The following is a 57,671-nucleotide window of genomic DNA, read 5'->3' on the forward strand; positions in this document are numbered from 1 at the left end:
TCTTCCTGAACCGCACCGGCCCCGGCGAAGGGGGTGGGCGGCAAGGAGCGGACTGGCAGTCCCGCCGACTGGAGGCGGGCGGCACCCGAAGGGCCGTAACAACGTGAAGGACCGGCAAAGCCGGTTGCGGCCCGCCGCGGCGGGACTAGAAGGCAGCGACGCCCACCCCCTTGGCCGCGGCCGAGACCAACAACGCCAGCGCGAAGCGCTGACCGCAGCATCCTCAAGCGCCAAGCGCTTGCCGCTCCGCCAGGAGCCCACCAAACACGCACTCTTGAAGCCGGACGGCCGTCGCGGCGGCGTGCGCGCGCAGCTGTGCGCCGGCCGCCGCCGCGCCCTCCGGTCGGATCGAGTGTGCCACGCGGCACACCAACTACGCGGCCTCTGGCGGTTCCGCAGGAAGCCGCCAGTGTACGCTCATTCGAACCCGCGTACTGCCTCAGGCAGCGCTAGGCGCCCTCCCAAACCTGATTGAGAACACGTGCAGCGATGGCGGCCTTATCCTGCGGCAGGAACCGTCCATAATGCTGAGCGACCATCTCGGGCGTATCCTGAATCGCATAGCTGGCCTGTTCATAGGAGCCGGTCTTTTTCAGGATGTGGGTCGCCAGCACGTCGCGAACATTGTGAGGGCCATGCGGGAGCAGACCCTTGATCGCGCCACGCCCGGTATAGGGATTGAAGATTCCGTAGCGCTGGATCACCAACCGCCAGGCTTCGTAGAATGTATTCTGATCATAGGACGCGTCGCGGCTGGTTCGCTTGACCGTTTTCACGAAGAACGTTTCCGGATCTTCGGCTTCTCCCAGCAACAATGGGCGGTAGCACCCGATATAGGCGTCGATCCTGGCGTACAGCCCGTCGAGATCGGGCAAGGTCAACCGAAAGGGCTGCTTTCCAAAAAATGAGGAATTGGCGTTCTTGAACGCCACCGACGGGATCAGAACCTCCCACGCCTGATCGCGCGAACTCCAGCGCAATTCACCGCGACGCAAATGCTCGAGTTGCCGCTCGGATCGCGGCGTCTGGCCACGGGGGCAGACCATTAGCTGCCGCAGATTCTTTTGCCGAACCCCCAAATGCAACCCCAGCCGAAGCATCAGAAACCCGCGCATCGCTTCGGCCGCGGGACGTGGATACCGCCGCTCGTCGGGCATGCGTGCGATGATTTCGTCGGCAATCCGCCGATAGGCTCCGACCGGGCTGTCATCCTCCAGTATCGTGAGGATCGGCTCGAACGGGTCACGATGGATGCGCACCACTCGTGCCAGCTCTTTCGACCGTGCCAGGGCATGGTCATAAATACGATCGCACGCCCCATTCCAGTCGCGCCGCGCGTACGCAATGTCCTCCTGCGAAATCAGACCGGGAATGGGTGTCAATCTCTCCGCTAGCCATTCGCTCTGACGAATCCATCCAGTCTCGCGGCGACTAAACGCCATCCCGAGCGCCAGCATGTTGACCTCCCACGACGTGTAGAAGCCGCGCCGCGCCTCGCGCCATTGCAGGTACCAGTCCCAGAAGGCGGGGAAGATCAATAGCGCCATGGTCAGGCTTTGCAGCGGTACACCAAGGCCCAAAACCGGTCGTTCCGGGTCGCCAGCAAGTGCCCCGAACATAAGACCGAAATGCTCAATTTTCTGGGTAACCGTCTCTTCGCCCCATACGCCAGAGCGCTTGACGCCGATCTGCGTGAGCGTCGCGGTCTTGAACCGAATGAGGTCACTCATCTCCATCACAAGCCCTGGCGGGGCGGGGCGCACCCCATCGCCTGCAACCTGCCCTCCGGTGTCCGTTTCCAGCGACGACGCCGAGGGTAAAAAGTCAGGGAAGCGCAGCGAAAAGCGAACCTTCATCGCCTCTGCTTGAAAGCGGCGATAGTCGGTCGAGCCGGAGATGATCACTGATCGGATCCAGTGAAGGATCTCCGCGCGCTCCGCTTGCGGGCGCTGGTCGAAGTCTTCCGGCAAGTGCCACGCTAGGCGACGACGCTCCGCTGTGGGCATCGTCGCGAACTTGTGGCCAGCAATGGCCCGCCCGGTGTTTGCGAGCTTTCCACGAAAATAGCCCGGTTGCAGTCGGTAGCGGTGCTCGACCCGCGCCAGCATCTCGAAGCTCTGCACGGCGCTCGGTAGTTTTGCGCCCGCTGCCCATTGCTGAAATGTCTTGCGGTCGAATGTCTCGCCGGGCCGACACACCGCTCGGTGCAGATGATGGCAGCTATCGCCGTGCCGCTTTAGCTGGAGCGCGAAGGCTTCAGGAAAAGAGGGTGGATCGATCCAGTCGGTGGTCAGAGGTTCGGGGAACTCAACTATGGGGCGCGGCTTTGGCCCGCGTCGAGTGAGAGTCGGCGATACAACTGCAGCGCTAGATGTCGTAGGGCATACACGACGGACAGGCTTGGGACGCAAAGTAGCAGACAATGAAGACTCCTGAGCTAAGGTAGCTCAGGCTATGACGCTCAAGTGTCTGCTTCCCCGCCCATATAGTTTCTTGTAGCCTCACGCTCACAGATAAATGCGCCCCAATCGGCCATGAGAAATCGGCGCTTGTCGAGGAAATCGGTCCGCCGATACGCAGCCTCGACCTTGTTGGACACCGCATGCGCCAGCGCAGCTTCGGCCACCTCGCCGGGGTAATCGGTCTTGTCCGCGACCCAGTCGCGAAAAGCCGACCGGAAGCCGTGGACGGTGACGCCAAGCTCCATGTCGCGCAGAATTTTCAACAGCGTCATGTCGGAGAGCGGTCGTTTCACATTCTGCCCCGGAAACACGAGATCGCTCGCCCCAACCTTGAATGCCTTTGCCCGCTCGAACACAGCGACCGCTTCGTCCGACAAAGGCACAAGATGGGTCCGCCCCATCTTCATGCGCTCGGCGGGGACCGACCAGATGCGGTTTTTGAGATCGAGCTCCGACCAGCATGCACCGCGGATCTCCCTGACCGTGCAGCGGTCAGGATCAGCGCCTCAAGGGCAACCCGGCCAACCGACTCCCGCTCCCGCAATCTCTCGATGAATGCAGGCACATCAGCATATGGCATCGCGGCAAAGTGCCGATCCTTCTTGGGTTGGCGCGGCAGCCCCTTCGCGATCGACCGCATCGGCGCTTCGGTTCTCCTGAACCCTTTAGCGCACGCCCAGTCGAGTACCGTAGCGATCCGCTGGCGCACGCGACGCGCCGTCTCCGGCTTGCTCAACCAGATTGGGGCGAGAACGTCGCGAATGGCCGGTCCTTCGATCTCGTTGACCGGTCGATCGCCGAACGCCGGAAATACATAGGACTCCAGCGTCGAAATCCACTGCTGCTGGTGCTTGCCGTTCTTCCAGGCGGCGCAGTGCTCCTCATGAACCATGATCGCAGCCTCGCGGAACGTCGGGATCGTCACCCGCTCGAGCTTACGCTCTGCTACCGGGTCGATTCCCTGAGCGATTTTGCGGCGCATTGTGAATGCCGCCTCACGGGCATCAGCGAGCGAAACCGCCTTCAAAGATCCAAGCCCGATATCCCGCCGACGCCCATCGGCCTGGATGCGCAGCACCCATCGCGCCGAGTCCTTCCCATTCACCTGCAGAAACAGACCGTCGCCGTCGGAATATTTGCCGGGCTCGGACAATGACCGAACCTTGGCCGCTGTGAGCTTTCCCATCGCGTCCCACTCCGATTTACCCCACACTTTACCCCACACTTCGATCAGGAACGCATGGGACAGCATGGAACTCAGCGGGACCAAAAAACCGCTGATTTCCGGGAGTTTTTAGCAATTTTTGGGGTTCGCGACGACCCTAAAAAGGTCCAAAATGGCGGAGACGGAGGGATTCGAACCCTCGGTACGGTTCCCCGTACGACGCTTTAGCAAAGCGTTGGTTTCAGCCACTCACCCACGTCTCCGGATGCCTGCGGCGAGCGGGGGCTATAGCGAGCGTCTGCCACGCGATCAATGGGCGGATTTGCGGCGGCTGGGCGCGAAATCGACTCGGGTCATCGCCGGTTCATTGCCGCCCGGTCATGGCAGGAGGTAAGTGCGACGCTGCGGGAGGGTTCATATGCGACGGTTGATGCTCTGGATCGGGATGGCGTTCGCGCTGCCATCGCTGGCGGTTGCGCCCGCGCTGGCGCAGAGCATCCAGAAGGTCGATCCGGACACCGCGATCGACGCCGATCTCGACCGGCCGCAGACCGCGATCCCCGCCCAGCCCACGCCGCAGGACGAGCCTGTCGATCCCGGCGCACCCGATGAGGCCCCGCCAGCGCAGGGGCAGGTGCCGCCACCGGCACCCACGGTGCCCCCGGCTGCCCAGGCCCAGTCGGAGCTGCAAAAGCCGGAAGCCCCGACCACATTCGACCAGGTGCGCCTCGTCTCTGCAGCGGAAGGCGTGTTCGGCAAGGGGGCGACGGGCCTCGCCGCGCTGATCGAGGATATCCTGAAGGATCAGGGCCAACCCAACGCCTATATCGCCGGGTCGGAAGGATCGGGCGCGGTGGTCGTCGGACTGCGCTACGGATCGGGCACGATGGTTCATGCGGTCGAGGGCGAGCGCGATGTCTATTGGACGGGACCGTCGGTCGGTTTCGACATCGGTGGCGACGCCAACAAGGTGTTCGTGCTGGTGTACAATCTCTACGACAGCCAGGAGCTCTACAAGCGCTTCCCGGCGGGCGAGGGGCGGCTCTATTTCGTCGGCGGCTTTTCGGCCAGCTATCTGCGCCGTGGCGACGTGGTGCTGATCCCGGTACGGCTGGGCGTCGGATGGCGCGCGGGCGCCAACGTCGGATACATGAAGTTCAGCGAAAAGCGGCGCTGGCTGCCGTTTTAGGTTCGGCTCAGCGACGCTGAACCGGGTGCGGCACTTGAAGCCCGCACCCTTCCCCGCTAGGCGGGGCGCATGCCAGTATCCCAAGCCGATATCGATCTCGCCCAGCGCCTCGCCGATGCGGCGGGCGCGGCGATCCGCCCTCTATTTCCGCGCCGAACATGGGCTGGAGTCCAAGGATGACGCCTCGCCGGTAACCCTCGCCGACAAGGCGGCGGAGGCGGCGATGCGGCGGCTGATCATTGCCGAACGGCCGATGGACGCGATCATCGGCGAGGAAGAGGAGGAACGTGAGGGCAGCAGCGGGCGAACCTGGGTGCTCGACCCCATCGACGGGACGCGCAGCTTCATCGTCGGGCGACCGATCTTCGGTACGCTGATCGCGTTGCTGGAGGATGGCTGGCCGGTGCTGGGAATCATCGACCAGCCGATCATCGGCGAACGCTGGCTGGGCGTCACCGGGCGCACCACCTTGTTCAACGGCAAGCTCGCAGAAACGCGTGCGTGCCGCGAGCTGTCCAAGGCGCTGCTCGCCACCACCTCCCCGCCCTGTTCACCGACGGCCAGCTCCATGCGTTCGAGCATGTCGACGCGGCGGTGCTGAGCACCGTACTGGGCGGCGACTGCTATAATTATGGGCTGGTCGCATCGGGCCATCTCGACCTGGTGATCGAGGCGGGGCTGAAGCTCCACGATTTCGCCGCCCTGGTCCCGGTGGTCGAGGGCGCGGGCGGGCGCATGTGCGACTGGCAGGGCGACCCGCTGCACGCCGGGAGCAATGGCGAGGTGATCGCGGCGGGCGACCCCGCGCGGATCGAGGAAATCGTCGAGGCGCTCGCCTGTCGGGGTCACTAATCCCTAGAAAATCCCCAGAAACTTCTTCCGCTGCTCCTTGCGCTCGGCCCTGGTGCGTGAGCCGTCCTCGGACTTGGCGGTCGTCCCCTTGCCGACATCGTCGCGCGGGCGGCCCTTGGTGTCGCGCTGGGCCTTGGCCGTCGCACCGGCAAGGACCGGGCCGCACGCCGCGCTCTTGGCATCGCCGACATCGACGAATGCCAGAATGCCCGCCAGCGGACTGGCTGCCACGCCTAGGCCGAGACCGGCTCCGGCACGCCCGAGCAGTTCGGGGGTGATCACGTCGATCTTGGGCTGCGCGAAGTAGCCGCCGATCCCGACCGGCGACTGGCCGGCGAACAGGCTGAACTTCTTCAGAATCGGCGCGGAAGGCGAGGTCGAGCGTTTCGTTGCGGAAACTGAAGCCGCCGCGGCCGAGCATGACGTTCTTTTGCGTGTCGATCAGGATCGGGTCCGCCGCCGCGATCCCGCGCTGCACCGTAAAGGCGATCAAGCCGCAATTGATCTGGACAGGTTCCTTCAGCTTCCCCTCGAACATCTTCTGAATGAACGTGCCGATATCGAGTTCGGACAGCTGGATGTTGCGCGTCCAGAAGCTGCCACGCGGCAGGATAACCGCGATGCGGCCGTTGGAGGCGGCCAGCGACTTGCGCACGCTGTCGCCCGTCCCGGTCATCTTGACGCGCGCCGACAGCGTACCGCTTGTCCCCGATTCCTCGACCCCAAATCCCTTGAGCAGCACCCCGATGGGCGTCGGCGACAGGCGGATATCATAGTCGGTGAGAACCGCCGGATTGCGCGCGTTGATCTTGATGTCCGAAGACACTGTGCCACGCGCCATCGCGAAGTTCAGCGGAGAGAGGGTGAGCAGCCGGTCGTCGAGCGTCAGGCCGAGCGTCACGTTGCTGAGTGGCAGTTGCTCTGCCCGGACGCGCGCAACCTTCCAGTTGAGCCTGGCGTCGAAATTGCGCAGCGCCTCGATCCGCAGCGGAGCATCGGGCAGGATATGCGGGCGTCCGCCTTCCATCCGCGTCACCGCGCCCGCAGCCGACGCTCCTGGGCTGTAGCCGATGAACGGGCCGACATCGACGATATCGAGCGTGCGTGTGGCAAGTTCGGCGTCGAGTAAGATGCGCGGTTCGCCCATGCGGACGGTCAGCCGTCCACCCAAGTCGCTGTCGCCGAACGTGCCGCGCAGTCCGGTGAAGCGCCATTCGTCGCCCGCCTTGGTCAATGCCGAGCGCAGGCGATAGGTGCGGGTATCGGGCACCGCGACCCCGGCAACGCTGAACAGATCGGCGAGGTTGCCGCCGCGCACATCGACCTTAAGGTCGGCTCCCTCGATCTGCGTCGCTTCGGGCAGGGTTCCGGTGATGTCTGCGCGGGTCTGCGCGCCCTCTACTCGTAGCGCGAGCTGATTCTGGCCGCCCGCAACCGTGGCGTTGGGTGAAAGCAATGCGCCCCACAGGGTGAACGGCGTGCGGCGCGCCATCCCGGTGCCGCGGAAGCGAATCGCCTCGTCGAACCGGTCGTCAGTCGCCTGGACCGTCTCGATCGTGATATCGGCGGACAGCGCCATCTTGGGGTCGCGGTAGCTGAGCTTGCTTTCGGCGACGATTGCGCGGCGGATCAGCGGAATGTCGAGCGGCTCGCCCTTCTCCTCGCTGAACGTCCATGTGTTGCGCCGTCCGGCTTCGTCCCAACGCAGGTCGACCGCACCGCTCTGAAGGTCCAGCACGTTGATACGCCGGCCACCCCACAGAAAGCTGAAGGTGGCGACATTGAGTTCGATACGCTTGGCCGCGAAGAAATTGCCTTCCCCCACCCATATCGGGTTGGAGACGGTCAGCTCTTCGGAGACATATTTGAGGTTGATCGGGTTGAAATAGAACTGGAAATCGCCCGCGACGCGCACCTCGCGCCCGGTCTGGCTGCTCACGATCCGCTCGAACGTCCCCTTCAGGAACCGGCCCTTGGTGATGTAGAGAATCGCCCAGGCGATGAACAACGCCAGCAGGACACCGCCGATGACGCGCACGGTGATGACCATCCAGCGTGGCCAGCGGCGCTGCTCAACGGGCAGATCGTCATCCCCACCGCTCTGAGTGGCGGCGGGTTCGGACGTCTCGGGCGGATCGACAGGCTCGGCATCCGCCGTGACGATCGGGGCGTCCCGGTCGGCCATGACAGCGTGAAAAGACTCAGGATACCAATTCAGTTCCGAACCTTGCTTTTCCCACCGTTCCTCGCTACTGGCCCGCCTTTCCGCGATTCAGGGGAACCGCCCGGCTAACAAGGGCTGCCGGGGCTGTTCGTGATCGTCGCGCGTAAAAGGAGACGGAAATGCCCAAGATGAAGACCAAGAGCGGTGTGAAGAAGCGCTTCAAATTCACCGCGACGGGCAAGGTGAAGCACGGCGTCGCCGGCAAGCGTCACCGCCTGAGCAGCCATAACGCGAAATATATTCGCACCAACCGCGGCACGTCGGTCCTGTCCGAAGCTGATGCCGGCCATGTGCGCCTCTGGGCGCCCTACGGCCTCAAGTAAGGAGTAGCAGACCATGGCACGTGTCAAACGTGGTGTAACCACCAAGGCGAAGCACAAGCGGATTCTGGATCAGGCGAAGGGCTATTATGGCCGTCGCAAGAACACCATCCGCATCGCGCGCCAGGCCGTCGAAAAGGCCGGCCAATACGCCTATCGCGACCGCAAGGTTAAGAAGCGCAGCTTCCGGGCTCTCTGGATTCAGCGCATCAACGCCGGCGTCCGCGCCGAGGGCCTGACCTATTCGCAGTTCATGCACGGGCTGAAGCTCGCCGGTATCGAACTGGACCGGAAGGTCCTGGCCGACATCGCGATGCACGAAGGTGAGGCGTTTACCGCCATCATCGCGCAGGCGAAGGCGGCTCTGCCCCAGGCCGCCTGAGGCAAGCCTGTAGCGACCGAATATGGGGCGCCGGTGGACATCCACCGGCGCCCTTTTTCTTGTCCCCCGAGAGGGTTCGACCGATGACGCTCCAGACCTGGTGGCTCTATGTCACCGCCGTGTTCCTGATCTCCGCGACGCCGGGGCCGAACATGCTTCACGTCATGGTGCAGAGCATCCATCACGGCGCGCGCCGGTCGGTTGCGTCGATGGCGGGGCTGATGACCGCGAACCTCGTCTGTCTGCTCGCCTCAGCCGCCGGACTGGGCGCGCTGCTCAAGGCGTCACCGGTGCTGTTCGATGCGCTGCGCTATGCCGGGGTCGGCTATCTGGTGTGGCTGGGGATCAAGGCGTGGCGGGCGCCGGTCGGCGGCGATGCCGACGCGGAGAAGCCTGCCCCGCCTTCCCTCCCCGCAATGTTCGGGGCCGGGCTCGGCACCGGATTTTCTAATCCCAAGCTGATCATCTTCGCCGCCGCGCTATTCCCGCAGTTTATCGACACCAACGCGCCGTTCGCGCCACAGCTCGCAACCCTGATCGTCAGCTTTGCCGCGATCGAGGCATTCTGGTTCAGCATGTACGCGTTGGGCGGGCGGTCGCTGTCCGCCTGGCTCGCGCCTGCCAACCGTCAGCGGCTGTTCAACCGGGTGACCGGCGGCGTGTTCGTCGCGTTCGGCATCGCTTTGCTGGGCAGTCGGGCTTGACCTTCGCGCCCGTCTGCGGTTCGGGCCAATAGACCAATGAACGGAAATTCGATGACCGATCTCGACCAACTCAAGGCCGACCTTCTCGCCGCGATCGACGCGGCTGCCGGCGTCGACGCGCTGGAGGCCGTGCGCGTGCATGCGCTGGGCAAGCAGGGTGCCGTCACGGGCCTGCTCAAGACACTCGGCGGGATGTCACCGGAAGAGCGGCAGGAGACCGGCCCGCGCATTCACGGCCTGCGCGAAGTGGTGACCGAGGCGATCGCGGTGCGGAAGGCGACGCTCGAATCCGCGGCGCTCGAGGCGAAGCTCGCCAGCGAGACGCTCGACATGACGCTGCCGGTCGATAGCGTGCCCGCCGGCACCGTCCACCCGATCAGCCAGGTGATGGACGAGCTCGCCGAAATCTTCGCTGATATGGGCTTTGCCGTCGCGACCGGGCCGGAGATCGAGGACGACTGGCACAATTTCACCGCGCTCAACATTCCGGAGACGCATCCGGCGCGCGCGATGCACGACACCTTCTACCTCGCCGGCGAGCATGAGCGGCCCATGGTGCTGCGCACGCACACCAGCCCCGTGCAGATCCGCACCATGACCAGCCAGACGCCGCCGATCCGCATCATCGCGCCGGGCCGCGTCTATCGCAGCGACAGCGACGCGACCCACACGCCGATGTTCCACCAGATCGAGGGGCTGGTGATCGACAAGGGGATCACGCTCGGCCACCTCAAATGGACGCTGGAGACCTTTCTCAAGGCCTATTTCGAGCGTGACGACATCGTGCTGCGTCTGCGCCCGAGCTATTTCCCATTCACCGAGCCGAGCGCGGAGGTCGATGTCGGCTTCACCTGGATCAACGGCAAGCGCGTGATCGGCGGCAGCGGCGATGCCGAGGGCGGCGGCTGGATGGAGGTGCTGGGCAGCGGCATGGTCCACCGCCGGGTGATCGAGGCATGCGGGCTGGACCCGGATGAATGGCAGGGCTTTGCCTTCGGCACCGGGGTCGATCGCCTCGCGATGCTCAAATATGGGATGGACGATTTGCGCGCATTCTTCGACGGCGACCTGCGCTGGCTGAAGCATTACGGCTTCTCGGCACTCGACGTGCCCACGCTGTCGGGGGAGTTGGCGCATGAAGTTCACGCTGAGCTGGCTCAAGGAGCATCTCGACACCGATGCCTCGCTGACCGACGTCCTCGATGCCCTGAACCGCATCGGGCATGAGGTCGAGGGCGTGGAGAATCCCGGCGCGGCGCTGGCCGCGTTCAAGGTCGCGCGCGTGCTGACCGCCGAGCGGCATCCGCAGGCCGACAAGCTGCAGGTGCTGACCGTCGATGCCGGAGACGGCGCGCCGCTGCAGATCGTGTGCGGCGCGCCCAATGCCCGCGCTGGCCTCGTCGGCGTGCTCGGCCTGCCCGGCGCAACGGTGCCCGCCAACGGCATGGTGCTGAAGGTCGCGGCGGTGCGCGGCGTCGAATCGAACGGCATGATGTGTTCCAGCCGCGAGCTGGAGCTGGGCGACGATCATGACGGCATCATCGAACTGCCCGAGGATGCGCCGGTCGGCACGGCGTTCCCGGATTATGCCGGGCTCGACGATCCGGTGATCGACGTGTCGATCACGCCCAACCGTCAGGATTGCATGGGCGTACGTGGCATTGCCCGCGACCTTGCCGCTGCGGGTCTCGGCACGTTGAAGCCGCTCGACGCCACCCCGGTTCCCGCCAGTGGGCCGGGGCCGGAGGTGCGGATCGAGGCACCCGAAGGCTGCCCTGCCTATTTCGGCCAGACCGTCAGTGGCGTCACTAACAGTGCCGCGCCCGACTGGATGCAGCGCCGGTTGAAGGCGATCGGCCAGCGCCCGATCAGCGCGCTGGTCGACATCACCAACTATGTGATGATTGACCTCGGCCGCCCGCTCCACGTCTATGACAAGGCGAAGCTCAGCGGTGCGCTGACCGTGCGCAAGGCAAAGCCGGGCGAGCAGGTGCTGGCGCTCAACGAAAAGACCTACACGCTCGACGAGACGATCACGGTGATCGCGGACGATAATGGCGTCCACGATATCGGTGGGATCATGGGCGGCGAGGACACCGGCGTGTCGGAAACGACCACCGACGTCGTGATCGAATGCGCCTATTTCGAGCCGGAGGCGATTGCGCGAGCGGGGCAGAAGCTGCTGCTCACTTCGGACGCCCGCACCCGGTTCGAGCGCGGCGTCGATCCCGAGTTCCTTGACGACGGCATCGCCATCGCCGCGCGGCTGGTGACGCAGATCTGCGGCGGAACCGCGAGCGAAGTGACGCGCGCGGGCACGGTGCCGAAAGTCGGCATCACCACCGGCTATGACCCGCGTCTCGCCGAGACGCTGGGTGGCATGGCGATCCCGGCAGAGCGGCAGCGCGACATCCTCGAATCGCTGGGCTTCACCGTCCAGCCGCTCGACGCCAATGGCGACCCGTGTGAGCTGGACGACGCGTGCGACGGCTTCCGCGTCACCGCCCCCAGTTGGCGGCGCGACGTCGACGGCCCCGCCGATCTGGTCGAGGAAGTGATCCGGATCGAGGGGATCGACAAGGTCCCCTCCACCCCCCTCCCCGCGCGCCCGGCGTCGCCAAGCCGACCGCGACGCCCGAGCAGAAGCTGGAACGCCGCATCCGCCGCACCGCCGCCGCACGCGGCCTCAACGAAGCGGTGACGTGGAGCTTCATCTCCGAGAGCGAGGCGCAAGCGGTCGGTGGCGGCGCATGGACGCTCGCCAACCCGATCAGCGAAGACCTGAAGGTCATGCGCCCCTCGCTGCTGCCCGGCCTGATGATGGCGGCGGCGCGCAATGTGAAGCGCGGCGCGACGAGCGTGCGCCTGTTCGAACTCGGCCGCCGCTATCTGGCCGATGGCGAGAAGCTGACGCTCACCGTCCTGCTCACGGGCGACCGCAGCCCGCGCGGCTGGGCGAACGGCAAGGCGCAGCCCTTCGGCGCGTTCGATGCCAAGGGTGAGGCACTGGCACTGCTCGAAGCCGCCGGCGCGCCGGTCGGCAACCTTCAGGTGATGGGCGAAGCGGGTGCGGCCTGGCATCCCGGCCAGTCGGCGACGCTGCGGCTGGGTCCGAAGACAGTGCTCGCCGCATTCGGCATGCTCCACCCGAGCCTGACCAAGCGCTTCGACCTCGACGGCCCGGTCGCCGCGGTCGAGATGTTCCTCGACGCGATCCCGACCAAGCGCGCGACCGGCTTCGCCCGTCCGGCCTACACGCCCCCGGCGTTGCAGGCGGTGACGCGCGATTTCGCGTTCATCGTGCCGAGCACGCTGGCGGCGGGCGATCTGGTCCGCGCGGTCAAGGGTGCGGACAAAGCCAGCATCACCGACGCCCGCCTGTTCGACCTGTTCACCGGCGCGGGCGTCGAGGACGGCAAGAAGAGCCTCGCGGTCGAAGTGACGCTGCAACCGGGCGAAAAGAGCTTCACCGACGCGGAGATCAAGGCGGTGGCCGACAAGGTCGTCGCGGCGGCAGCAAAGCTGGGCGCGAGCCTGCGCGGCTGAACCTTGCCCGCTACCCGGCTAGCGGTCGGGTAGCGGTGGCGCGCCGCCGTCTGCGCCACGTCCATGCGGCCAGGAACAGGCCGCCCAGTATCCCGATTGCATAGCTAGCGCTATGCGCGAAGCCGACGGTTAGAAAGGCGACGTGGCGGTCTTCCGGAACACGGGCCGCCATCTCGCCGACGAGCCAAATGGCACCCTGCGCGGCGAGTAGCGCCCCGACTATGCCGCCGACCGCTGCCCCGCCAGCGCTTACCAGCATGAGCCGGACGATCCCGGCGCGCACGTCATTGACTCTGAGCTTTGGAGCACGGCCCACTCGCGCAGCCAACGCAAGCAGGATCCCGAGGATCAGGCCGACCCACCAAGTTGCGATGACGCCCCAGCCGATCGCGAGAAGAAACGGTGAGTCCGTGGCAAAGACCGGTGGATGCCCGATCGTGAAATACTCGACGCACACATGCGCGGTCACCTGATCGTGCAGGATACCGTAAACGACCGCCGCCAAGATCGCGAAGAGGATGATTTTCAGCGATTCCATGATGCTCTCGGTGGGCGATCATTGCAGCGTGTCGGACGAATGACCATAGGGCGTGGGTCTCCAGCGAAAGGACCCGGACCATGCCAACCGTACTCATCACCGGCGCGACAGCAGGGATCGGCGAAGCGGCGGTGCATGCCTTTGCCGATTCTGGCTGGCATGTCGTTGCGACGGGTCGCCGGGCGGACCGGCTGGCGGCGCTGAAGAGCGACGGCGTCCACACGCTCGAATTCGACATTCGCGACGAGGCTGCGCGGGATGCCGCGCTGGCATCGCTGCCCGAACCGTTTGCCGACATCGATCTGCTGATCAACAATGCGGGGCTCGCCCGGGGCCTTGAGAAGGCGCAGCAGGCCGATCTCGATAACTGGAAGACGATGGTCGACACCAACGTCACTGCGATGATGTCGATCACCCACAAGTTGCTGCCGATGCTGATCGAACGGCGCGGCGCGATCATCAATCTCGGCTCGGTCGCGGGCAGCTATGTCTATCCGGCCGGCAATGTCTATGCCGGGACCAAGGCGTTCGTGAATCATTTCAGCCTCGCGCTGCGTGCCGATCTGCACGGCACCGGGGTCCGTGTGACCTCGATCGAGCCGGGGATGGTCGAGACCGAGTTCATGACCGTGCGCACCGGCGGCGACAAGACTGCGTCCGACCGGCTCTATGCGGGCGTCCATCCAATGACCGCCGAGGACATCGCCGAAACCCTGCTCTGGGTCGCGACCCTGCCGCCGCACCTCAACATCAACCGGCTCGAACTGATGCCGGTGAACCAGGATTTCGCCGGCTTTGCGGTGCATCGCGAGGCGTAGGACGAGTCCCGCGACGGGATCGGCCGCGTCGCGCCCCTTGCCATCGCGGCGTTAACCAATAGCCTGTCCGCCGGGGGGCAGGTGATGGAGTCGATCGATCCCGGCAATGCATGCGCTGCGTTCGGCGAGGACGATCTCGTCGAGCTGCTCGCCATCGCCGAATTCCATGAGGACGCGGGCAGCGTGCTGATGAACCTCGCCAAACAGGCGGGGAAACAGGCCGATTCCATCATCGAGTGGCTCCCCGACGACTGGGAGGCCAAGCTGCAGGGGATGCTCGATCTGGCGCTGCGCCAGAGCTATGCTTTCGCGTTCCGCACCAACAAGTCCAACCGTCGCGCGCCCGGCGACACGCGGCCGGTGAAGAATAGCGAGGGGTTTCACCGCTTCGCCGCCGGGTTCACCGGCGCGATCGGCGGGTTGGGCGGGGTCGGCACCACGCTGGCCGACCTTGCGGTTACCACCACGCTGATCCTGCGATCTATCCAGCAGATCGCGGCGCATTATGGCGAGGATATCGACGATCCGGAGGTGCGCGCGCAGTGTATCGCGGTGTTCGGCCTGGGCGGCCCGCTCAGCGACGACGACGCGACCGATACCGGGCTGTGGGCCGGACGCATCGCGCTCAGCCATCAATCGGTGTCGGGCGTGATCGGCGCGGTGGTGCCACGGCTGGGGCGGACGATGGGCCAGACGATCGCCGCACGCGCCGCCCCGGTGGTCAGCGCCGCGACCGGGGCGGCGATCAACACCGTCTTCACCCGCTACTATCAGAAGATGGCGCACGTCCATTTCCGCCTGCGCCGGATCGAGCGCCGCCACCCGCGAGAGGAGGTGATGGCGTGCTTTGAGCGGATCGTGATGATGGAGCGCGCGCGGCGGCGATCCAAGAAGCGGCGGGGGTGAGACCCCTCGATTCACGCGCCACTTGCCGCTAGAGGGCCGCGATGCCCGAAAATGTGATTCCCGATCGTCGCACCTTCGCGATCATCTCCCACCCTGACGCCGGCAAGACCACGCTGACCGAAAAGCTGCTGCTGTTCGGCGGCGCGATCCATCTTGCCGGCGAAGTGAAGGCACGCGGCCAGGCGCGACGCGCACGGTCGGACTGGATGAAGATCGAACAGCAGCGCGGGATTTCGGTCACCTCATCGGTGATGACGTTCGAGCGCGACGGCATCACCTTCAATCTGCTCGACACGCCGGGGCACGAGGATTTCAGCGAGGATACCTATCGCACGCTGACTGCGGTCGATTCGGCGGTGATGGTGATCGACGCCGCCAAGGGCATCGAAAGCCAGACACGCAAGCTGTTCGAAGTGTGCCGGCTGCGCAACGTGCCGATCATCACCTTCGTCAACAAGGTCGACCGCGAGGGCCGTGAGATGTTCGAGATCCTCGACGAGATCGCCGACCTGCTCGCGCTCGACGTCGCGCCGATGACCTGGCCGGTCGGCATGGGCGGCCAGTTCGAGGGGATTTACGACCTGGTCGACCATCGCCTGCTGCTTCCCGAGGGAGACAGCCGCGAATTTCAGGGCAAGGTGGTGCAGACCAGTGGCCTCGACGACCCCCAGCTCGACACGCTGATCTCGGCGCAGACGCTCGCCAAGGTTCGCGAGGAAGCCGAGCTGGGGCTGGCGGGCTATGCGACGTTCGATGGCGACGCCTATCGCAATGGCGATCTGACCCCGGTCTATTTCGGGTCAGCGCTCAAGGAATTCGGGGTCGATTCGCTGATCGACGCGCTCGCGGCCCATGCCCCGCCCCCGCACGCTTTGCCCGCCGAACCCGCGCCAGTCGCGCCGGACAATCCCGAAGTCACCGGATTCGTGTTCAAGGTGCAGGCGAACATGGATCCCAACCACCGCGACCGAATCGCGTTCATGCGGCTGGTGTCGGGCACCTTCAAGCGCGGCATGAAACTGACTCCGAGCGGGCACGGCAAGCCGATCGCGATCCATTCGCCGATCATGTTCTTCGCCCAGCAGCGCGAACTGGCGGACGAGGCGTTTCCGGGCGACATCATCGGGATTCCCAACCACGGCACGCTGCGCGTCGGCGATACGCTGAGCGAAAAGGCGGCGGTGCGCTTTACCGGCCTGCCCAATTTCGCGCCGGAAATCCTGCGCCGCGTGGTGCTGAAGGATCCGACCAAGACCAAGCAGCTGCGCAAGGCGCTCGACGACCTGTCCGAAGAGGGCGTGATCCAGGTCTTTTACCCGGATATCGGCTCGAACTGGATCATCGGCGTGGTCGGCCAGCTTCAGCTCGAAGTGCTACTCAGTCGCCTCGATGCCGAATATAAGGTCGGCGCAAACCTTGAGCCGGCACCGTTCGACACGGCGCGCTGGGTCGGCGGCGAGGCGGGCGATGTGAAGGAATTCATGGACCTCAACCGCACCGCAATGGCCAAGGACCGCGACGGCAACCCGGTGTTCCTCGCCAAATCGGCGTGGGAAGTCGGCTATATCGCCGACCGCTATTCCAAAGTGAAGTTCATGGCGACACGCGAGCGGTAGGGATTTGCGCCCCTGCGAAAGCAGGACACCAGAGTTTCAACCCGAATCGCCTGTAGCTCTGGGTTCCTGCTTTCGCAGGAACACAAGTTTACGTCACTCCGGACGCGCGCGCGCCTGCGGATAGGTGCCAAGCACACGCATCGACTTGGTGTGGAACTTGAGTTCCTCCAGCGCGCGATCGACTGCGGCGTCGCCGGGACGACCCACGATGTCGGCATAGAATTCCGTCGCCGCGAAGCTGCCGCCGCGCTGGTAGCTTTCCAGCTTGGTCATGTTTACCCCATTGGTCGCGAAGCCGCCCAGCGCCTTGTACAGCGCGGCGGGCACGTTCTTCACCTCGAACACGAACGTGGTCATGTACGGCCCGTGATCGCGCAGCGGCGGCGCACTGCGCGAGAGCATCACGAAACGGGTCATGTTGTGATCGGCGTCGGCGACGTCGTTGTCGAAGATCGTCAGACCATAGAGCGGCGCAGCGCCCGGCGGGGCGAGCGCGGCCACGGCGGGATCGCCCTCCTCCGCCACCACCGCCGCCGCCCCGGCGGTATCGGGGTAGGAGAGCGGTGCGATCCCCTGAGCCTTCAGCCAGTGGCGGCACTGGCCCAGCGCCTGCGGATGGCTCATCGCCTGACGCACCCCGGCGCGCGCGCCCAGTCCCATCAGCGCGTAGCGGATCGGCAGGAAATGCTCGCCGATGATGACCAGGCCCGATTCGGGCAGCAGGAAATGGATGTCGGCGACCCGCCCGTGCAGCGAATTTTCGATCGGGATCATCGCGCAATCGGCGCGCCCGTCGCGCACCGCGTCGATCGCATCCTCAAAGCTGAAGCAGGGGAGCGGCAGCCCGGTCGGGAAGGCCTCCAGCGCAGCCATGTGCGAATTTGCGCCCGGCGCGCCCTGGAACGCGACCGCGCGTTTGGGCTCGGCCAGAGCGGCCTGCGTCATCCGTTCGACGATCGGGCGGGCGGGGGCGGCGAAATTGTCCATCGGCGCGCGCGTAACCGCGCGATCAACTTGCGGCAAGCCCGGGTTGCGGGGATCAAAAGGCCACACTAAAGAACCCGGCCAAGATCAACACGGGGCAGAACGGGCGCACATGGACAATCGCATGAACACGATCGCAGGCTGGGTCCTGTTCGGCTGTGCCTCTGCCCTCGGCCTCTCGATCGCCAGCGGCATGATCTATCATGGTGGAAAGCCCGAGAAGGAAGGCTATCCGGTCGAGAGCGCGGACGGCCCGGAGGGCGGCAGCGGTGCCGCTGCGGTCGAGCCGATCGCCAACCGCCTGGCCAAGGCCGATGTCGCCAAGGGTCAGGCATCGTTCGCCAAATGCGCGGCATGTCATTCGATCACCCAGGGCGGTGCGAATGGCGTGGGGCCGAATCTGTGGGCGTCGATGGGCAAGCCGCACGGCCATGTCGCCGGATTCGCCTATTCCGACGCGCTCAAGGCGGTTCCGGGCAACTGGACGTTCGAGGCGATGGACGCATGGCTCGCCAGCCCGCGCAAATATGCCGCCGGCACCAAGATGACCTTTGCCGGCCTGTCCGATCCGCAGGAACGCGCGAACGTGATCGCCTATATGAACGCGCAGGGCTCGAACCTGCCTTTGCCAGCCCCCGAAGCGGCTCCGGCCGAGGGTGAGACAGAAGCTGGCAACGAAGTGACACCGACCGAACTGGGCAATGCCGGCACTCCGGCTTCTGGCGCACCCTCGGTCGATCCCGCCGCAGCCGCGGAAGCCGCGAAGAAGGAATAATTCGGCCTCGGGACTGGAACGCGAAAAGGGCGGCCTCAACGGGCCGCCCTTTTTCTTACTCCTCCCGGTCCTCCCAGAATTTCTGGACGATCTCCCATCCCTCCTCGGCGGTTTCGCAGAAGTGGAACAGGCCAAGGTCGCGAGGACTGATTACACCCTCCTCGACCAGCGCCTCGAAATTGACAACGCGGGTCCAGAAATCCTTGCCGTAGAACAGCACCGGGATCGGAGCGATCTTCCCGGTCTGGATCAGCGTCAGCAACTCGAACGATTCGTCGAACGTCCCGAACCCGCCGGGGAACACCGCGACCGCTCGCGCGCGGAGCAGGAAGTGCATCTTGCGCAGCGCGAAATAGTGGAACTGGAAGCTCAGTGACGGGGTCACATACTCATTCGGTGCCTGCTCATGCGGCAGCACGATATTGAGCCCGACCGACTCGCAGCCCTTTTCGGTCGCGCCGCGATTCGCCGCCTCCATGATCGAAGGCCCGCCGCCCGAGGTGACGACGAAATGGCGGTCGCCATTCTCGTCGAGCGGGTAGCAGCTGGCGAGTCCCGCCAGTTCGCGCGCGACATCGTAATATTTCGACTTCTCGATCAACCGCTCGGCGATTCGCCGCGACTGGTCATCGGTCGCCAGGTCGAGCAGCGCCTGCGCCTTGGCCGGCTCGGGAATCCGCGCCGATCCGTAGATGACGAACAGTGACGCGATGTTCGCCTCGTCCATCAACAGGCTGGGCTTCAACAGCTCGAGCTGGAACCGCACGGGACGCAGATCCTCACGCAACAGGAAGTCCATGTCCTGAAAGGCGAGGCGATAGGCCGGGTGTTCGGTCTGGGGGGTGGAGACGGCGGTCCGCGCGGTCTCCGCATCCTGGCTCGCGCGGGCAAAGACGCGCGACGGCACTTTCTTGTCTGTCATTGCGACGGGACTAGCCGGTTTCGCTTCGGACGCAAAGCGCCGAGCGTCAGCGGCAGAACGGCTTGCCGCCGAGGTCGAAATGGAAATGGTTTGCGTGCGCGCTGTTATAGTCGGGGCCCAGCACCGTGGTGAAGCGGCGACACGCCGAACGGTGCACGACGCGCAGGAACTCGCGCTCCTCCGCCGTCCCGCCGCTCCAATCGCCCAGCACGCTGATCTTGCGTCCATCACGCAAGACAAAGGCGGCGACATCGATCGCATTGCCAAGCCCATGTTCGGAAACCTTGAGCGACGACGCGGCACTCCCACCGACGATCCCCCGGCAGGAGTAGGTGCCATAGGTTTCGACCCGCACCAGCTCGCCATTCAATATCTCGCGCGCCGCCGGGACCGCCGCGTGGCGCATCCAGGCAATGAAATTGCGCGCCAGCGGGCAACGCATTGCCTTCAGCCCCGACACCGGGATCCCGACATCGATCAGCTGCACCGCGCCGATCACCATGCATCCGCCACCATAGTCGCGGTCGGGCAGCGGACTGAACCGCACCTCTGCGCGCGACAGATCGGCATAGCATTGCTGCGTCTCGCGGCTGGTCGGAATGTCGAGCGTCACCGGGCCGCGCGGGTCCGGGCGCACCGGCGCGCGCGACGGCGCTGCACGGTCGTCGTCACCGCCGAACACGCATCCGGCGAGCAACAGGGGAAAGCACAGGGTCAGGATTGCGCGCATGACCATGCCCCCCTGTAACCCATTGTGGTTAACCCGCGCTTATCCGCCCCACCCGGATTCCACCCGTTTCACCCGATACCGCTCTTTGCTTGACTTACCGCCCCCCATCGTTAGGGCCGCCGACGGGCCACGCGGTCCCAACGCCGCGCGTGCTCTCTGCGAGGAGAGACTGACATGACTGAGTTTGTTGCCGCCGACGCCGGAACTGCGTCCATCGCCAAGCCCGCCACGAAGCCGGCTCGCCCCCATTTCTCTTCGGGTCCCTGCGCCAAGCCTCCGGGCTGGGATGCCGCCAAGCTCGCGACCGAGGTTCTCGGTCGCTCGCACCGCTCGAAGCTCGGCAAGACCCGTCTCCAATACTGCATCGACCTGATGCGCGAGATGCTGCGCCTGCCCGACACGCACCGCATCGGCATCGTCCCCGGTTCCGACACCGGCGCGTTCGAGATGGCGATGTGGACGATGCTTGGTGCGCGGGGCGTCACGACGCTCGCCTGGGAATCGTTCGGCGAAGGCTGGGTCACCGACGCGGTCAAGCAGCTCAAGCTCGATCCGACGATCGTCCGCGCCGATTATGGCCAGCTGCCCGACCTGACTCAGGTCGATTTCGCCGACGACGTGCTGTTCACCTGGAACGGCACCACCAGCGGCGTGCGCGTACCCGATGGCGACTGGATCCCCGACGACCGCGAAGGGCTGACCTTCGCCGATTCGACCAGCGCGGTGTTCGCCTACGACCTGCCGTGGGACAAGATCGATGTCGCGACCTTCAGCTGGCAAAAGGTGCTGGGCGGCGAAGGCGGCCATGGCGTCCTGATCCTCGGCCCGCGCGCGGTGGAACGGCTGGAAAGCTACACCCCCGCCTGGCCGCTGCCCAAGGTGTTCCGCCTGATGGCCAAGGGCAAGCTGACCGAGGGCTTGTTCAAGGGCGAGACGATCAATACGCCGTCGATGCTGGCGGTCGAGGACGCGATCTTTGCGCTCGAATGGGCCAAGGGTCTCGGCGGGCTTGAAGGCCTGATCGCGCGCAGCGACGCCAATGCCGCCGCATTGCAGAAGCTGGTCGCGGAACGCGACTGGCTCGGCAATCTGGCTGCGGACGAAGCGGTCCGATCGACCACCAGCGTGTGCCTGACGGTCGAAGGGGCAGACGAAGCCTTCATCAAGAAGTTCGCGTCGCTGCTCGAAGCCGAGGACGCCGCCTATGACGTCGCCGGATACCGCGACGCTCCGGCGGGGCTGCGCATCTGGTGCGGCGCGACCGTGGACACCGCCGATATCGAGGCGCTCGGCCCCTGGCTCGACTGGGCCTACGCCACCGCCAAGGCGGGCTGACCTCTATAGCCCTCTCCCCTTCAGGGGAGAGGGTTGGGAGAGGGGCAGTCCCTCTCGAACATTCCATTTCAATTGACAGGGCCGGACGAGACACTGCCCCTCTCCCGGCCCTCTCCCCTGAAGGGGAGAGGGAGATAACAATGCCCAAGGTACTGATCAGCGACAAAATGGACCCCAAGGCCGCCCAGATCTTCCGCGAGCGCGGGGTCGAGGTGGACGAGATCACCGGCAAGACGCCGGAGGAGCTGAAGGCGATCATCGGCCAATATGATGGCCTCGCCATCCGTAGCTCGACCAAGGCGACCAAGGAGATCATCGACGCCGCGACTAATCTGAAGGTCATCGGCCGCGCCGGCATCGGCGTCGACAATGTCGACATCCCCTATGCGTCCTCGAAGGGCGTGGTGGTGATGAACACCCCGTTCGGCAATTCGATCACCACCGCCGAACACGCCATCGCGCTGATGTTCGCGCTCGCGCGCCAGCTGCCCGAGGCGAACGCCCAGACCCAGGCGGGAACCTGGCCCAAGAACGGCTTCATGGGCGTCGAGGTGACCGGCAAGACGCTGGGTCTGATCGGTGCGGGCAATATCGGGTCGATCGTCGCGGATCGCGCGCATGGCCTCCGCATGAAGGTGGTCGCATTCGACCCGTTCCTCAGCCCTGAGCGTGCGGTGGAAATGGGCGTGGAAAAGGTCGAGCTCGACACATTGCTCGCCCGCGCCGACTTCATCACGCTGCACACGCCGCTGACCGACCAGACGCGCAACATCCTGTCCAAGGAAAACCTGCTCAAGACCAAGAAGGGCGTGCGCATCATCAACTGCGCGCGCGGCGGGCTGATCGACGAGGCGGCGCTCAAGGAGCTGCTCGACAGCGGCCATGTCGCGGGCGCGGCGCTCGACGTGTTCGTGACCGAACCGGCCAAGGAACACGCGCTGTTCGGCACCCCCAACTTCGTCGCCACCCCACATCTGGGCGCGTCGACCAACGAGGCGCAGGTCAATGTCGCGATCCAGGTCGCCGAGCAGATGGCCGATTACCTCGTCAATGGCGGCGTCACCAACGCGCTCAACGTGCCGAGCCTGACCGCCGAGGAAGCGCCGCGGGTCAAGCCGTACATGGCGCTGGCCGAAAAGCTGGGCTCGCTCGTCGGCCAGCTCACCCATGGCGATATCCCGCGCGTGTCGGTGCATAGCGAGGGGGCGGCGACCGAGGTCAACCAGAAGCCGATCGTCAGCGCGGTGCTCGCCGGGTTCCTGCGCACCCAGACCGACACGGTCAACATGGTCAACGCCCCCTTCCTCGCCAAGGAGCGCGGGATCGAGGTGCGTGAGGTCAAGACCGAGAAGGAAGGCGATTACCACACGCTGATCCGCGTGTCGGTCAAGACCGATGCCGGTGAACGCTCGGTCGCGGGCACATTGTTCAACAACCGCGAGCCGCGGCTGGTCGAGCTGTTCGGGATCAAGGTCGAGGCCGATCTCGCCGGGCACATGCTCTATGTCGTCAACGCCGACGCCCCCGGCTTTATCGGCCGGATCGGCACCGCGCTGGGCGATGCCGGGGTCAATATCGGCACCTTCCACCTCGGCCGCCGCGATGCCGGTGGCGAAGCGGTGCTGCTGCTCTCGGTGGACGAGGCGGTTACGGCGGAACTGGTAGCGCAGGTTCGCGCGCTGCCGGGCGTCAAGACCGCCATGGCGCTCAAGTTCTGACGCGCTTATGGGGGCGGGCATGAACGGACTACTTCCCGAAGGATTCCACGACCGCCTGCCCCCGCTTGCCGATCGGCGGCGGCGCTCGAATCGCGCGTGCTCGATGTTGCGCGGCTGCATGGCTATGAGCGGGTCGATCCCCCGCTTGCCGAGTTCGAGGAATCGCTTGGGGCACGGCTGAAGGCAGGGAGCGGCAAGGATGCGGTGCGCTTCACCGATCCGGTGTCGCGCCGCACGCTGGCGATCCGCCCCGACATCACCGCGCAGATCGGCCGCATCGCCGCGACGCGCATGGCGCACCATCCGCGTCCCGTCCGCCTGTCCTATGCTGGGCAGGTGCTCAAGCTGCGCGCCAGCGAGCTGCGGCCCGAGCGCGCGATGCGCCAGATCGGCTGCGAGCTGATCGGGCGCGACAGCATCGCTGCGGTGCGCGAGATCGTCAGCGTCGCGGTAGCGGCGCTGGAGGCGGCGGGCGTTCCCGGCCTCGCGATCGACTTCACCCTGCCCGATTTGGTCGAACAGCTTGCCCCCGAAATGGCGCCCGACCAGCTCACAGCCCTGCGCGCCGCGCTCGACGCCAAGGACGCCGCTTCGGTCGCGGCGATCGACCCGGCATTCTTGCCCCTGATCGAGGCGGCGGGGCCGTTCGACGCGGCGGTTGCCCGGCTGCGCGCGCACGACACCGGAGGGGCGCTGTCCAGCCGGCTCGACGGGCTGGAGGCGGTCGCCCAGGCGGTGGCGGGCAAGGCCGCGCTCACGCTCGACCCGACCGAACGGCATGGCTTCGAATATCAGAGCTGGATCGGATTCTCGCTGTTCGCGCGCGGCGTGCGCGGCGAAATCGGGCGTGGCGGCAGCTATTCGGTGATCGGCGCGCAGGGTGAGGAACCCGCCGTCGGCTTCTCGCTCTATGCCGATCCCTTGCTAGACGCAGGGCTGGCCCCGGCGGAGCGGAGGCGCTTGTTCCTGCCGTTCGGCACCGATGCGGCGACGGCGGCGCATTGGCGGAGCGAGGGCTGGGTCGCGGTCGCCGCGCTCGATGCCCAGGACAGTGCAGCAGCCCAGCTCTGCACCCATGTCCTCAACAACGGCGAGCCCTGCCGCCTCTAATCCAGCGGCTCGGCGAGCAGCTCCGCCCATTGGGGGTGCTTGCGGATATAGGCGGCGACGAACGGGCACTGCGCGATCACCCGCAGCCCACGGTCGCGCGCGGCGGTCAGCGCGTGCAGGATCAACCGGCTGGCAATTCCCCGTCCTTCCAGCGCAGGCGGGACGATGGTGTGGGTGAAGGTGATGATATCGCCGTCGATCACATATTCGGCGCGCGCCAGATGGCCGTCCACGATCAGTTCGAACCGGTTCCGTTCCGCATTGTCGCGAATTTCGTCAGAATCCATCACCCGCCTCCCGATTGCCGTGCATCGGGGGCGATGGTAGCGATCCGGGAACGGAGGACAATCGCTTGAAGATGCGGCTTTTCACGCTGATCTTGGTGGCATTGATGCTCGGCGGTGCGGCTTCGCCGGCGCGGCAGGTGCGCGCGGGCGAAGCAGTTCAATGGTCGATGGGCGACGGGCGCAAGGCGTTTCGCCATGGCGACCTGACCGCGACCTTCGACCGCGTTCAGTGCGCACCGCTGGGCGACGAATGCGAGGAGGAGCAGCTAGAGCCGAGGCTCGTGCTCAGTACCGCAGACGGCAGGTCGGTGACGCTCGACGATCTGCCGCTGGCCGCCACGCTGATGCTGGGGCCGCTCGACAAGGGCGGGCCCGTCGTCGCGTTCCTCCAGACTTATACCGGCGGGATGCATTGCTGCCAGCAACTGCGCGTGATCGTGCGGAGCGCGAACGGGCTGAAGATCGTCGAGCTCGGTGGCTATGACGGGGCGGAGATCGGCTGGCCAAGGGACGTCGATGGTGACGGGGTTCGTGATTTCGTGGTGAGCGACGACCGCTTCCTCTACGCCTTCGAAAGCTATGCCGCGAGCGTGGCACCGCCAAAGGTGCTGAACATTGTCGATGGGGCAGTGCGCGACGTGTCGGCCGAACCCCGCTTCGCCAAGGTTTTCGCGATGGCCGCAGTGCGCGCGCGCAAAGCGTGCATCGGCGAAGATTATCCCAATGGCGCCTGTGCCGCATGGGCCGCGAGCGCCGCGCGGCTGGGCCAGCTCGACGCGGTGTGGCCGGTGATCCTCGCCGAACATCGCAAGGAAACCGCGATCTGGCCGGACCGATGCAGGGTCGATCGCAGCGAGGATGGCGACTGCCCGGAGGGCCAGCTGGTCGAATATCCCGATTATCCAACCGGACTGCGCGCATTCCTCGCGGAGACTGGCTATATCCCCGCCGCATGAGTGACCCGCGCCCGCTGAATCCCCAAGACGTATTGCACACGCTTTTCGGCTTTCCAGACTTTCGCGGCGTCCAGCGGCAGGTGGTCGTTCGCGTCCTCGCCGGGCAACGCACGCTGGCGGTGATGCCGACCGGTGCGGGCAAGTCGCTGACCTATCAGCTGCCCGCGACGATGCTCGACGGCACCTGCGTCGTCATCTCCCCGCTGATCGCATTGATGCACGATCAGCTGCGCGCCGCCGAGGCAGTGGGCATCCGCGCCGCGACGCTGACCAGCGTCGATGAGAACCGCGCCGAAACGGTCGAACGATTCCGCAACGGTGAGCTCGACCTGCTCTATGTTGCGCCCGAGCGCGCATCGGGCAGCGGCTTCCGTGACTTGCTCCGCTCCGCCCCGCTCGCCTTGTTCGCGATCGACGAGGCGCATTGCGTCAGCGAATGGGGGCACGACTTCCGCCCCGACTATCGCCTGCTTCGCCCGTTGATGGATGCATTCCCCGACGTCCCGCGCCTCGCGCTGACTGCCACTGCCGATGCGCACACCCGCGCCGATATCCTCGGCCAGCTCGGCATCACCGAGGACGGGCTGATCGTCGCCGGGTTCGACCGGCCCAATATCCGCTACCAGATCGCGCCGCGCGACAATGTGCCGCGTCAGGTCGCCGACTTCATCGCCACGCAGAGCGGCCCTGGCATCGTCTATGCCCAGACGCGCAAGGCGGTGGAGCAGCTGGCAGAGAAGCTCGCCGCGACCGGGCGTCCGACCCTGCCCTATCATGCCGGGCTCGACCCCGCCGTGCGCCGCCGCAACCAGGCCGCGTTCGTCGCGAGCGAGGACATGGTGATCGTCGCCACGGTCGCGTTCGGCATGGGGATCGACAAGCCCGATGTGCGCTTTGTCATCCATGCCGGCCTGCCCAAGTCGATCGAGGCCTATTATCAGGAGACCGGCCGCGCCGGGCGCGATGGGGACCCGGCGGTGGCGCAACTCTTTTGGGGTGCCGATGATTTCGCCCGCGCCCGCCAGCGCATCGGCGAGGTCGAACCCGAGCGTCAGCCGGGCGAACGCGCGCGGCTCAACGCACTTGGTGCGCTGGTCGAGACCGCCGGATGCCGCCGCGCGATCCTGCTGCGCCATTTCGGCGAGGAACCGCCCGCGACCTGCGGCAATTGCGACAATTGCCTCGAAGCGCCCAAGGCAATCGACGCCAGCGTAACGGCGCAGAAATATCTCTCCGCCGTGTTCCGCACCGGCCAGAGTTTCGGCGCGACCTATATCGAACAGGTGCTGACCGGCCAGTCGACCGAACGCAGTCTGATGAACGGGCATGAGGCGCTGTCGGTCTGGGGCATCGTCGAGGGGGATGAAGCTGCGCTGATCAAGCCGGTTGGTCGCGCTCTACTGCTACGCGACGCGCTGCGTACCAATCCGCATGGAGGACTTGAGTTCGGCCCCGGTGCGCGGCCGATCCTGAAGGGCGAAGCCACCCTCGACCTGGTCATACCGCCCAAGCGCGAACGCCGCCGCAAGGGCAGCAGCACCGGCGCGCCCAACCCTGTCGGCGATCCGCTGTTCGAGGCGTTGCGCGACAAGCGCCGCGCGCTGGCGCAGGCGGCGGCGGTCCCGCCCTATGTCATCTTCCACGATTCGGTGTTGCGCGAAATGGCAGCGACGCGCCCGGCGACGCTCGCCGACCTCTCGCGCATTCCGGGCATTGGCGCGCGCAAGCTGGCGGATTATGGCGATACCTTCCTGCAAGTGATCCAAGAGGCCGCCTGACATGCGCACGATCGACGAAACCATTTCGGTGGCCCCGCAGATCAGCCCGGCCGACGTGACCGACATCGCGCGCGCGGGGTTCAAGGCGATCGTCAACAACCGCCCCGACGAGGAAGAGCCTGGCCAGCCCTCGGGCGACGCGATCCGCGCGGTCGCGGAGACTTTGGGCCTGTCCTACCACGCCATCCCCGTCACCCATGCCGGCTTCTCGATGCCGCAGGTCGAGGCGATGCGCGCGGCGATCGAGGGTGCAGATGGTCCGGTCTTCGCCTATTGCCGATCGGGCACGCGCTCGACCAACCTGTGGGCGCTCGCCGAGGCGAGCCGCGGTGGCGATCCCGAGACGCTGATCGGCAAGGCCGCACAGGCGGGATACGACATCAGCGGTCTCCGTCCGATGCTCGACGCGCTGTCGGGCAAGGCGTGACGTCATGAACTGGTGGCTGGTCGGCGGATCGCTGGCGGCGGTGCTAGCGCTGGCCGGGATTGCCTCGCTGCTCGGGCTGGGTGGCGCACGACGGCTGCAGACTGGAGACGACGCGATCCGCCTCGCCGAGGCGCTGGTATCCGGCTTTTCGGGCAAGGTCGGCGTCGTCGCCACCGATGGCACGCGCGCCATGGTGGCGGGGGGCACCGCCGATCTGGTGGTGATCGAACCACTCGGCGCGCGACACCGGGCGACGCGGTTCAAGTCGGCCCGCGTCGTGATGACCCATCCGGAGGCGGACGGCCTGAAGATCGCGCTGGAGCTGCAACCGGGCACAGTGTTTCGCATCACTGTTGCCGATGCGGACGCGGCGCACGCCCTAACCGACGCGCTCGGCTAACCATTGCCAAGGTCGATCCGACACGCTTATTTACACGCGTGTAAGGAGAGCGAATGCCCAATCTGCCGGACCCGGTCGATCTCGCCGTCCCGGCCTTCGTCCTGCTCGTGCTGGCGGAGATGGTGGTCGCGCGGATCAAGGACCGCAGCCGCTATTGCCTGCGCGATACGCTGACATCGCTGATGCTGGGGTTTGGCAGCACGATCGCGGGCGTGCTGGCGGGTGGCTTCGTCTTCGCGATGGCGGTGTGGGTGCACCAATATCGCCTCTTCGACATCTCCTATGCCTGGTACTGGTTCGTCGTCGCCTTCGTGCTCGACGATCTCGCCTATTATGTCTTCCACCGATCGGCGCACCGCGTCCGCTGGTTCTGGGCAAGCCATGTCATCCACCACAGTTCGCAACACTATAATCTGTCGACCGCGCTGCGGCAGACCTGGACCGGGTTCTTCAGCCTCGGCTTCATCTTCCGCCTGCCGCTGTTCCTGATCGGCTTTCCGCCGGCGATTGTGTTCTTCGTGGCGGGGGTAAACCTCGTCTACCAATTCTGGATTCACACCGAGGTGATCGGGCGGATGCCGCGCTGGTTCGAGGCGGTGATGAACACGCCCTCGCACCACCGCGTCCATCACGCGACCAACCCGCGCTATCTCGACAAGAATTATGCCGGCGTGTTCATCATCTGGGACCGCATGTTCGGCACGTTCGAGGCGGAGCGCGATGAGGATCGCCCGCGCTATGGCATCGTCAAGAACCTGCCCGACTTCAACCTCGTCCGCGCCGCCTTTCACGAATGGTGGGGGATCGCGCAGGACGTCTGGGCTGCCCCGAACTGGCACGCCCGCCTCATGTACATGATCGCGCCGCCCGGCTGGAGCCATGACGGCAGCCGCGATACATCCGAGATAATCAAGGCGCGCTGGGAGGCGCGGGAAAAGGCGGGGGTCCAGTGGAAGAAGCCGATATCGTCGTCATCGGAGCCGGGTCCGGGGGAGCGCCGCAGCAGGTCGGCTGAGCGAGGACGGGAAGTACTCGGTTGCCGTTCTGGAGGCGGGGGGCGCAACACCAGCTTCCGCACGTTGATGCCCGGCGGGATCGCGATGCAGACCCCCGCGACCAACTATGCGTATGAGACGGTGCCGCAGCCCGGCCTCAACGGTCGTCGCGGATACCAGCCGCGCGGGCGCGGGCTGGGCGGATCGAGCGCGATCAACGCGATGCTCTACATCCGCGGCGTGCCGTGGGACTATGACAATTGGGAACGGCTCGGCTGCCCCGGCTGGGGCTGGAACGATGTGCTCCCCGTGTTCAAGCGCAGCGAGGCGAATGAGCGCGGCGCGGACGATTATCATGGCGGCGAAGGCCCGCTCCATGTCAGCGACCAGAGTTTCATCCACCCCGGAACCCGCGCGTTCGTCGAAGCGGGCGCGGCGCTGCAGATCCCGCGCAACGACGATTTCAACGGGCCGAGCCAAGAGGGGATCGGCGTCTATCAGGTGACGCAGAAGGACGGCGAGCGCTGGACCGCCGCGCGCGGCTATCTGAAGGACCGCCCCAACCTCAACATCATCTGCGAAGCCACCGTCGAACGCGTGCTGATCGAGGAAGGGCGCGTGTGGGGCGTCGCCTATTCACGCGGAGGACAGACCAAGATGATCCGCGCGCGCCGCGCCGTCGTAATGGCGGGCGGCGTGTTCGGTACCGCGCAAACGCTCATGCTGTCAGGCATCGGTCCGGCTGCGCATCTCAAGGAAATGGGGATTCAGGTCCGCATCGACCGGCCCGAGGTGGGCGGCAACCTTCAGGACCATCTCGATTATGTCGCTGCGTTCGAGACGCCGGGATATGATTTTCTCGGCCGCTCGCTGCGCGGTTCGCTGGCGGGGCTCGGCGGCATGTGGCGCTGGTTCCGCAGCCGCAGCGGCATGATGACGTCACCCTATGCCGAGGGTGCGGCATTCCTGAGGAGCGATCCGGCGCTGGAAGTGCCCGACATACAGCTCCACTTCCTGATCGCGATCGTCGAGGACCATGGACGGGCCAAGGTCAAGGCGCACGGCTATAGCTGCCACGCCTGTGTCCTGCGCCCGGAGAGTCGGGGAACGGTGCGGCTGAAGTCGCCCGATCCGCGCACCGCGCCGCTGATCGATCCGCAATTCCTGTCCGATCCGCGCGACCTGGAACTGCTGATGAAGGGGACGCACATGATGTACCGCATCCTCGAGCAGCAGCCGCTGGCCGCGCTCGGAGGCAAGGACCGCTACCCGTTCGACGACGATGCCACGTTGGAGCGGCTGATCCGCGCGCGCGCCGACACCATCTATCATCCGGTCGGCACCGCGCGAATGGGGTCAGACAATGGCGCGGTGTGCGACCCGCAGCTGCGGGTACGCGGGGTCGAGGGGCTGTACGTCGCCGACGCCTCGATCATGCCGCGCCTGATCGGCGGCAACACCAACGCGCCGAGCATTATGATCGGCGAACGCTGCGCCGATTTCGTCCGGGCCGACCTTACATAAAAAAACGGGCCGGCTCAGGAGAGAGCCGGCCCAGTCGTCCGCAGGAGGAACATCGTGAGGGGCCGCACCGCTGCGGGTGCGACCCCAATTGCGTCAGTAGTTGTAGGCGCGCTCGCCATGCTCGCCGAGGTCGAGACCTTCCTGCTCGACTTCGGGGCTGACGCGCAGGCCGGTGAGTGCCTTGGCAATGGTGAAGGCGATGGCCGAACCGATCGCTGCCCACGCCACGGCCACGCCGACCGACTTGATCTGGATCCAAAGCTGAGCGCCCAGTTCATAGTCTTCCGCGCCCGGGCCACCGAGCACCGGCAGCATGGTCACGGCGGTCAGGACCGAACCGACGATGCCACCGAGAGCGTGGATGCCAAATGCGTCGAGCGATTCGTCGATCTTCAGCTTCGGCTTGATCGCGATGACGAAGATCGCGCAGACCACACCGGCAATCGCACCGAGCAGGATCGCACCGAACGGGCCGGAGTTGCCCGCAGCCGGCGTTACAGCGACCAGACCGGCAATCGCACCCGAGCATGCGCCCAGCAGCGAAGCCTTGTGACCCAGCACCCGCTCGGTCAGCATCCAGAACAGGATGCCAGCCGCGGTCGCGACGAAGGTGTTGATGAGCGCGAGGCCCGCCGAACCATTGGCTTCGAGCGCCGAGCCGGCGTTGAAGCCGAACCAGCCCACCCACAGCAGGCCCGTACCGATCAGCGTCATGGTCAGCGAGTGCGGTGCCATGCGCTCGGTCGGATAGCCCTTGCGCTTGCCCAGGATGATCGCACCGACCAGCGCCGAAACACCGGCGTTGATGTGAACCACGGTGCCGCCCGCGAAATCGAGCGCGCCCCAGCCAAAGATCAGGCCGGTCGCTTCATCGGTACCGCCCAGATACCAGACCATGTGCGCGATCGGATAATAGACGATCGTCAGCCAGATCGCGGCGAAGATCATCAGCGCACTGAACTTCATGCGCTCGACCAGGCCGCCGATGACCAGCGCGACGGTGATCGCGGAGAAGGTCATCTGGAACGCGATGAACACGAATTCGGGAATGACGACACCGTCGGTGAAGGTCGCGACGGTTGAGTCGGCGGTCACCCCGGCGAGCAGGAATTTGCCGGTCGAGATGAACTGGTTGGCGTCACCGCCGAACGACAGCGCATAGCCGTACATCACCCACAGCAGCATCGCGAACGCCGCGACCGCCAGCACCTGGGTCAGCACCGATGCCATGTTCTTGGTACGGACCAGGCCGCCATAGAACAATGCGAGGCCGGGGACGATCATCGCCATGACGAGCACGGTCGCGGTCATCATCCACGCGGTGTCGCCCTTGTCGGGAGTCGGCGCGGCAGCAGCAGCCGCGTCCTGAGCCCAGGCGGGCAGGGCCGCGAACAGCGCGACGCCCGCGCCTGCAGCCAGTTTGAGTGCAGTTTTCATCGTTACCCCCTTCACAACGCGGTCTGGTCGGTTTCGCCGGTGCGGATCCGCACGGCCTGACCGACGTCGAGCACGAAGATCTTGCCGTCGCCGATCGCGCCGGTGTTCGCTGCGGCCTGGACCGCCTCGACCACCCGGCCCGCCAGATCGCTGGCACAGACCACTTCGATTTTGAGCTTGGGCACCATGTTGGTGCTGTATTCCGCGCCGCGGTAGATTTCGGTCTGGCCCTTTTGCCGCCCGAACCCCTTCACCTCGGTCACGGTCATGCCCGCAACGCCCAACTCTGTGAGCGCTTCCCGGACGTCATCGAGCTTGAACGGCTTGATGATAGCGATGACGAGTTTCATTCCGCCCCCTTTCGCGTTTGACCCGGAGGCCATTGAGCAAAGGGCGTGCCAGAGTCGAAAAAGGCAGGATTCCGGGGATTCCGTCGCGGGCGATTGTTACCGAAAGGTAAAAAATTGTGCAGATGCGAAGGCGTGCCTAATTTTTAGGCTGCGCAGAGCACTGCTCGCGCAATAGGCATCCAATCCCAACATCCAGCCGCATTGGGCCTGACGAAGGGCCGAGGTCGAACAGCTGCGAAGGTGGAAGATGGTGGCTCAACAAGCGCAACACGAACGGATCGCGTTAGAGCTGATGCCCGGTGCGGTCGCGCTTGGTCGCCAGATAGGCGGCATTGTGCGGGTTGGGGGAAGCTGGTGCGCAACCCGCTCCGCCACCGCGACGCCGGCCGCCTCAAGCCCCGCAACCTTGTCGGGGTTGTTGGTCAACAGTCGCACCTGGTTCTGGCCCAGATGGGTCAGCATCCGCGCGGCCACGCCGAAATCCCGCGCGTCGACCGCAAAGCCCAGCCGCGTGTTTGCATCGACCGTGTCGAAGCCCTGATCCTGCAGCGCATAGGCGCGCAGCTTGTTGATGAGGCCGATCCCGCGCCCCTCCTGCCGCAGGTAAAGCAGGATGCCCCATCCGCTGGCGGCAATCGCGCGGATCGCCGCATGCAGCTGCGGCCCGCAATCGCATTTCAGGCTGCCGAGCACATCGCCGGTCAGGCATTCGCTGTGCAGCCGCACCAGCGGCGGATTGCCATCGGGCTGGCCGATCAGCAGCGCGATATGCTCGTCGGGCGATTCGGGGGAGCGGAACGCGACGATCTCGGCATCCTCCGCGCCGACCACCGGTAGCCGCGCGCGCGTGACCAGCCGCAGCCGCGCCGGATCCTCATGCGCCTGGATATCCGCCGGGGTGACCGCATCGTCGATCCGATGCCCCGGCCCTTCGCCGCGCGCGAAGAATGCCGGGAGCAACCCGGCGATCCGCGCCAGCCGCAGCGCCGCCGCCGCCGCATCGGGTGCCATCGCCGGCACCGCGCGGAACGGCCCCTTGAGGGGCGTGCGCAGGTCGAGTTGCGGGTCAGCGAGCGCCACAGCTGCGTCGAAATCGAGCCAGGGCCGCCGCGCGATCATCACCGGCGAATCCGGAACTGCCGCCGCCGCCTGATTGGCGAGCTTGAGCGTCACCGCGCGGCCCGACGTGATCAGCAACGGCGCCGCGATCCCCGGATCGAACTCGGCGAGCCTTGCGGCATCCGCCGTTTCGACCGCCAGCAGCGACAATGCGCCCGTACTCCCGCGAACCGCGAACGGCCAGCCGCGCCTCATCGCATCGACCGCGCGTGCCGCCGCACGGGGATCGGGCGTGCTGCCGTTCAAAAGGCGAACTCGGTGACGATCGGGACATGGTCCGACGGCTTGAGCCAGCCCCGGCATGGCTCGCACACGCGATGCGCGGTCGCCTGTGCCGCGACATCGCCGCTCGCCCACATATGGTCGAGCCGCCGCCCGCGATCCGACGCCGCCCAGTCCTTGGCGCGATAGCTCCACCAGGTGAAGCAGCGCTCAGGTGCCGGGATGAAGCGGCGGCCAAGGTCGACCCAGTCGTTCGCCGCCTGCATCCGCCCCAGCGCCTCGACCTCGATCGGCGTATGGCTGACCACGTCGAGCAGCTGCTTGTGACTCCACACATCGCACTCGAGCGGCGCGATGTTGAAGTCGCCGGTGACGATCACGGGCAGGCTGCCCAGCCCCTCCGACCAGCGGGTCATGCGTTCGACGAAATCGAGCTTCTGGCCAAATTTGGGGTTCTTCTCGCGATCGGGAATGTCGCCGCCGGCCGGGACATAGACATTTTCCAGCCGCACCCCGTTGGGCAGCCGCACCCCGACATGCCGCGCCTCGCCATTCGCCTGCCAGTCGAGCCGGTCGTCCTCGACCAGCGGCACCCGGCTGATGATCGCGACGCCGTGGTGCATCCGCTGGCCATGGATGACGATATGATCGTAACCCAGCGCGCGCAGGGGCGCGTGCGGGAAATCGCCGTCGATCACCTTGGTTTCCTGAAGGCACAGCACATCCGGCGCTTCCTCGCGCAGGAAACGTTCGACGATCTCCATGCGGAAGCGGACGGAGTTGATGTTCCAGGAGGCGATCTTCATCGCGCGTGATCTAGGGGCGATCCTCCGCCGATACCAGCGCGACGTTCAGATTTCGGCGCTGGCCCGCTCCCCCGCCCCGCCACCCATTCCAGAATATCCTGCCGATGGGTGGCGGGGCGGGGAGCGGGCCGGTGCCGCTGCGCCGATAGGCGCACAAACACCACCAAAAACCAAAAGGCCCCCGCTCCGGGGGCATGGAGCGAGGGCCGACCTGGCGTTCGTCACGCAGGCGGGACGGGATGTGCCTCGGGCAACAGGGGGGAAAAATCCCAAGGCCCCGTCCGCGAAACCGATCTAGCGTGTCAAAGCTGTCACCAACATGAACGCGGATGTCAGCGACGACCGCCGGTTTTCCGCGGGTCGTTCCAGCGGAACGCTCCGTCGCTGACCGGCGCGTTGAACCGCTGGTTCGATAGCCGCACCGTCGTGCGGTTGTTCTGGGCATCGAGCGCGACCCAGCCCTGAAGCATCAGTCCACCCGGTGCCGACGCGTTGCGCGCGAACACCATCGTGATGCGACCATATTCGGGCCGCTTGGGATCGCGTGCCTCGACGCTGATCACATCGGGGTTACCCGTCGGAACAACCTTGGCGTACCGCGCGGCGTCGCGATCGGGATTCATCAGGATGCCGAGCGGCGAATCCTTGACCGGCCAGCGCTGCACCTGGCGCACCGAATAGTCGATGAACCACAGCGAACTGCCATCGGCGACGATCAGCAGCGGGACGCCCTTTTCATATTGAAACCGAATCTTGCCCGGCTTCTTGAGCGTCATCGTGCCGTTGAGCGTCTTGCCGGTCCGATCGGTCTGGCTAAACGCGGCAGTCATCGACTGGGTCGCGCGCAGATGCTGCTGCACCTGCGCCAGCGTGCCCTGCTGCGCCGCGGCCGGCAGGGCGAGGGTGAGGGCGGCCACAGCCGCGAGGGGGCGAAACATCATGCTATTGCCAAACATGTCCCGCCCCTGCCGGTTCCGCGTTGAACTCGGTGTGAACCGATAGTTCAGGCTGCGCTGCGCGCCTGGACGATCTTGCCCGGGTTGCGCGGCGGCTCGCCCTTGGGCAGTGCGTCGACATGCTCCATGCCTTCGGTCACCACGCCCCAGACGGTGTACTGGCCGTCGAGGAAGGTTGCGTCGTCGAGGCAGATGAAGAACTGCGAATTCGCGCTGTTGGGATCGTTGGTGCGCGCCATCGAGCATGCGCCGCGGACATGCGGTTCACGGCTGAATTCGGCGGGAAGGTTGGGCTCCTTCGACCCGCCCATGCCGGTGCCGCTGGGGTCGCCGCCCTGCGCCATGAAGCCGTCGATCACACGGTGGAACACGACGCCGTCATAGAAGCCGCTGTCGGCCAGCTTGACGATCCGCTCGACATGCTGGGGGGCAAGGTCGGGGCGCAGCTGGATGTGCACGTCGCCGCTGTCGAGCGTCATCACAAGGCGCGTCGGAAGATCGGACATCGAAAGGAAAACTCCAGTGGAAACAAATGAGACCTCCCTCCCCTAGGGCGGCGCGGAGCGGGTTGCAAATCATGGCGCGCCTGCAGCGGATTGGCAGCGCGATTCGAGCGCGTTAGAGGGGGCGGGCAGCACAGTCGGGGGAGGCTCGATGATCGACGAGACCGAAACCACGGCCGGTACCCCCGATTCGCCCGCGCACGAGGCGCATGAGCGGATGTCTCCCGAGTTCGTGCGGACCGTCCTCGACCTGGTCGAGTCGGGCGATGTCGAGGCGGCGCGCGAGAAGGTCGAACCGCTTCACCCCGCCGACATTGCCGACCTGGTCGAGCTGACGCCCGCCGACCAGCGCCATGCGCTCGCCGCTGCCATCTCGGGCCTGATCGACGGCGATGTGCTCGCCGAGATGAACGACTGGGTGCGCGAGGCGCTGATCGAGGCGCTCGAGCCGCACGAAGTCGCCGATATCGCCGCCGAACTCGATACCGACGACGCGGTCGCGATCATCGAGGACATGGAGGAAGAGGACCAGCGTGCCGTCCTCCGCGCGCTCGACCCCGACGATCGTGCCGCGATCGAAGAGGCGCTGTCCTACCCCGAGGAATCCGCCGGCCGCCTGATGCAGCGCGAGCTGATCGCGGTACCCGAGCATTGGACGGTCGGCGACGTGCTCGACTTCCTGCGCGGCGAGGAGGAGCTGCCGACCGATTTTTGGGAAATCTTCGTCGTCGACCCGGCGCACCACCCGGTCGGCACCTGCGCGCTGTCGTGGATCCTGCGCACCCCGCGATCGGTGTCGATCGCGGACGTGATGAAGCGCGAACAGACGCTGATCCCGGTCGGCATGGATCAGGAAGAGGTCGCGCTGATCTTTCAGAAATATGCGCTGATCTCCGCCGCGGTAATCGACGATGCCGGACGGCTGGTCGGCATGATCACGGTGGACGACATCGTCCATATCATCTCCGAGGAAGCGGGCGAGGACGCACTGCTGCTGTCGGGCGCGGGCGATGGCGACATCAACGAGCCGGTGCGCGATTCCTATATCGCGCGCGTGCGCTGGCTGATCGCCAATTTGTTCACCGCGCTGGTCGCATCGACCATCATCGCGCTGTTCGGCGGCGCGATCGAGCAGATGGTGGCGCTGGCGATCCTGATGCCGATCGTCGCATCGGTCGGCGGCAATGCGGGGACGCAGACGATGGCGATCATCGTGCGCGCCCTGGCGACCAATCAGCTGACCCAGTCGAACACGATGCGGATGGTCAAGCGCGAGATCAAGGTCGCCCTGCTCAACGGCGGCACGATCGCCGTGCTGCTCGGCCTGGGTGCGGCAATCGTCTTCGGCAATCCGGCGCTGGGCGGCGTAATCGCGGCGGCGATGGTGATCAACATTCTGGTCGCCGGGCTCGCGGGGGGTACTGGTCCCGGTCGCGCTCGACCGGATGAACCAGGATCCTGCGGTCGCATCGTCGGTGTTCGTGACGATGGTCACCGATTCGATGGGATTTCTCGCCTTTCTCGGACTCGCCGTCGCATCGGGGCTGGTCGGCTGGTAGCTTGACCGGCAGCCGCCCGGTCCCCAGATCGCGGCGATGGCGCTCCACCTTACCAAAGTCGCGTTCGGGACCACCGGGGTCGACCATCTGCGCGAGCGGCTGGCACTGCGCGGCCTCGACGGCCCGGTCGCGCTGACCACCCGCTATCTGCCAAAGCGGCATGAAGAGATCGCCGGTCAGGGGTCGCTGTTCTGGATCCTCAAGCACCAGTTGGTCGCGCGCTCCCCCATCTTGGGCTTTGCCGAGGCAGAGGGCGGTCGCACCGCGATCCTGCTCGACCCCGCGCTGGTGCAGGTCGTGCCGCAAGCCAAGCGCGCGCATCAGGGCTGGCGCTATCTGGAAGGGGCCGATGCGCCCGCCGATCTGGGCAGCGGCGACATGGCGTCACTTCCGCCCGAACTTGCGGGAAAGCTGGCCGAACTGGGGTTCTAGCGCGCGAGGCTGGGGAACGCCGCGCGGAACGCCGCGACCTTGGGCTTGTCCCAACGGACGATATAGCTGTGGTTCGGGTTGCGCCGCGCAAAGTCCTGGTGCTCCGGCTCGGCCAGATAATATTCGCCGCTCTCGATCTTCGTCACGATCCGCGCGCGATAGACACCGCTCTTGCCGAGCTGATCGATATAGGCGCGCGCGACCCGGGCCTGTCCCGGGTTCTGCGGAAAGATCGCCGAGCGATAGCTTGGGCCGATATCCGGCCCCTGCCGATTGAGCTGAGTGGGATCGTGCGCGACCGAGAAATAGATGCGCAGCAAGGTCGCATAGCTGACCACCCGCGGGTCATACGTGATGCGGATCGCCTCGGCATGGTCGGTGCGTTCGGTCACCACCTGGGCATAGGTCGCGGTCGCGCGGGTACCACCGGCATAGCCGCTGGTCACCGTCTTCACGCCCTTCACCTGCTCGAACACCGCCTCCATGCCCCAGAAACAGCCGCCGGCGAGGACCGCGACCTGATCGCCTGGCGCGGGCGCGACATCGGTGGTGGAAGCGGGGATCGGGACGGCCTTTTCGCCGCCGCCGGCGAACACGGGGGGAGCCAGGCCCGCCACATGCGCGAACCCGATCGCCCCCAAGCTGGCAAGGCCGAGGGCGACCGCGCGCAGCATCAGAACAGCGGCGCCGCCATCACCTGCTCCGCATGGAGCGCGACCATTCCGATCGCGCCAAGCGAGAAACCGGCAAGGAAACGGCGGAGAAACGGCGATTTGAAAGCCGCGATCATGGTACAAATCCTTTGTGCTTGGCGCGGAGATGGGGGTGCCACCTCGAATTCCAAGCAAAGACTAACTTTCCCGCGCTGAACCTGCGCTGGTCTTCCCGTTCATATTCGGGAAACCCGCGCAAAAGGTTTCAGCGCTCAGCGAAAAAATATCGCTGGTCAGCGCAGCACGGCGCACGCCTCCTGAATCCGCGTGCACGCCTGCGTCAGCAGCGCATCGCTGGTCGCATAGCTGATGCGCAGCGCCGGCGACAGGCCGAACGCCGCGCCGTGCACAGCAGCCACCTTCGCGTCGTCGAGCAGATAGCCGACCATCGTCTCGTCGCTGTCGATCTTCAGCCCCTTGGGCGTGGTCTTGCCGATCAGCGCGCTGAACTCGGGATAGACGTAGAAGGCACCCTCCGGCGTCGGGCAGGTCATCCCGTCGATGGCATTGAGCATCGACACCACCAGATCGCGGCGCGTCTGGAACGCGGCGTTGCGCTCGGCCAGGAACGACTGATCGCCGTTGAGCGCCGCAACCGATGCCGCCTGGCTGATGCTGCACGGGTTGCTGGTCGACTGCGACTGGAGCTTGCCCATCGCCTTGATCAGCCATTGCGGGCCACCGGCATAGCCTATGCGCCAGCCGGTCATGGCATAGGCCTTCGACACGCCATTCGCGGTCAGCGTGCGGTCGTAGAGCGCCGGACACACCTGTGCGATCGTCGCGAATTCGAAGCCGTCGTACAGGATGTGCTCATACATATCGTCGGCATAGATCAGCACATGCGGGTGCCGCTCCAGCACCTCGCCCAGCGCGCGCAGCTCGGCCGCGCTATACGCCGCGCCGGTCGGGTTGGACGGTGAGTTGAGCACCACCCATTTGGTCTTTGCGGTGATCGCCGCTTCCAGCTGTTCGGGCTTGATCTTGTAGGCCTGGTCGGCACCCGCCGCGACGAACACCGGCTTCCCGCCAGCAAACTCGACCACATCGGGATAGCTGACCCAATAGGGTGCCGGGATCACCACCTCGTCACCCGCGTCAATCGTCGCACAGAACGCGTTGAACAAGGTGTGCTTGCCGCCCGAATTCACGCTGATCTGGCTTTCGGCATAGGTCAGGCCATTGTCGCGCGCATACTTCGCGACGATCGCAGCCTTGAGCTCGGGCGTGCCGTCGACATTGGTGTATTTGGTCGCGCCGCGGCGGATCGCCTCGATCGCCGCTTCCTTGACGAAATCGGGCGTGTCGAAATCAGGTTCGCCCGCGCCCAGGCCAATGACATCGACCCCCGCGCGCTTCAGCTCGAACACGCGGCTCGTCATCGCGAGCGTCGCGGAGGGCTGGATGCGGTTGAGCGCGGCGGAGGTCTGCATGGAAAACGCCTCTCTGAATGGAAATCGCGCGCCCTATAGGTCGGAGGGTTCCACTTCCGCAACCGTAACAGCCGAAACAAGTCCGCGCAGCGCGTTGCCGAGCTGGAATCCCTGGCGCAAATCCTCGGGCTGCAGATCGGCCTCGACCGCGCGGCCGGTAGCGATCAGCTCGGCGCGCAACACGCCGGGCAAGATGCCGCGCGCCAGCGGCGGGGTGCGCAGAACGCCGTCGTCGCCGGGCACGAAGAGCGAGGTGAAGCTGCCCTCTGTCAGATACCCCTCGTCATCGACGAATACCGTCTCCCACGCCCCCGCGACACGCGGCCAGGGGCTGCGGTCGCTGGTCTTGTGGACCAGGCGAAAGTCGCGCGGCGCGACTTGGCGGCGGGCGAGCGCGACCGTGACCGGACCGTACGGTGCCCCGGGCATCGGTCCGGTGCCGATCGCAAGTCGTCCCTCGGGTGACAGCAGCAGCCGCACCTTGGCCGGATGACGCAGCCGGAAGGTCGCGGCCTGCAGCTCGTTGCGCACGCCGTGCCGGTCGAACGGTATCCCGAACGCCCCGGCGCTGGCCCGCATCCGCTCAAGATGCCGTTCGAGCAACGCGATCCCCCCGACGGGATCGAATGCCATCGTCTCGATCAGGTCGAAGCGCCGCTGGCCCCGCGTCAGGAATGCGCCCTTGGCCAGGCATTCGTCCCATTCCTCACCCGCGCGCGAATCGGCAACCACGCCCGAGCCGAGGCCAATCGTCGCTTCATCGGCTCCATCGCGCAAATGCAGCGTGCGAATTGCGACATTGAACGCGGCGTCGCCATCCGGATCGATCCGCCCGATCGATCCGGTATAGGCACCGCGCGCATCGGGCTCGACCGCCGCGATCACCTCCATCGCCCGAATCTTGGGCGCGCCGGTCACCGACCCGCACGGGAAGATCGCCGCCAGCGCCTGCCCCGGGCCGATGTCGGGCGCGAGCTTTGCCGCGACGGTCGACACCATGGTGTGCAGCGTCGGATAGGTTTCGACCTTGAACAATTCGGGCACATGCACGCTGCCCGGCGCGGCGATCCGGGTGAGGTCGTTGCGCATCAGATCGACGATCATCAGATTTTCGGCGCGCTGCTTTTCGTCCAGCGCCAGTTCGGCCCGCGCCGCGTCATCTGCCTCCGGCGTAGCACCGCGCGGCGTCGTCCCCTTCATCGGTCGCGCGATCAGCTCGCCTCTGCGGAGCGCAAAGAACAATTCGGGCGAGAAGGACAACAGCCAGTCGCTGCCAGTCCACACAATCCCGCCATAGCCCGCCGCCGCCCGCGCGCGGATCGCGGCATAGGCGGCAAGCGGGTCGCCCGCGACGCGCACCGCAGCTCGAAAGGTCAAATTGGCTTGATAGATATCCCCCGCCTCGATCCAGTCATGCACGCGGGCAAAGGCAATGTCATAGTCGGCGCGGCTAATCCCCGGTGCGGGCCGTCCGACCCAACCCCCGCCGGGTCGGGCAGCCGTGCGGCGACGGTGTCTGGGGCCAGATGCTCGGCCGTCTCGAACAATCCGAACCACAAGAGCGGCGTATCGCTTTTCGTGCGGCTCAGCCCGGCAAGTCGTGTCTCGATCGCATGTCCGGCCTCGTAAGCGATATAGCCCGCCGCATGCAGTCCCTCGCCCCGCGCGGCGTCCAGCGCGGCGAGCGCAGGTGTGACCTCTTCCGGGCGATGTGCGACGACCACCCGCACCGGCACGGTGTAGAGCCGCGCGTCACTGCCCCCCGGCCGGGCATCGTCGAGCAGCACAAACGGTGTGTCGGGTCGCATCGCACCGGCCATGAAGCGCTAAACGTCTGCCCGCAAGCCTCTGTTGCTGCACGATCGGGGGCAGACTATCTGCAACAGCCATGTCCACCACCCCCACGCCCCCACTGCGCGCCGCGATCGTCCCCGTCACTCCGCTCCAGCAGAATTCGACCCTGCTCTGGTGCACCCGCACCATGCGTGGTGCGTTCACCGATCCGGGCGGCGACCTGCATCTGCTCAAGGCGGCGGCAGCGCAGCATAGCGTCACCATCGAAAAATTGCTGATTACCCATGGCCATATCGACCATTGCGGCCAGGCGGGCATGCTAGCCAAGGAGCTGGGCGTGCCGATCGAGGGGCCGCATGAGGCCGACCGCTTCTGGATCAGCCGGCTCGACGATGATGGCCGCAAATATGGCATCGACGGCAAACCGTTTGAGCCCGATCGCTGGCTGGTCGATGGGGACACCGTCACGGTCGGCGACCTGACGCTCGACGTCTATCACTGCCCCGGCCACACCCCGGGGCATGTCGTGTTCCACCATGCGCCGTCGAAGCTCGCCATCGTCGGCGACGTGATCTTTCAGGGATCGATCGGCCGCACCGACTTCCCGATGGGCAATCATCAGGACCTGCTCGACGCGATTACCACCAAGCTGTGGCCGCTCGGTGACGACACGGTGTTCGTCCCGGGCCATGGCCAGCCGAGCAGCTTCGGGCAGGAACGCAAGACCAACCCGTTCGTATCGGATCGCGCGATGGCGCAAAGCTAAACCGGTCGGTTGACAGTCCCAGGGCGACCGTGTAATTCAACCAAATGGTTGAACGACTCGATGCCACATTTCACGCCCTCGCCGATCCCACACGGCGCGGGATGCTCGCCACACTCGCCCAAGGCGAAAAGAGCATCGGCGAACTTGCGCAGCCTTATGCGATGACCCTCGCCGGGGCGTCGAAGCATGTTCAGGTGCTCGAACGCGCTGGCCTGGTTGTGCGCCGCCGCGATGGCCGCACGCATCGCTGCGCGCTCAATCCTGCGCCGCTCGCCGAAGCGAACCAGTGGCTGCAGCAATGGGCAGACTTCTGGAACGCGCGCCTCGACCAGCTCGAAATCCTGCTCGCCGACCTTCCCAAGGGAGACACGCCATGACCGCCACGATGCCCGACCTCGAACGCCTCGCGCCCGATACGATTCGCATGGTCCGCATCCTCGACGCACCGCCCGCGACGGTGTGGCGCTACCTGGTCGACGCCGATCTACGCCGCCGGTGGTTCGCGGGCGGCACCGATGCGCGGCGGGGCGGCGAAGTGGATCTGGTATTCGACCATGACGAACTGTCGACCGATGACGTTCCCTATCCGGAGGAATACGCCAAATGGAAAGGCGCGGTCGGGTGCGAGCGGGTGGTCGAATATGATCCGCCACATGTCTTCGCGATCAGCTGGGATGAAGGGAAGGAAGGAACCGCCCGGTTCGAACTGTTCGCCGACGGGGCGGACAAGACTCGCCTGATCCTCACTCACAGCGGCATCACCGGCCCCGCGCCGATGGCCAATTTCGGGGGCGGCTGGCACGCCCACTTTGCAGTGCTGCAAGGGCTGTTGGCCGGCGACCCCGTTCGCGACTTCTGGGCGCTCCATGCCCGGTCGGAGGCGCGGGTGGCGGAGGTGCTGTCGACGCACAGCTGAACTATCCGCCTGCATCGCAGCGCGCTATCCCATGCGACGGAGGTGCGCGATGTCAGACGCAAAGCAACTCGACGGACATTGCCTGTGCGGCGCGGTGCGGGTGCGGATTGCCGCCCCCGCGCCGGTGATTGAGGCATGCCATTGCAGCATGTGCAGGCGCTGGGGCGGCGGGCCTTTACTATCGCTGCGGCTGGTCACCGATCCGCAGATCGATGGCGCTGAACACATTGTCCGCTATCATTCGTCCGACTGGGCGGAGCGCGGCTTTTGCCGCAACTGCGGGACGCATCTTTTCTACTATTATGCGCCGAAGGACGGGTATTCGTTCGGCGCGGGTTTGTTCGAGGGTGTCGACGCCTTTCCGCTCACCGAAGAGATTTTCGTCGATGAGCAGCCCGCCGGCTATGCCTTTGCCGGGGACCATGAGCGGCTGACCGGCGCGGAGGTGATGGCAAAGGCAGGAATCGCGACTTCCTAGCCCCCTTCGACAATTGCTCCGCGACTCCCTAGATCGGCGCGATGCTGATCCTCGGCCTCGAATCGAGTTGTGACGAAACCGCCGCCGCGCTGGTGACCACGGACCGCCGCATCCTCTCTCACCGCCTTGCCCGGCAGGACGAGGCGCATCGGCCGTTCGGCGGCGTGGTCCCCGAAATTGCCGCGCGCGCGCATGTCGAGGCGCTCGAGCCGCTGATCGCCGCCGCGTTCGAAGAGGCGGGCGTCACGCTCGCCGATGTCGATGCGGTCGCGGCGACCGCCGGGCCAGGACTGATCGGCGGGGTGATGGTCGGCCTCGTTACCGGCAAGGCGCTGGCGCACGCGGCGGGCAAGCCGCTGGTCGCGGTCAATCATCTCGAGGGCCACGCCCTGTCCCCCCGCCTGACCGACCCCGATCTCGCCTTCCCTTATCTGCTCCTGCTCGTGTCGGGCGGGCATTGCCAGCTGCTGCTGGTCGAGGGAGTCGGCGCCTATCGCCGCCTCGCCACCACGATCGACGATGCGGCGGGTGAGGCGTTCGACAAGACCGCCAAGCTGCTTGGCCTCGGCTTCCCCGGTGGCCCCGCGGTCGAGGCGGCGGCGAAGTATGGCGATCCGCGCGCGGTCCCGCTGCCCCGCCCGCTGGTCGGATCGGGCGAGCCGCACTTCTCCTTCGCGGGCCTCAAGAGCGACGTCGCGCGCAAAGTCGGCAAGTTCGATCCCGCCGACCTCGCCGCATCGTTCCAGCAGGCGGTGGTCGATTGCCTGGTCGATCGCACCCGCATCGCGCTGGGCAAGGCGATGGGCGCGACCGCTCTGGTCGTCGCGGGCGGAGTCGCCGCCAACGCGTCGGTGCGCGCAGCGCTTGAGACGCTCGCGACCGAACATGGCCTGCGCTTCGTCGCGCCGCCACTCTGGCTCTGCACCGACAATGCGGCCATGATCGCCTGGGCCGGGGCGGAGCGCTTCGCCGCCGGATACAGCGACCCGCTCGACGTGCCCGCGCGCCCGCGCTGGCCGCTCGACCCGGACGCGGAGAAGGTGCGTGGAGCGGGGGGTGAAGGCATGAAGATCGGTGTGCTCGGTGGCGGCGCATGGGGCACCGCTCTCGCTCAGGTGGCAGCGCGCGGCGGTGAGCCGGTGATGTTGTGGGCGCGTGAGGATGACGTCGTGACGTCAGTGAACGCGGCCCATGAGAATGCGCTGTTCCTCGCCGGTGTCCCCCTCTCCCCGTCGATCCATGCGACCAGCGACCTTGCCGCACTTGCCGATAGCGACGCCCTGCTTGTGGTCGTCCCGGCGCAGTTCCTCCGCTCGGTCCTGTCGCAGCTTCCAGCCGGCAACCGCCCGCTGGTGCTCTGCGCAAAGGGGATCGAGGCGGGGACGCAGAAGCTGGTCGCGGAAATCGCGCGCGAGCTGCACCCGGAAGCGCCGGTCGCGGTCCTCTCCGGCCCCACCTTTGCGCATGAGGTGGCAAAGGGGCTGCCCACCGCCGTCACGCTGGCGTGCGAGGACGCTGCCCTGCGCGACGCGCTGGCCGAGCGGCTCGGCGGGCCGACCTTCCGCACCTATGGCTCGTCCGACGTCACCGGCGCGGAGATTGGCGGCGCTGTCAAGAACGTCCTCGCCATCGCATGCGGCGTGGTCGAGGGTGCGGGGCTGGGCCTCAACGCCCGCGCCGCCCTGATCGCGCGCGGCTTTGCCGAGATGACCCGTTTCGGCGTCGCGCGCGGCGGGCGGCCAGAGACGCTGGCGGGGCTGTCGGGCTTGGGCGACCTGGTTCTCACCTGCTCCTCGACCAATTCGCGCAACTTCTCGCTCGGCGTCGGGCTGGGTCAGGGCAAGGCGGCGTCGGAGCTGCTCGCCGACCGCCGTACCGTAGCCGAAGGCGCCGCCACCGCCCCGGTGCTGCGCGAAGCGGCACGCGCCGCCGGGGTCGAGATGCCGGTAACCGAAGCGGTCTGCGCCCTGCTCGAAGGCACCCCGGTACGCGCAGTGGTCGACGCGCTGCTCGCCCGCCCGACGCGCGGGGAAGCCGCATGAGATGGGCGGCGCTGCTGCGGGGGATCAACCTCGGCAAGCGTCAGCTCAAATCGGCCGAGTTGAAGGCGGTGGTCGAGGGGTTGGGCTTCACTGACGTCAAGATCCTGCTCGCCTCGGGTAATGTCGTCTTTACCGCTCCCGGGGCGAAGGCCGAAGCGCTCGAAGCGCAAATCCACGATGAACTTGAGAAGCAAACCGGCCTCAAATCCGAAATCTTCGTCCGCACGCCTGAAGACATGGCTGCCGTGGTCGCTACCAACCCTTTTCCCGATGCCGCGCGAGACCGTCCCAGCTTCCTGGTCGTCACCTTCCACCGAAAACCGGTCGATGGCGACGCGGTCGCCGCGCTGATGGCCGACTATGACGGCCCCGAACGCGCGCAGGCGATCGATCGTGAACTTTACATCGACTTCCCGGAAGGTCAGGCGCGCTCGATGCTCCACGCGCCCTTAGGAAAAGCGACGCGCGACCCGGTTACGACCGCCCGCAACTGGAATACCGTCCTCAAGATTCGCGACGCGCTCTAGCGCAGCGCCTTCGCCGCCAGTGCATTGCAATCGGCATCGGTCGCCAGCGGCGGGCGGTCCCCGGCGATCGCGTCGCCCAGCAGCTTGAGCACCCCGCCGACATTGGGCTTCGCACCTTCGGGCAGGCGCATCACAGGCGCCTTGATCGTCCCCGACACCGGCACCGGCTTGGTCAGCCGCAACAGGCTTTCCTTCTTGGGCGACCCGGTCATCGCCAGCGCCAACCGCTCGTCCGGCAGGTCCACCGTGCCGGTAAAGCGCGACTGGCCGCGCGACGTGTCGATCAGGAACGGATTCATCCGCCCGGTTCCATTCTTCACGTCCAGCCTAAGGATCATGCAGCGCAGTGCCGCGACCCTCTCGTCCCCGACCAGCGCGCCGCGCCCGACATCCAGTCCCAGATAGGAAGCGATGTTCGCCGGAATCCGACCCGATCCACCGACCAGCGCGACGCTGCCGCTGGACCGCCCGATCGCATCGCGGATCGTCTTGCCCGCGCCGGTCAACCGCGCGCGGCCCTGCAACGGGGCATCGAGCACACCATCCCCCGCCAGCGCGGCGATCCTGCTGCCGTGCAGCCGCAGGTCGAGCGTCAAGCTGGGTTGCGGCTTGCCGTCACGCTGATCGATCACCACCCGTCCGCTCAGGCTGCCGGGTGTCATCCCCATCGCGAACGGATCGACGGTCAATCGCGCATTGTCGAGCGTCAGCACCCCCTCGGCCGACCTGAAGCCCGGCGTGCCGACGATCCGGTCGGCGCGAACCCGGAGCACGCCATCGACATCGCTCACGCTCTTCAGGTCGATTGCGGTCGCCGGGACCAGCCGGTCGCCCAGCCGCGCGCGCCGCGCCGCCGCGATGGCAAGCCCGCGGTCATTGGCAAGATCGTCGAACGCCAGGCTCGCCAGCACGACATCGCCCTCGATCCGCGTACGCCCTGGCTTGCTCTTGTCCACCGTAGCGATCGCATTCGACAGGCGGGAGCCGCCGATCGTCCCGGCCAGTCGCTCGATCCGCCACTGATCGCCCTTGCGCGACACGCGTCCGGCCAGCGCGACCGGCTGGGTCCCGAACAGCCCTGCCTCGATCACCCGATCGATATCGAGCAGGTCGGCGCCCCGTGTCGCAATGTCGAACGCCATGTCGCGCGTGTTGAACGGCGCCGCCATCGCGCCCTGCACCGCGATCCGCGTGGTCGGCCCGGCAATCCGCGCGCGGAACGGCCAGCGCGCGCGCCCGGCGACCGGCGCGCCGCGCACCTCGATGCTCACCTGCTCCGTGGCGAGCGCGCCGGTGCCGGAAGCGCGGAACCCCGCGGTGTCCGAGTCGATCCGCACCGACGCGCGCCGATCCTTGAGCGCGTCGCGGTAATCGAGGATCAGGTTGCGCACCGCCAACCGGTCGAGCCCGCTCCCCCCGCCGCTGCCGCGCTCGGGCCTGCGGTCCCAATTCTTGCGGCCGTCCTGCGCGCGAACCAGCATGATCCGGCCATTCGCCGCCTCGACCGGCTCGGGCGCGAATCGCCCGATCAGGATCGGGAGCACCGGAAGGCGCACGGTGACGCGCTCGACCCGCACCATCTCCCCCGTCCCGGCCCAGGCCGGCTGAGCGATGCGCAGGTCGCGAATGTCGAGCAATGGCGCGAAGGAAAACAGTCCGCGCCGCTCGATCGCGCCGATCGTCACCGGCGCATCGAACCGGTCGGACAACGCGCGCTCAGCCCGGCCCTTGAACGCGCCCCAGGGCATCATCGCCAGCGCGAGCAACAGCAACAAGATCGCCACGGCGATGCCGATGGCGATCCGGATCATCAGGGTACGGGTTGGGGCGGTCATCGGCGCAGGACGCGCCGTCCCTGCTTTCGTTCCGCAGCCGGTTCAGAAATCGACCGCGATGCCCTTCAGCTCCCAGTCGCCATAGCGGGTGGGATCATTGCCCAGCGGATCGGTCTCCGCCTTCTTCCCGGTCTCAGGCTTTGGCAGCGGGGGGCTCTTCGACAGATATACGGGCGGCTTCACATGCGGGGGGCGCTTGCCCATGATCGGTCCTCAGATTGACGCGCGGATTGCAGCCCCCACATTGGGGTCTGAAAGGATCGAATCCAAGTGAACGGTTTCAAGACGACGATGCTGCTGGCGGCGCTGACGGCGCTGTTCATGGCTTTGGGCTTCACCATTGGCGGACGCGGGGGGCATGATCATCGCGCTGCAGGTCGCGGTGGGGATGAACCTCTTCACCTACTGGAATGCCGACAAGATCGTGCTGAAGATGCACGGCGCGCGTCAGGTGGACGGTGCATCCGCGCCCGAATTCTACAATCTGGTCGCCGGACTTGCCCAGCGCGCGCAGCTGCCGATGCCCAAGGTGTACATCATCGATTTGCCCCACCCCAACGCCTTTGCCACCGGGCGCAATCCCGAGAATGCGGCGGTTGCGGCGACCACCGGCCTGCTCAACATCCTCAACCGTGAGGAGATTGCGGGCGTTATGGCGCATGAGCTGGCGCATGTCCGCAACCGCGACACGCTGATCATGACAATGGTCGCGACGATCGCCGGCGCGATTTCGATGCTCGCCAATTTCGGCCTGTTCTTTCGCGGCGGCGACGACAACCGCGGCGCGTTCCTCGCTACCATTCTTGCGGTGATCGTCGCGCCGTTCGCCGCGATGATCGTCCAGATGGCGATCAGCCGCACCCGCGAATATGGCGCGGATCGCGGCGGCGCGGAGATTTCGGGCAACCCGCGCGCGCTCGCCTCGGCGCTGGCCAAGCTCGCGCGCGGCGCGGCGGCGGTGCCGAACCCGGTGGCGGAACGCAATCCTGCCGCAGCACAACTCTACATCGTCCCGGGCCTGGCGCGCGGCGGCGACAGCCTGTTTTCGACCCACCCCGACACCGGCAACCGCATCGCAGCGCTGGAGGAAATCGCGGTCACCATGGGCCAGAGCGCCCCGCTCGACGCATTCGCTGCCCCTGCCCCCGCCGAGCGTCCGTCTGCACTGGGTGTGCGCGCGACACCGCGTCGCGGAAGCGCGCTCGACCCGAACCGGCGCGGCTGATGCTTTGGGGGTGAACCCGCGCGCGATTCGGCGTAGGGGGGCGGTGATGCCTCGCCCTACCGGTCATCGCCCTCCGCCCCGCCCCGCCGATCCCCCCGGCACCCCCGCCCGCCGCGCGGCGCTGCGCCTGCTCGATGCCGTGCTCCGTCGCGGCCTTGCGATCGAACAGGCACTGGACACCTCGACCCAAGGGCTTGCCCCTCCGATCGCGGTCTGGCGCACGCCATCGCGGCGGAAGTGCTGCGCCGCCTCACCGATCTCGACGACCTGATCGACAGCGCCACGCGCAATCGCCTGCCCGATGACGCCAAGGCGCGCTTCGTGCTGCGGATCGCGCTGGTACAGGCGCTGCGGCTCGGCACCCCGCCGCATGCCGCGATCTCCACCGCGCTGGCGCTGGTCGATGGCGGTCCGCGCAAGCTGGTCCATGGCGTGTTCGGCACGCTGATGCGCCAGAATGCCGTGCTGACCGACCCGCCCGCGCTGCCGGGCGATGTCTATGCCCGGATCGCCGCCAATTGGGGGGCGCGCGTCGCCGACGCCGCCTGCGCCGCCATTGCCGCCCCGCCGCCGCTCGACCTCACGATGCATCCGGCCCACGACGCATCTTGGCCCAACGCGCCGAGCCTACGGCCCGGCCATTATCGCCTGCCCTCCGACTCGACCGTTCTCGAACTCCCCGGCTTTGCGGAAGGCCATTGGTGGGTGCAGGACATCGCCGCCTCGCTCCCCGCCCGCCTGATCGGCGGCGGTTCAGGCCGCGCGCTCGATCTGTGCGCCGCGCCGGGCGGCAAGACGCTCCAGCTCGCCGCCGCCGGATGGGACGTCACTGCCGTCGATGTCTCGGAAAGTCGTCTGGCGCGACTTCACGAGAATCTCGAGCGCACCGGGCTGTCCGCCACCGTGGTCGCAGCAGATCTTCTGAGGTGGGCACCGGGGTTCGAGGCCGACGCCGTGCTGCTCGACGCGCCGTGCAGTGCGACCGGCATCTTCCGCCGTCACCCCGATGTGCTCCACCGTGTCCGCCCGCGCCTGATCGCCGAGATGGCCGAGCTTCAGGCGCAGTTGCTCCCGCGTGCCGCGCGTTGGGTCCGGCCCGGCGGGCTGCTGGTCTATGCCACCTGCTCGCTCGAGCCCGAAGAGGGCGAACAGCAGATCGAGCGTTTCCTGGCCCAGCATCCGGAATTCGCGATCGACCCGATCCTGCCCGACGAACTGCCCGAGGGGTTGTCTGCCCATCCGCGCGGCTGGCTGCGCACCCTTCCCGGGATGCTCGCGGAACAAGGCGGGCTCGACGGGTTTTTCATGGTGCGCCTGATGCGAGTTGCCGCCTAGCTTCGAGGTGATAAAGGAAGGCCATGAACCCGGTCCGTATCGCCCCGTCCATCCTGTCCGCCGATTTCGCCAAATTGGGCGATGAAGTGCGCGCGATCGACGTGGCCGGGGCCGACTGGATCCATATCGATGTGATGGACGGACATTTCGTCCCCAACATCACGATCGGCCCCGCCATCATCAAGGCGCTGCGCCCGCACAGCGCCAAGCCGTTCGACGTCCATCTGATGATCGCGCCGGTCGATCCGATGCTGGAGGCTTTTGCCGAGGCGGGCGCGGACTGCCTGTCGGTCCATCCCGAAAGCGGCCCGCACCTCCACCGCACGCTCCAGACGATCAAGGCGCTGGGCAAGCGCGCCGGCGTGGTGCTCAATCCGGCGACCCCGGTGGACGTGGTGGACCACGTCATGGACCTGATCGACCTGATCCTGGTGATGAGCGTCAACCCGGGGTTCGGCGGGCAGAAGTTCATCGAAAGCCAGCTTTCCAAGATCGCGACGCTGCGCGCGAAGATCGACACCAGCGGCCGGTCGATCGACCTTGAGGTCGATGGCGGGGTCGATCGCACGAACGCCGCGCGCGTCATCGCGGCAGGGGCCGACGCGCTGGTCGCGGGCACCGCAGCGTTCAAGGGCGGCCCGTCGGCTTATGCCGACAATATCGCTGCGTTGCGGGCGGGGTGAGCATTGGCGGCGATGAGCCCGCCGACGGGGCGGCCACCGACGGGATCGAGCAGGGCAAAAGGCTCATCCGGATCGGCGGCGATCGCGGCCTGTCTCTCGCCGACCGCATTTCCGAAAAGTTGTTCCGCTTGAGCTGGCGGACCCCAATTCATTCGCTGCGGCTGAAAGGCCGACACCCCCTCAAGCTGATCGCGGTGACCGACGACCCGTTCATGGGTGATCCGGCGCGCGGCAATGCGTTGCTCGAGGGACGCCTCGTGTTTCGCGGCGAGAGCCATGACGTGGAGTCGCTCGACCTCGCCCGACCGACCTGGTCCGTGCCGTTCGGCGATCATCTCCACAGCTTCGCCTGGCTGCGCGACCTGTCCACCGTCGCCACCCGGCAGCAAGCGGCACCAATTGCCGAGGCGCTGATGCGCAAATGGCTCGCCGCGCATGCCAATCGCGTACGCGATCCAGCGTGGCGCGCCGATCTATGGGGTCGCCGCCTGCAATTCTGGACCGCGCACGCGCCGCTGATCCTGTCGAGCACCGACCTCGTCTATCGCTCGCAAGTTCTCCACGCGCTCGCCCGTGGCGCGCGCCATCTCGATCGCGCCGCCGACCGCGCGCCCGTCGGAGCACCACGCATTGCCGCATGGTGCGGCGTGCTTACCGCCGGGCTGATGATTCCAGGCGGCGATCCGCGCCGTTCGTTCGGTGAGGCGGGACTGTTCCGTGCGATCATCGGTGCGGTCAGCCGCGATGGCGGGATTACCGGTCGCTCGCCCGCAGCGCTGCTCGACGCGATCCAGCTGCTCACGCTGCTTCGCGAAACCTATGCTGCGCGTCGCCTCGATGCGCCGCCCTTTGTCGGTGAGGCGATCGGCCGCATGGTCTCGGCATTGCTCGGCGTGAGCCATGGCGATCGTGGCCTGGCTAGCTGGCAGGGCGGACTACCCGTCCCCGGTGACGTCGTCGACCAAACGGTCGAAGCGACCGGGGCACGTGTCCGCCCGCTGCGTCAGGCGCATGAATGGGGCTATCAGCGCCTCGCCCAGCAGGGGACGGTGCTCATCATGGACGCCGCCCCGCCGCCGATCGCACGAGTGATGGCCGGGGGCTGCGCCTCCACCCTCGCCTTCGAATTCTCCGATGGCGAGGAGCGGATCGTCGTCAGTTGCGGCGGCGCGCGCGGCGCGGACCTGCGCCTGCCCACCGCGCTGACCGAGGGGCTGCGGACGACTGCGGCGCATTCGACCCTGGTCGTGCGCGACAGCAATTCCACCGCGATCCATCCCGACGGCACGCTCGGACGCGGGGTGGTCGAGATGGAGCTGAGCCGCAACGAGACCGAGACCGCCAGCCGGATCGAGGCGAGCCATGACGGCTATGCCCGCCGCCACGGCGTGATCCACCGCCGCACCATCGCGCTCGGCACCGATGGTCGCGACGTGCGCGGCGAAGACAGTCTGCTTCCCGCGGAGAAGCGCGGGGGCAAGGGCGGCGCCGTGCCGTTCACCGTCCGCTTCCACCTCCACCCTGCGGTTGACGCCACCCCCACTGCCGATGGCTCGGGCGCCTTGCTCCGCACGCGGTCGGGATCGGTGTGGCAGTTCCGTGCGCGCGGCGCGGCGCTGGCGATCGAGGAAAGCGTGTGGATCGACGCCAAGGGCATTCCACGTGAAACCCAGCAGATCGTCCTGACCGGCGAGGCGCTGACCGGCGGCTCCAGTGTCTCTTGGCTGTTCCACCGCGCGAGATAGTTGTCGGCTTCAGCATAGCTGAAGCGTTGCGGCACCGGCCCGCTCCCCACCCGGCCACCCACTTCAAGGTATCTTCGATGGGTGGCCGGGTGGGAGAGCGGGCCGGTGCCGCAACTCGGGGCTTGCAGAGCAAGCCCCGCAAGCTAAAGCGCGCGGCCATGAGCAGCATCACGATCCGCCGCGCCCTCCTCTCGGTTTCCGACAAGACCGGGATCGTCGAACTCGGTCAGGCGCTCGCCGCCAAGGGAGTCGAACTCGTTTCGACCGGCGGCACGTCCAAGGTGCTGCGTGAGGCAGGGCTGGAAGTCCGCGACATCTCCGACCTCACTGGTTTCCCCGAAATGATGGACGGCCGCGTCAAGACGCTGCACCCGGTGGTGCATGGCGGTCTGCTCGCGGTGCGCGACGATGCTGGCCACATGGCCTCGGCCAGCGAACATGCGATCGGGATGATCGACCTGGTCGTGGTCAATCTCTACCCCTTCGCCCAGACTGTCGCGAAGGGCGCGAGCCGCGACGAGATTATCGAGAATATCGACATCGGCGGCCCGTCGATGGTCCGTTCTGCCGCCAAGAACCACGCATTTGTCGCGATCGTCACCGATCCCGCCGACTATGCCGTGGTCGCGACCGGCGAGACCACGCTCGACGACCGCAAGCGCTTTGCCGCCAAGGCCTATGCCCTGACTGCCCAGTACGACTCGACCATCGCCAGTTGGTTCGCCTTCGCCGATCAGGGCGAAAAATTCCCCGAAACGCTCCCGTTGGTGTTCAAACGCGGCGAAGAGCTCCGGTACGGTGAGAACCCGCATCAGTCCGCCGCCCTCTACCTCCCCGCCGGTCCCGCCACGCCGGGGATCGCGCAGGCCGAGCAGCTGCAGGGCAAGGAGCTGAGCTACAACAACTATAACGACGCCGATGCCGCGCTCGAACTGGTCAGCGAATTCCGCGACGGCCCGCCGACGGTGGTGATCGTCAAGCACGCCAACCCCTGCGGCGTCGCCACCGCCGAGACTTTGGTCGACGCGTACAAGGCCGCGCTCGCCTGCGATTCGGTTTCGGCATTTGGCGGGATCATCGCGCTCAACCGTCCGCTGGATGCCGAGACGGCGAAGGCGATCACCGAGATTTTCACTGAAGTCGTCGTCGCTCCCGGTGCGAGCGATGAAGCCAAGACCATTTTCGCCGCGAAGAAGAACCTCCGCCTGCTGATCTGCGGCGAGTTGCCCAATCCGACGCGACCCGGCCTGATGCTCAAGACGATCGCGGGCGGAGCACTGGTCCAGTCGCGCGACAATGGCAGCGTGACGCAGGACGCGCTCAAGGTGGTCACGCAACGCGCGCCGACCGATCAGGAACTTGCCGACTGCCTGTTCGCCTGGACAGTCGCCAAGCACGTCAAGTCGAACGCAATCGTCTATGCCAAGGATGGCAGCACCGCAGGGGTCGGCGCGGGGCAGATGAACCGCCTCGAATCCGCGCGGATCGCCGCATGGAAGGCCAAGGACGCCGCCGAAAAGGCCGGCTGGTCCCAGCCGCGCACGATCGGCAGCGCGGTCGCCTCCGACGCCTTCTTCCCCTTCGCCGACGGCCTGCTCGCGGCCGTCGAGGCGGGCGCGACTGCCGTGATCCAGCCTGGCGGATCGATCCGCGACGATGAAGTGATCGCGGCGGCGGATGGGGCTGGCCTCGCGATGGTGTTCACCGGGATGCGCCACTTCCGGCATTGAGCGAAAATGCCCACTCTCCGTTTGTCCTGAGCCTTTCGAAGGGCCAGCCCCTGAGGTCTGCGCCCGCGCTTCGACAATGACCAAGTGGAACGTCCCCGGATGTTCCAGCCAAAGCTGGGAGCTTTGGCGACTTGGTCATCAGCGTAAACGGGGTGCGGGTCAAACTTTCTCGTCGGGCAGTGTCGGTTCGCTCTTCGGCATCTTCTTGAACAGCGCCCGGTCTTCCGGCCCGAACGCCCATTTTGCGATCACCGCAAAATAGGCGATGAAGATCGCGGGGATGCCGACCGACAGTTCCAGCCATTCGAGCTGCGGCGGCAGTCGCGTGAACGCCCATCCGACCGCGCCAGCAACCAGGATCGCGGCCACGAAGCCGGGGCGCAGGCTGAACACCGATGCGCTGGTCAGCTTGGCCAGCATCCAGCATTTTATGGTCGATCCCAGCGCCAGCGTCAGTACCAGCGCCATTGCCGGTCCCACCGCCTGAACATGCACATCCAGCCCCATCGCCCGCATCTGGAACACCAGCGCAAAGCTCAGTGCCGCCTGAAAGCCGAGCAGCAGCAGCGATACCACCAGATTGCGGTGCCGCGCCATATAGACCAGCCCGGCCTCTGCCACCGCGCCGGGCGTTGCGGCGACCTCGGCTGCGAGAAGGAAGCAAAGTGCCACTGCGCCGACCACGAATTGCGGGCCGACAACGCCCATCACCCCTTCCGCCGGGATTCCGCCCATCAGCAGCAATGCCGCCTGAAGCGTGATGATCCAGAAACCGACTTGCTTGACCTGCGCCGCAATTGCGCTGCGGTTTCCTGCGGCCAGATTGCGCGCGATCACCGGCCCCAACACCGGATCGAAGCTGGTCTTGAGCTTTTGCGGGATCGAGGAAACCTGCTGCGCCATGTAATAAATGCCGACGATCGCTGGCGGGAACAGCAGACCCAGGATGAATCGGTCGATATTGCGCGACCCCCATTCGATCGCATCCGCGCCCGCCAGAGGCATGTTGCGCCGGGCGAGCTGGAGCAATGGAGTCACCCGCGGCGACCAGCCATGCGGAAGGCCATAGCTGCGGATAAAGGGAATCAGGCTGGCGACCAGCGCCGCCGCCATCGACAGGACATAGGCGATAATCAGTCCGTCGCGTGCCGAGACATAATAGAGCGCCCAGGCCGCAATACTGATCGTCCACGGTTCCACGATCGCGCGCGCCGTCACCGTGGCCTTCACATTGTGGCGGTAGGCAAGCGCGGCGAGGCTGACATCGGACCAGGCGATCGCGAACACGATCACTGCCAGATAGCGGTCGAGCCCGGTGGTCCCGCTATTGGGAAACATCAGATCCGGGAAAACGAACAGCAATGCACTCGCCAGCACCGAGACGACGAACGCGACCACCATCCCGTCCCACACGACATGACTGTGCGGTCGGTCGGTCGACGCCAGCGCCTGTGCCAGCCCGCGTTTGAGGCCCAGGGTGGCGAGCAGCGCTGCCAACTCGACCACGACGACGGCGAGCGCGAACCGCCCGACTGTCTCCGCGCCATAGAGGCGCCCGGCAATGAACAGGAACGGCAACCGCGCGAGTAAACGCAGCATGAAGCCAAGAATATTGGTCCGCCCACCCTTTGCGAGCGCATTGAGATCGTCGGGTTGCGAACCCGGTGCGGTCGCGCTGCTCAATGCGCCGCGCCCCAACTGGGGCCTGTGCCGATCTCCACGCCGAGCGGCACGGTGAGCGCTATCGCGGGTTCCGCCGCAGTCTCCATCACCCGGCGGATCACCGCCGACGCAGCATCGACATCGCCTTCGGGCAGTTCGAACACCAGTTCGTCATGCACCTGCAGCAGCATCCGCACATTCGGCAGCCCCGCGTCCAGCAGCGCCGGCCCCATCCGCGCCATGGCGCGCTTGATGATGTCGGCGCTGGTCCCCTGAATCGGCGCGTTGATCGCGGCGCGCTCGCTGCCCGCGCGCTCATTCTGGTTGGGCGCGTTGATCCGCGTGAAGTGCGTCTTGCGCCCGAACAAGGTCGTCGTATAGCCGCGCGCCTTCGCCTCGGTCAGCGTGTCGGCGATATAGCGGCTGATCCCCGGGAAGCTCTGGAAATAGCGGTCGATCATCCCCTGCGCTTCGTCCGGCGTGACGTCGAGCCGTCCGGCCAGCCCCCAGCGGCTGATGCCGTAGAGGATCGCAAAGTTGATCGTCTTCGCCCGCCCGCGCGTGTCGCGGTTGACCTCGCCAAACAGCTCCATCGCGGTGCGGTTGTGAATGTCCTCGCCCTGCTCGAACGCCTCGCGCAGCGCGGGCACATCGGCGATATGCGCGGCCAAGCGCAATTCGATCTGCGAATAGTCGGCTGACAGGATGACGTTGCCCGGCTCGGCCACGAAGGCGTCGCG

The 57,671-nt window shown here is 66.4% G+C and carries 43 protein-coding genes, 1 tRNA gene and 13 pseudogenes (1 of these 57 running past the window's edge); 34 read left to right on the plus strand and 23 right to left on the minus strand.

All coding sequences use genetic code 11. The features are described 5' to 3' along the window. Positions 1–449: 449 nt before the first annotated feature. The 4 genes from LRS12_RS06315 to LRS12_RS06325 form a co-directional block, all read right to left on the minus strand. The gene (locus LRS12_RS06315) at positions 450–2,123 is read right to left on the minus strand and encodes a hypothetical protein (protein ID WP_257843825.1); all 1,674 of its coding nucleotides are present in this window, start codon (positions 2,121–2,123) and stop codon (positions 450–452) included. A 338-nt stretch (positions 2,124–2,461) separates the two neighbouring features. After that, positions 2,462–2,935, minus strand: coding sequence for a site-specific integrase (locus tag LRS12_RS19935; protein WP_308223036.1), 474 nt, complete (start codon positions 2,933–2,935; stop codon positions 2,462–2,464). After that, on the minus strand, positions 2,866–3,714 hold the full coding sequence (locus tag LRS12_RS19940) for an Arm DNA-binding domain-containing protein (protein ID WP_308222978.1): 849 nt from the start codon (positions 3,712–3,714) through the stop codon (positions 2,866–2,868). The genes LRS12_RS19935 and LRS12_RS19940 overlap by 70 nt, the downstream gene beginning before the upstream one ends. 86 nt (positions 3,715–3,800) lie before the next feature. Then, positions 3,801–3,890: transfer RNA gene (locus LRS12_RS06325), tRNA-Ser, on the minus strand. A 155-nt stretch (positions 3,891–4,045) separates the two neighbouring features. On the opposite strand from LRS12_RS06325, the gene LRS12_RS06330 reads away from it, so the two are divergent. Both LRS12_RS06330 and LRS12_RS06335 read left to right on the plus strand, forming a co-directional pair. After that, positions 4,046–4,816 carry a DUF1134 domain-containing protein gene (locus LRS12_RS06330; RefSeq protein WP_257843826.1) on the plus strand — a complete coding sequence of 257 codons (771 nt, stop codon included), beginning with the start codon at positions 4,046–4,048 and terminating at the stop codon, positions 4,814–4,816. Positions 4,817–4,931: 115 nt separating this feature from the next. After that, a pseudogene (locus LRS12_RS06335) lies at positions 4,932–5,668 on the plus strand (inositol monophosphatase family protein). Positions 5,669–5,671: 3 nt separating this feature from the next. On the opposite strand, the pseudogene LRS12_RS06340 reads toward LRS12_RS06335, so the two are convergent. Then, positions 5,672–7,853 (minus strand): annotated as a pseudogene (locus LRS12_RS06340) (AsmA family protein). Between the two features lie 158 nt (positions 7,854–8,011). Here LRS12_RS06340 and rpmI point away from each other — a divergent pair. The 5 genes and pseudogenes from rpmI to pheT all read left to right on the plus strand — a co-directional run bounded on the left by rpmI (position 8,012) and on the right by pheT (position 12,844). Continuing rightward, on the plus strand, positions 8,012–8,215 hold the full coding sequence (rpmI, locus tag LRS12_RS06345; RefSeq protein ID WP_066581118.1) for a 50S ribosomal protein L35: 204 nt from the start codon (positions 8,012–8,014) through the stop codon (positions 8,213–8,215). A gap of 13 nt (positions 8,216–8,228) precedes the next feature. After that, positions 8,229–8,594, plus strand: coding sequence for a 50S ribosomal protein L20 (gene rplT, locus LRS12_RS06350; RefSeq protein WP_145848216.1), 366 nt, complete (start codon positions 8,229–8,231; stop codon positions 8,592–8,594). Positions 8,595–8,677: 83 nt separating this feature from the next. Next, positions 8,678–9,298: a LysE family translocator gene (locus LRS12_RS06355; protein WP_257843827.1), complete on the plus strand. Its 621-nt coding sequence runs from the start codon at positions 8,678–8,680 to the stop codon at positions 9,296–9,298. Positions 9,299–9,349: 51 nt separating this feature from the next. Next, a pseudogene (gene pheS / locus LRS12_RS06360) lies at positions 9,350–10,423 on the plus strand (phenylalanine--tRNA ligase subunit alpha); the annotation flags it as partial. A 10-nt stretch (positions 10,424–10,433) separates the two neighbouring features. Next, positions 10,434–12,844: pseudogene (pheT, locus tag LRS12_RS06365) on the plus strand (phenylalanine--tRNA ligase subunit beta). A 10-nt stretch (positions 12,845–12,854) separates the two neighbouring features. Here pheT and LRS12_RS06370 read toward each other — a convergent pair. Next, positions 12,855–13,382, minus strand: coding sequence for a hypothetical protein (locus LRS12_RS06370; RefSeq protein ID WP_257843829.1), 528 nt, complete (start codon positions 13,380–13,382; stop codon positions 12,855–12,857). Between the two features lie 80 nt (positions 13,383–13,462). On the opposite strand from LRS12_RS06370, the gene LRS12_RS06375 reads away from it, so the two are divergent. The 3 genes from LRS12_RS06375 to LRS12_RS06385 all read left to right on the plus strand — a co-directional run bounded on the left by LRS12_RS06375 (position 13,463) and on the right by LRS12_RS06385 (position 16,722). After that, the gene (locus LRS12_RS06375; protein WP_257843830.1) at positions 13,463–14,200 is read left to right on the plus strand and encodes an SDR family NAD(P)-dependent oxidoreductase; all 738 of its coding nucleotides are present in this window, start codon (positions 13,463–13,465) and stop codon (positions 14,198–14,200) included. Between the two features lie 84 nt (positions 14,201–14,284). Continuing rightward, entirely contained in the window at positions 14,285–15,106 is an 822-nt protein-coding gene (locus LRS12_RS06380; RefSeq protein WP_257843831.1) for an EcsC family protein, read from the plus strand. 41 nt (positions 15,107–15,147) lie between these two features. After that, entirely contained in the window at positions 15,148–16,722 is a 1,575-nt protein-coding gene (locus LRS12_RS06385; protein ID WP_257843832.1) for a peptide chain release factor 3, read from the plus strand. Positions 16,723–16,815: 93 nt separating this feature from the next. Here LRS12_RS06385 and LRS12_RS06390 read toward each other — a convergent pair whose 3' ends face one another. Continuing rightward, a complete protein-coding gene (locus tag LRS12_RS06390; protein ID WP_257843833.1) occupies positions 16,816–17,709 on the minus strand; it encodes a prephenate dehydratase in 894 nt (297 codons plus the stop codon). A 109-nt stretch (positions 17,710–17,818) separates the two neighbouring features. On the opposite strand from LRS12_RS06390, the gene LRS12_RS06395 reads away from it, so the two are divergent. Next, positions 17,819–18,481, plus strand: a complete 663-nt coding sequence (locus LRS12_RS06395) for a cytochrome c family protein (RefSeq protein ID WP_257843834.1) — start codon at positions 17,819–17,821, stop codon at positions 18,479–18,481. A gap of 55 nt (positions 18,482–18,536) precedes the next feature. Here LRS12_RS06395 and LRS12_RS06400 read toward each other — a convergent pair whose 3' ends face one another. Together LRS12_RS06400 and LRS12_RS06405 are read right to left on the minus strand one after the other, a co-directional pair. Then, complete coding sequence (locus LRS12_RS06400) at positions 18,537–19,403, minus strand: LOG family protein (protein ID WP_257843835.1); 867 nt, start codon at positions 19,401–19,403, stop codon at positions 18,537–18,539. 46 nt (positions 19,404–19,449) lie between these two features. Next, complete coding sequence (locus tag LRS12_RS06405; RefSeq protein WP_257843836.1) at positions 19,450–20,139, minus strand: extensin family protein; 690 nt, start codon at positions 20,137–20,139, stop codon at positions 19,450–19,452. A 168-nt stretch (positions 20,140–20,307) separates the two neighbouring features. Between LRS12_RS06405 and LRS12_RS06410 the strand changes: the two genes are divergently transcribed. The 3 genes and pseudogenes from LRS12_RS06410 to LRS12_RS06420 all read left to right on the plus strand — a co-directional run bounded on the left by LRS12_RS06410 (position 20,308) and on the right by LRS12_RS06420 (position 24,296). Continuing rightward, positions 20,308–21,468 (plus strand): phosphoserine transaminase, encoded by a 1,161-nt coding sequence (locus LRS12_RS06410; RefSeq protein WP_257843837.1) that lies wholly within the window; start codon positions 20,308–20,310, stop codon positions 21,466–21,468. Between the two features lie 140 nt (positions 21,469–21,608). Next, positions 21,609–23,186, plus strand: coding sequence for a phosphoglycerate dehydrogenase (gene serA / locus LRS12_RS06415; protein WP_257843838.1), 1,578 nt, complete (start codon positions 21,609–21,611; stop codon positions 23,184–23,186). A gap of 19 nt (positions 23,187–23,205) precedes the next feature. Then, a pseudogene (locus LRS12_RS06420) lies at positions 23,206–24,296 on the plus strand (ATP phosphoribosyltransferase regulatory subunit). Here the strand turns inward: LRS12_RS06420 and LRS12_RS06425 are convergent. Then, positions 24,293–24,583: a GNAT family N-acetyltransferase gene (locus tag LRS12_RS06425; RefSeq protein ID WP_257843839.1), complete on the minus strand. Its 291-nt coding sequence runs from the start codon at positions 24,581–24,583 to the stop codon at positions 24,293–24,295. The pseudogene LRS12_RS06420 and the gene LRS12_RS06425 sit on opposite strands and share 4 nt — an antisense overlap. A 65-nt stretch (positions 24,584–24,648) precedes the next feature. On the opposite strand from LRS12_RS06425, the gene LRS12_RS06430 reads away from it, so the two are divergent. From LRS12_RS06430 to LRS12_RS06455, 6 genes and pseudogenes are all read left to right on the plus strand, one after another. Continuing rightward, entirely contained in the window at positions 24,649–25,539 is an 891-nt protein-coding gene (locus tag LRS12_RS06430) for a hypothetical protein (RefSeq protein ID WP_257843840.1), read from the plus strand. Continuing rightward, on the plus strand, positions 25,536–27,317 hold the full coding sequence (gene recQ / locus LRS12_RS06435; RefSeq protein WP_257843841.1) for a DNA helicase RecQ: 1,782 nt from the start codon (positions 25,536–25,538) through the stop codon (positions 27,315–27,317). The genes LRS12_RS06430 and recQ overlap by 4 nt, the downstream gene beginning before the upstream one ends. A 1-nt stretch (position 27,318) precedes the next feature. Beyond that, positions 27,319–27,744: a TIGR01244 family sulfur transferase gene (locus LRS12_RS06440; RefSeq protein ID WP_257843843.1), complete on the plus strand. Its 426-nt coding sequence runs from the start codon at positions 27,319–27,321 to the stop codon at positions 27,742–27,744. 4 nt (positions 27,745–27,748) lie between these two features. Next, a complete protein-coding gene (locus tag LRS12_RS06445; protein WP_257843845.1) occupies positions 27,749–28,144 on the plus strand; it encodes a hypothetical protein in 396 nt (131 codons plus the stop codon). A gap of 53 nt (positions 28,145–28,197) precedes the next feature. Further along, positions 28,198–29,076 (plus strand): annotated as a pseudogene (locus LRS12_RS06450) (sterol desaturase family protein); the annotation flags it as partial. 17 nt (positions 29,077–29,093) lie between these two features. Continuing rightward, positions 29,094–30,663, plus strand: a pseudogene (locus LRS12_RS06455) (GMC family oxidoreductase). A 93-nt stretch (positions 30,664–30,756) separates the two neighbouring features. On the opposite strand, the gene LRS12_RS06460 reads toward LRS12_RS06455, so the two are convergent. The 6 genes and pseudogenes from LRS12_RS06460 to LRS12_RS06485 form a co-directional block, all read right to left on the minus strand. Continuing rightward, the gene (locus LRS12_RS06460; protein ID WP_257843846.1) at positions 30,757–32,100 is read right to left on the minus strand and encodes an ammonium transporter; all 1,344 of its coding nucleotides are present in this window, start codon (positions 32,098–32,100) and stop codon (positions 30,757–30,759) included. 11 nt (positions 32,101–32,111) lie between these two features. Further along, on the minus strand, positions 32,112–32,450 hold the full coding sequence (locus LRS12_RS06465) for a P-II family nitrogen regulator (RefSeq protein ID WP_145848270.1): 339 nt from the start codon (positions 32,448–32,450) through the stop codon (positions 32,112–32,114). Between the two features lie 283 nt (positions 32,451–32,733). Beyond that, positions 32,734–33,764, minus strand: a pseudogene (ribA, locus tag LRS12_RS06470) (GTP cyclohydrolase II). 47 nt (positions 33,765–33,811) lie between these two features. Next, positions 33,812–34,597, minus strand: coding sequence for an exodeoxyribonuclease III (locus LRS12_RS06475; RefSeq protein WP_257843847.1), 786 nt, complete (start codon positions 34,595–34,597; stop codon positions 33,812–33,814). Positions 34,598–34,929: 332 nt separating this feature from the next. Beyond that, positions 34,930–35,538: an outer membrane lipoprotein carrier protein LolA gene (locus LRS12_RS06480; protein ID WP_257843848.1), complete on the minus strand. Its 609-nt coding sequence runs from the start codon at positions 35,536–35,538 to the stop codon at positions 34,930–34,932. 62 nt (positions 35,539–35,600) lie between these two features. Continuing rightward, positions 35,601–36,059 (minus strand): peptidylprolyl isomerase, encoded by a 459-nt coding sequence (locus LRS12_RS06485; protein WP_257843849.1) that lies wholly within the window; start codon positions 36,057–36,059, stop codon positions 35,601–35,603. 148 nt (positions 36,060–36,207) lie between these two features. On the opposite strand from LRS12_RS06485, the pseudogene mgtE reads away from it, so the two are divergent. Then, positions 36,208–37,615 (plus strand): annotated as a pseudogene (mgtE, locus tag LRS12_RS06490) (magnesium transporter). Between the two features lie 36 nt (positions 37,616–37,651). Further along, positions 37,652–38,047 (plus strand): DUF1489 family protein, encoded by a 396-nt coding sequence (locus LRS12_RS06495; protein ID WP_257843850.1) that lies wholly within the window; start codon positions 37,652–37,654, stop codon positions 38,045–38,047. On the opposite strand, the gene msrA is transcribed toward LRS12_RS06495, so the two are convergent. From msrA to pabB, 3 genes and pseudogenes are all read right to left on the minus strand, one after another. Next, on the minus strand, positions 38,044–38,721 hold the full coding sequence (gene msrA / locus LRS12_RS06500) for a peptide-methionine (S)-S-oxide reductase MsrA (RefSeq protein ID WP_257843851.1): 678 nt from the start codon (positions 38,719–38,721) through the stop codon (positions 38,044–38,046). The two genes, LRS12_RS06495 and msrA, sit on opposite strands and share 4 nt — an antisense overlap. 272 nt (positions 38,722–38,993) lie before the next feature. Then, positions 38,994–40,193 (minus strand): pyridoxal phosphate-dependent aminotransferase, encoded by a 1,200-nt coding sequence (locus LRS12_RS06505; protein WP_257843852.1) that lies wholly within the window; start codon positions 40,191–40,193, stop codon positions 38,994–38,996. A 33-nt stretch (positions 40,194–40,226) separates the two neighbouring features. Then, positions 40,227–42,001: pseudogene (gene pabB, locus LRS12_RS06510) on the minus strand (aminodeoxychorismate synthase component I). A gap of 80 nt (positions 42,002–42,081) precedes the next feature. Here pabB and LRS12_RS06515 point away from each other — a divergent pair. The 7 genes and pseudogenes from LRS12_RS06515 to LRS12_RS06545 all read left to right on the plus strand — a co-directional run bounded on the left by LRS12_RS06515 (position 42,082) and on the right by LRS12_RS06545 (position 46,716). Continuing rightward, positions 42,082–42,753: an MBL fold metallo-hydrolase gene (locus LRS12_RS06515; protein ID WP_257843853.1), complete on the plus strand. Its 672-nt coding sequence runs from the start codon at positions 42,082–42,084 to the stop codon at positions 42,751–42,753. Between the two features lie 44 nt (positions 42,754–42,797). After that, a complete protein-coding gene (locus tag LRS12_RS06520; RefSeq protein ID WP_257843854.1) occupies positions 42,798–43,130 on the plus strand; it encodes a helix-turn-helix transcriptional regulator in 333 nt (110 codons plus the stop codon). Further along, on the plus strand, positions 43,127–43,669 hold the full coding sequence (locus tag LRS12_RS06525; RefSeq protein ID WP_257843855.1) for an SRPBCC family protein: 543 nt from the start codon (positions 43,127–43,129) through the stop codon (positions 43,667–43,669). The genes LRS12_RS06520 and LRS12_RS06525 overlap by 4 nt, the downstream gene beginning before the upstream one ends. Before the next feature lie 49 nt (positions 43,670–43,718). Next, positions 43,719–44,147, plus strand: coding sequence for a GFA family protein (locus LRS12_RS06530; RefSeq protein ID WP_257843856.1), 429 nt, complete (start codon positions 43,719–43,721; stop codon positions 44,145–44,147). Positions 44,148–44,188: 41 nt separating this feature from the next. Further along, a pseudogene (tsaD, locus tag LRS12_RS06535) lies at positions 44,189–45,202 on the plus strand (tRNA (adenosine(37)-N6)-threonylcarbamoyltransferase complex transferase subunit TsaD); the annotation flags it as partial. A gap of 9 nt (positions 45,203–45,211) precedes the next feature. Continuing rightward, positions 45,212–46,189: an NAD(P)H-dependent glycerol-3-phosphate dehydrogenase gene (locus LRS12_RS06540; protein WP_257845447.1), complete on the plus strand. Its 978-nt coding sequence runs from the start codon at positions 45,212–45,214 to the stop codon at positions 46,187–46,189. Beyond that, complete coding sequence (locus tag LRS12_RS06545; RefSeq protein WP_257843857.1) at positions 46,186–46,716, plus strand: DUF1697 domain-containing protein; 531 nt, start codon at positions 46,186–46,188, stop codon at positions 46,714–46,716. Before LRS12_RS06540 ends, LRS12_RS06545 begins: the two co-directional genes overlap by 4 nt. On the opposite strand, the gene LRS12_RS06550 is transcribed toward LRS12_RS06545, so the two are convergent. Further along, the gene (locus LRS12_RS06550; protein WP_257843858.1) at positions 46,713–48,551 is read right to left on the minus strand and encodes an AsmA-like C-terminal region-containing protein; all 1,839 of its coding nucleotides are present in this window, start codon (positions 48,549–48,551) and stop codon (positions 46,713–46,715) included. The two genes, LRS12_RS06545 and LRS12_RS06550, sit on opposite strands and share 4 nt — an antisense overlap. Before the next feature lie 42 nt (positions 48,552–48,593). After that, on the minus strand, positions 48,594–48,755 hold the full coding sequence (locus tag LRS12_RS06555; protein ID WP_257843859.1) for a DUF1674 domain-containing protein: 162 nt from the start codon (positions 48,753–48,755) through the stop codon (positions 48,594–48,596). 66 nt (positions 48,756–48,821) lie between these two features. On the opposite strand from LRS12_RS06555, the pseudogene htpX reads away from it, so the two are divergent. From htpX to purH, 5 genes and pseudogenes are all read left to right on the plus strand, one after another. Continuing rightward, a pseudogene (gene htpX / locus LRS12_RS06560) lies at positions 48,822–49,776 on the plus strand (zinc metalloprotease HtpX). Positions 49,777–49,822: 46 nt separating this feature from the next. After that, positions 49,823–51,111 (plus strand): annotated as a pseudogene (locus LRS12_RS06565) (RsmB/NOP family class I SAM-dependent RNA methyltransferase). Between the two features lie 23 nt (positions 51,112–51,134). Beyond that, entirely contained in the window at positions 51,135–51,794 is a 660-nt protein-coding gene (rpe, locus tag LRS12_RS06570) for a ribulose-phosphate 3-epimerase (protein WP_257843860.1), read from the plus strand. Beyond that, positions 51,791–53,539 carry a heparinase II/III family protein gene (locus LRS12_RS06575; RefSeq protein ID WP_257843861.1) on the plus strand — a complete coding sequence of 583 codons (1,749 nt, stop codon included), beginning with the start codon at positions 51,791–51,793 and terminating at the stop codon, positions 53,537–53,539. The genes rpe and LRS12_RS06575 overlap by 4 nt, the downstream gene beginning before the upstream one ends. A 158-nt stretch (positions 53,540–53,697) precedes the next feature. Continuing rightward, a complete protein-coding gene (gene purH / locus LRS12_RS06580; protein ID WP_257843862.1) occupies positions 53,698–55,269 on the plus strand; it encodes a bifunctional phosphoribosylaminoimidazolecarboxamide formyltransferase/IMP cyclohydrolase in 1,572 nt (523 codons plus the stop codon). Positions 55,270–55,428: 159 nt separating this feature from the next. On the opposite strand, the gene LRS12_RS06585 is transcribed toward purH, so the two are convergent. Next, positions 55,429–56,952: a lipopolysaccharide biosynthesis protein gene (locus LRS12_RS06585; protein WP_257843863.1), complete on the minus strand. Its 1,524-nt coding sequence runs from the start codon at positions 56,950–56,952 to the stop codon at positions 55,429–55,431. Then, positions 56,949–57,671: the end of a DNA polymerase I gene (polA, locus tag LRS12_RS06590; RefSeq protein ID WP_257843864.1), read on the minus strand. 2,046 nt of this gene lie beyond the right edge of the window; 723 of the gene's 2,769 nt are visible here — the last part of the coding sequence; its start codon lies off the right edge, out of view; the stop codon is at positions 56,949–56,951. Before polA ends, LRS12_RS06585 begins: the two co-directional genes overlap by 4 nt.

Source organism: Sphingomonas sp. J344 (genome assembly GCF_024700005.1).
Classification (GTDB): domain Bacteria; phylum Pseudomonadota; class Alphaproteobacteria; order Sphingomonadales; family Sphingomonadaceae; genus Sphingomonas.

Excerpts from the sequence above, each read along its gene's own strand:
- LRS12_RS19940 (WP_308222978.1), bottom strand. The coding sequence starts at position 3,714 with ATGCTGTCCCATGCGTTCCTGATCGAAGTGTGGGGTAAAGTGTGGGGT.
- LRS12_RS06330 (WP_257843826.1), top strand. The coding sequence starts at position 4,046 with ATGCGACGGTTGATGCTCTGGATCGGGATGGCGTTCGCGCTGCCATCG.
- rpmI (WP_066581118.1), top strand. The coding sequence starts at position 8,012 with ATGCCCAAGATGAAGACCAAGAGCGGTGTGAAGAAGCGCTTCAAATTC.
- rplT (WP_145848216.1), top strand. The coding sequence starts at position 8,229 with ATGGCACGTGTCAAACGTGGTGTAACCACCAAGGCGAAGCACAAGCGG.
- LRS12_RS06355 (WP_257843827.1), top strand. The coding sequence starts at position 8,678 with ATGACGCTCCAGACCTGGTGGCTCTATGTCACCGCCGTGTTCCTGATC.
- LRS12_RS06370 (WP_257843829.1), bottom strand. The coding sequence starts at position 13,382 with ATGGAATCGCTGAAAATCATCCTCTTCGCGATCTTGGCGGCGGTCGTT.
- LRS12_RS06375 (WP_257843830.1), top strand. The coding sequence starts at position 13,463 with ATGCCAACCGTACTCATCACCGGCGCGACAGCAGGGATCGGCGAAGCG.
- LRS12_RS06380 (WP_257843831.1), top strand. The coding sequence starts at position 14,285 with ATGGAGTCGATCGATCCCGGCAATGCATGCGCTGCGTTCGGCGAGGAC.
- LRS12_RS06385 (WP_257843832.1), top strand. The coding sequence starts at position 15,148 with ATGCCCGAAAATGTGATTCCCGATCGTCGCACCTTCGCGATCATCTCC.
- LRS12_RS06390 (WP_257843833.1), bottom strand. The coding sequence starts at position 17,709 with ATGGACAATTTCGCCGCCCCCGCCCGCCCGATCGTCGAACGGATGACG.
- LRS12_RS06395 (WP_257843834.1), top strand. The coding sequence starts at position 17,819 with ATGGACAATCGCATGAACACGATCGCAGGCTGGGTCCTGTTCGGCTGT.
- LRS12_RS06400 (WP_257843835.1), bottom strand. The coding sequence starts at position 19,403 with ATGACAGACAAGAAAGTGCCGTCGCGCGTCTTTGCCCGCGCGAGCCAG.
- LRS12_RS06405 (WP_257843836.1), bottom strand. The coding sequence starts at position 20,139 with ATGGTCATGCGCGCAATCCTGACCCTGTGCTTTCCCCTGTTGCTCGCC.
- LRS12_RS06410 (WP_257843837.1), top strand. The coding sequence starts at position 20,308 with ATGACTGAGTTTGTTGCCGCCGACGCCGGAACTGCGTCCATCGCCAAG.
- serA (WP_257843838.1), top strand. The coding sequence starts at position 21,609 with ATGCCCAAGGTACTGATCAGCGACAAAATGGACCCCAAGGCCGCCCAG.
- LRS12_RS06425 (WP_257843839.1), bottom strand. The coding sequence starts at position 24,583 with ATGGATTCTGACGAAATTCGCGACAATGCGGAACGGAACCGGTTCGAA.
- recQ (WP_257843841.1), top strand. The coding sequence starts at position 25,536 with ATGAGTGACCCGCGCCCGCTGAATCCCCAAGACGTATTGCACACGCTT.
- LRS12_RS06440 (WP_257843843.1), top strand. The coding sequence starts at position 27,319 with ATGCGCACGATCGACGAAACCATTTCGGTGGCCCCGCAGATCAGCCCG.
- LRS12_RS06445 (WP_257843845.1), top strand. The coding sequence starts at position 27,749 with ATGAACTGGTGGCTGGTCGGCGGATCGCTGGCGGCGGTGCTAGCGCTG.
- LRS12_RS06460 (WP_257843846.1), bottom strand. The coding sequence starts at position 32,100 with ATGAAAACTGCACTCAAACTGGCTGCAGGCGCGGGCGTCGCGCTGTTC.
- LRS12_RS06465 (WP_145848270.1), bottom strand. The coding sequence starts at position 32,450 with ATGAAACTCGTCATCGCTATCATCAAGCCGTTCAAGCTCGATGACGTC.
- LRS12_RS06475 (WP_257843847.1), bottom strand. The coding sequence starts at position 34,597 with ATGAAGATCGCCTCCTGGAACATCAACTCCGTCCGCTTCCGCATGGAG.
- LRS12_RS06480 (WP_257843848.1), bottom strand. The coding sequence starts at position 35,538 with ATGATGTTTCGCCCCCTCGCGGCTGTGGCCGCCCTCACCCTCGCCCTG.
- LRS12_RS06485 (WP_257843849.1), bottom strand. The coding sequence starts at position 36,059 with ATGTCCGATCTTCCGACGCGCCTTGTGATGACGCTCGACAGCGGCGAC.
- LRS12_RS06495 (WP_257843850.1), top strand. The coding sequence starts at position 37,652 with ATGGCGCTCCACCTTACCAAAGTCGCGTTCGGGACCACCGGGGTCGAC.
- msrA (WP_257843851.1), bottom strand. The coding sequence starts at position 38,721 with ATGCTGCGCGCGGTCGCCCTCGGCCTTGCCAGCTTGGGGGCGATCGGG.
- LRS12_RS06505 (WP_257843852.1), bottom strand. The coding sequence starts at position 40,193 with ATGCAGACCTCCGCCGCGCTCAACCGCATCCAGCCCTCCGCGACGCTC.
- LRS12_RS06515 (WP_257843853.1), top strand. The coding sequence starts at position 42,082 with ATGTCCACCACCCCCACGCCCCCACTGCGCGCCGCGATCGTCCCCGTC.
- LRS12_RS06520 (WP_257843854.1), top strand. The coding sequence starts at position 42,798 with ATGGTTGAACGACTCGATGCCACATTTCACGCCCTCGCCGATCCCACA.
- LRS12_RS06525 (WP_257843855.1), top strand. The coding sequence starts at position 43,127 with ATGACCGCCACGATGCCCGACCTCGAACGCCTCGCGCCCGATACGATT.
- LRS12_RS06530 (WP_257843856.1), top strand. The coding sequence starts at position 43,719 with ATGTCAGACGCAAAGCAACTCGACGGACATTGCCTGTGCGGCGCGGTG.
- LRS12_RS06540 (WP_257845447.1), top strand. The coding sequence starts at position 45,212 with ATGAAGATCGGTGTGCTCGGTGGCGGCGCATGGGGCACCGCTCTCGCT.
- LRS12_RS06545 (WP_257843857.1), top strand. The coding sequence starts at position 46,186 with ATGAGATGGGCGGCGCTGCTGCGGGGGATCAACCTCGGCAAGCGTCAG.
- LRS12_RS06550 (WP_257843858.1), bottom strand. The coding sequence starts at position 48,551 with ATGACCGCCCCAACCCGTACCCTGATGATCCGGATCGCCATCGGCATC.
- LRS12_RS06555 (WP_257843859.1), bottom strand. The coding sequence starts at position 48,755 with ATGGGCAAGCGCCCCCCGCATGTGAAGCCGCCCGTATATCTGTCGAAG.
- rpe (WP_257843860.1), top strand. The coding sequence starts at position 51,135 with ATGAACCCGGTCCGTATCGCCCCGTCCATCCTGTCCGCCGATTTCGCC.
- purH (WP_257843862.1), top strand. The coding sequence starts at position 53,698 with ATGAGCAGCATCACGATCCGCCGCGCCCTCCTCTCGGTTTCCGACAAG.